Raw genomic sequence first — 56930 nt, 5'->3', positions numbered from 1 at the left:
GCTGAAAGAGTTCCGTTCTCAGCGTTATCACATGGCTATCGTTATCGACGAGTTCGGCGGCGTTTCTGGCCTTGTGACCATTGAAGATATTCTTGAGCTTATCGTCGGTGAAATTGAAGACGAATATGACGACGAAGAGGATATCGATTTCCGTCAGCTGAGCCGCCACACCTGGACGGTACGCGCGCTCGCCCCGATTGAAGATTTCAATGAAACCTTCGGCACGCAGTTTAGCGACGAAGAGGTGGATACTATCGGCGGACTGGTGATGCAGGCCTTCGGTCACCTGCCAGCCCGTGGCGAAACCATTGAGATTGACGGTTATCAGTTCAAAGTCGCGATGGCTGACAGCCGCCGCATTATTCAGGTTCACGTCAGAATACCGGACAATTCGCCGACGCCAAAACTGGAAGACTAATGGAATGGCCTTTGCCTCACTGATTGAACGCCAGCGCGTGCGTCTGCTGCTGGCGCTGATTTTCGGAGCCAGCGGAACGCTGGCCTTTTCTCCCTACGATTTTTGGCCCGCCGCCCTGCTTTCCCTGATGGGTCTTCAGGGGCTGACGCTTAACCGCCGCCCGCTGCAAAGCGCCGCTATCGGCTTCTTCTGGGGCTTTGGCTTATTCGGCACCGGCATTAACTGGGTTTATGTCAGCATCGCCACTTTTGGCGGCATGCCAGGCCCGGTTAACGTCGCGCTGGTTGTGCTGCTTGCCGCCTATCTCTCGCTCTATACCGGGCTTTTCGCCGGCGCGCTGTCGCGCCTGTGGCCGAAAACCACCTGGTGGCGCGTGGCGATTGCCGCGCCCGTGATCTGGCAAATCACCGAGTTTTTACGCGGCTGGGTGCTGACAGGTTTCCCGTGGCTGCAATTTGGCTACAGCCAGATCGACGGTCCGCTGAAAGGGCTGGCGCCCGTGCTTGGCGTCGAGGCCATTAACTTCCTGCTGATGGCGGTAAGCGGCCTGCTGGTGCTGGCGCTGCATGTTCGCCGCTGGCAGCCTGCGCTGGCGGCGCTGCTTCTTTTCGCCCTGCCCTTCCCGTTGCGTTATATCCAGTGGTTTACGCCGCAGGCCGAACGCGCGGTTAATGTAACGCTGGTGCAAGGCAATATCCCGCAGTCGCTCAAGTGGGATGAAAAAGAGTTGCAGAATACGCTGGATATTTACATGAACAGCTCGCTGGGGCAGATGGGAAAATCTCAGCTGATTATCTGGCCGGAGTCGGCGATCCCTGACCTGGAGATTAACCAGCAACGTTTCCTGACCTCGCTTGATGAAATGCTGCGCAAGCGCAATACGTCGCTGATTACCGGCATTGTGGACGCGCGGTTGAATGAACATAACCGTTACGACACTTACAACGCCATTATTACGCTTGGCGCCGGGAACGCGTACAGCTATAGCTCTGCCGATCGCTACAACAAAAACCATCTGGTGCCTTTTGGCGAGTTTGTGCCGCTGGAGTCGATTCTGCGCCCGCTGGCGCCGTTCTTCGACCTGCCGATGTCCTCGTTTAGTCGCGGCCCCTATTTGCAACCGCAGCTTCAGGCGCATGGCTTTAATTTGACCGCCGCCATTTGCTACGAAATCATCCTCGGCGAGCAGGTACGCGATAACTTTCGCCCGGACACGGATTTTCTGCTGACCATTTCAAATGACGCCTGGTTTGGTCATTCCATCGGTCCGTGGCAGCATTTCCAGATGGCGCGAATGCGGGCGCTGGAGCTGGCGCGCCCGCTGTTGCGCAGCACGAATAATGGCGTAACGGCCGTGATCGCCCCAACAGGCGACGTGCAGGATATTATCCCGCAATTCACCCGACAGGCGCTGACCACCACCGTGACCCCTACCCGCGGGCTTACGCCTTATGCCCGTTTCGGCAACTGGCCGTTGTGGGCGCTTACGCTTATTTTTGGTTTTAGCGCCGTGCTTTATAACCTGCGCAGCCGTAAACGTCGTTAATCCCCTTCTCAAGGGCCAGCTATGCTGGCCTTTTTCATTTCTGGCATACCCTTTGCTTATTCATATCAGAGACATTGGCTGATTTGCCCTTCTGCGGGCGCCTGTTGAAGCCTCTGCACCAGAGCGGTACACCAGCGGCACCAAAACGGTGCATCGCGCTATTTTTGCCTCTGAATGGTGCGGCGCACTTCGCAAAAATAAACAAATAAAGAGCAGATTATTTACATTCAGCCAAGCTAAGTGTTAACAACACAGCTACAACTCTGCACGCTTTTGTAGCAGAACATAACAACACACCATCACTATTGGGTATCAAAGGCGTCTCTGGCGCCACGATAAAGGAGTTGGATATGCAATTACGTAAACTGGCCACAGCAATGCTGGTAATGGGGCTCAGCGCAGGCGCTGTGCACGCCGAAGACGCCGCTACCGGGCAGAGCACGCTGGATAAGATCAAAGCCAACGGGGTGATTGTGGTCGGCCACCGTGAATCTTCAGTCCCTTTCTCTTATTACGATAACCAGCAGAAAGTGGTCGGATACTCTCAGGACTATTCCAACGCCATCGTTGAAGCGGTTAAAAAACAGCTCAACAAACCGGACCTTCAGGTCAAGCTCATCCCAATCACCTCGCAGAACCGTATTCCGCTGCTGCAAAACGGCACTTTCGACTTTGAATGCGGCTCGACTACCAATAACCTGGAGCGCCAGAAACAAGCAGCGTTTTCCGACACTATCTTTGTCGTCGGCACCCGTCTGCTGGTGAAAAAAGGCGGCCCGATTAAGGATTTCGCGGATCTGAAAGGCAAAGCAGTGGTAGTGACTTCAGGCACCACCTCAGAAGTGCTGCTGCATAAGCTTAATGACGAAAAGAAAATGGATATGCGCATCATCAGCGCGAAAGATCACGGCGACTCTTTCCGCACGCTTGAAAGCGGCCGCGCCGTGGCGTTCATGATGGATGACGCCCTGCTGGCAGGCGAGCGCGCGAAGGCGAAGAAACCGGACAACTGGGAAATCGTCGGCACGCCGCAGTCAAAAGAAGCTTACGGCTGCATGATGCGTAAAGGCGATGAGTCGTTCAAGAAACTGGTAGACGACACTATCGCTCAGGCTCAAACCTCCGGCGAAGCGGCGAAATGGTTCGACCAATGGTTTAAAAACCCTATTCCGCCGAAAAACCTTAACCTGAACTTCGAACTTTCTCAGGATATGCAAACGCTCTTTAAAGAACCGAACGACAAAGCTCTTAACTAATTACAACCATTAAGGGGCGGGGAAGCCTGCCCTCGATTGACGAATCAAGCCCGGACAGACTATACGTTGGATGGCCGTTCCCCATCCGGCGCGAAAAGAGAGGCTTCTCATCAATCTTCGGGGGTAGCGCTGCTACCCCTCTTTTTTCGGAGTACGCTATGTCTATAGACTGGAACTGGGGAATATTTTTACAGCCCGCCCCGTTCGGCAACACCACTTATCTGGGCTGGCTATGGAGTGGGTTTCAGGTCACCGTCGCCCTGTCGGTTACCGCATGGATCATCGCTTTCCTGGTCGGCTCTCTGTTTGGCATTCTGCGCACCGTGCCTAACCGCTTTCTGGCGGGCATCGGCACCTGCTATGTGGAACTGTTTCGTAACGTTCCGCTGATCGTTCAATTTTTTACCTGGTATCTGGTGGTGCCGGAACTGCTGCCTGAGGATCTGGGCATGTGGTTTAAGGCCGAGCTTGATCCTAACGTGCAGTTCTTTGTTTCCTCGATGATCTGCCTTGGGCTCTTCACCGCCGCGCGCGTTTGCGAGCAGGTGCGCGCAGCTATTCTCTCTTTGCCGCGCGGCCAGAAAAATGCCGGCCTCGCAATGGGCCTGACGCTGCCGCAAACCTACCGCTATGTTCTGCTGCCTAACGCTTATCGCGTGATAGTGCCGCCGATGACCTCTGAGATGATGAACCTGGTGAAAAACTCGGCCATCGCCTCAACCATCGGCCTGGTGGATATGGCGGCGCAGGCGGGCAAGCTGCTGGACTACTCTGCTCACGCCTGGGAATCGTTTACCGCCATTACGCTCGCCTACGTGCTTATCAACACCGTGATTATGCTGGTCATGCATGTGGTTGAACGTAAAGTCCGCCTGCCGGGCAACCTGGGAGGCAAATAATGTACGAATTTGACTGGAGTTCTATTGGCCCCGCCTTGCCTTATCTGCTGCAAGGCATGCTCATAACGCTAAAAATCACCGTGACGGCTGTCATTATCGGTATCGTCTGGGGCACGCTGCTTGCGGTGATGCGCCTGTCGAGCTTTAAGCCTGTGGCGTGGTTTGCCAGCAGTTATGTGAATGTTTTCCGCTCCATCCCGCTGGTGATGGTGCTGCTCTGGTTTTACCTGATCGTGCCGGGCTTTCTGCAAAACGTGCTTGGCCTGTCGCCAAAGACAGATATTCGCCTGATCTCGGCGATGGTGGCTTTCTCTATGTTTGAAGCGGCCTATTACTCCGAGATTATCCGCGCGGGCATCCAGAGCATCTCCCGCGGCCAGTCCAGCGCCGCGCTGGCGCTCGGCATGACCCAATGGCAGTCGATGAAGCTGATTATTCTGCCGCAGGCGTTTCGCGCCATGGTACCGCTGCTGCTCACCCAGGGCATCGTCCTGTTTCAGGACACCTCGCTGGTCTATGTGTTAAGCCTTGCGGACTTTTTCCGCACTGCGTCCACCATTGGTGAGCGCGATGGCACCCAGGTGGAGATGATCCTCTTCGCGGGTGTGGTTTACTTTGTCATTAGCCTGAGCGCTTCGCTCCTGGTCGGCTGGCTGAAGAAAAGGACTGTGTAATGATTTCCCTGAAAAATGTTTCAAAATGGTATGGTCAGTTTCAGGTGCTCACCGACTGCTCAACAGAAGTTAAAAAAGGCGAAGTGGTCGTGGTTTGCGGGCCGTCCGGCTCCGGCAAATCCACGCTCATTAAAACGGTTAATGGGCTTGAGCCTGTGCAAAAAGGCGAAATTTTCGTTAACGGCACCCAGGTTAATAACAAAAAAACCAATCTGGCGGAGCTGCGCTCCCATGTGGGTATGGTGTTTCAGCACTTCGAGCTATTCCCCCATCTGTCTATTATCGAGAACCTGACGCTGGCGCAGGTAAAAGTGCTTAAGCGCGATAAAGCGGCCGCGCGCCAGAAAGGGCTTAAATTGCTGGAGCGCGTGGGGCTTTCCGCTCACGCCAATAAATTCCCGGCGCAGCTTTCAGGCGGTCAGCAACAGCGCGTGGCTATCGCCCGCGCCCTTTGTATGGACCCGGTGGCGATGCTTTTCGATGAGCCGACTTCCGCGCTTGACCCGGAGATGATCAACGAAGTGCTGGACGTTATGGTGGAGCTCGCCAATGAAGGCATGACGATGATGGTGGTTACGCACGAAATGGGCTTCGCCCGCAAAGTGGCGCATCGCGTTATCTTTATGGACGAAGGGAAAATCGTGGAGGACTCCCCGAAAGAGGATTTCTTCGCTAACCCGCAATCAGACCGCGCAAAAGATTTCCTCGCGAAGATCCTGCATTAAGCCTTGCGTGCGCGGGCCAGTGTTAAGGCCCGCGCATAACATCGATTACGGCTCAAATGGCCGACGCTGAAACTGATTATGGCCGCATTTTGGACACACCGGCAAAACCTCCGGCGTATAAAAGGCCAGATGATGATGGCAGTTTTCACAGACCAGATTGCCAAGCCCCACGACTTCGCCGCTGTGATAAACGCCATGATGGTTTAAATCCTGAAAGACTTCGCGCCACTCCAGCTGCGTTTTATCAGTGATGTCTGCAAGCTCCTGCCAGACGCTTTCCTTAATAACCCGCATAAACACGCTGTCGGTAAAATCTTCGTCACGGCTTTCGCTATAGCTGCGGGCAAACTCCTCCAGATCGCGGCGCACCGCGCGGGTTACCTCTTCAATTTCCGTGCGTGTGAGTTCGCCAGTTTGCGCCACGCGTTGGCGCGCGCTGGCTACCAGCGCGTCGATATCGCGATCGCCATTTCGCACGCGTTCGGTGAGCGAGGTCACCAGTTCCCGATAATATTGAGCAACCTTGTTCATCGCCTTTTGCCTCCTGAGTGGGTAACCTCTTCTAATGATAGACCTTAATCTGTCCGCGCTTTGTTAGCCTGAGCACAGCCGCAGGTAAATTCCTGCAAAGGCTATCGGTTCCCGCCCCGTTGAAAGGCTGTTGCGCTGCGCCCTAATCGGCTATGCTATGCGGATCTGAAACAACACACGTATACGCTACGGCTGTAGCGGGATTGAAAACAGGACTACTGGCTGCCATGCAAGAGCAATATCGCCCGGAAGAGATAGAATCCAAAGTACAGCTTCACTGGGAAGAGAAGCGCACATTTGAAGTGACTGAAGACGAGAGCAAAGAGAAGTATTACTGCCTGTCGATGCTTCCCTATCCTTCTGGCCGACTACACATGGGCCATGTCCGCAATTACACCATCGGCGACGTGATCGCACGCTATCAGCGCATGCTGGGTAAGAACGTGTTGCAGCCGATCGGCTGGGACGCCTTTGGTCTGCCGGCTGAAGGCGCAGCGGTGAAAAACAACACTGCGCCAGCGCCGTGGACATACGACAACATCAATTACATGAAGAACCAGCTCAAGATGCTGGGCTTTGGCTACGACTGGAGCCGCGAGCTGGCGACCTGCACCCCGGAATACTATCGCTGGGAGCAGAAATTCTTTACCGAGCTGTATAAAAAAGGTCTGGTTTACAAAAAGACCTCTGCGGTGAACTGGTGCCCGAACGACCAGACCGTGCTTGCCAACGAGCAGGTCATTGACGGTTGCTGCTGGCGCTGCGACACCAAAGTTGAGCGTAAAGAAATCCCGCAGTGGTTTATAAAAATCACCGCTTACGCAGACGAACTGCTGAACGATCTGGATAAGCTCGATCACTGGCCGGATACCGTGAAAACCATGCAGCGTAACTGGATCGGCCGTTCCGAAGGCGTTGAAATTACTTTCGACGTGCAGGACAGCGATGAGAAGCTGACGGTTTATACCACTCGTCCGGATACGTTCATGGGCGTCACTTACCTTGCCGTCGCCGCCGGTCATCCGCTGGCGCAGCAGGCAGCAGCGTATAACCCGGCGCTGGGCGATTTCATCGCCGAATGCCGCAATACCAAAGTGGCGGAAGCCGACATGGCGACCATGGAGAAGAAAGGGGTCGACACCGGCATCAAAGCGATTCACCCGCTGACCGGCGAAGCGATTCCCGTCTGGGCTGCAAACTTCGTGCTGATGGAATACGGCACCGGCGCGGTGATGGCGGTTCCGGGTCACGACCAGCGCGATTATGAATTCGCCACCAAATACGATCTCTCCATCAAGCCGGTCATCCTCGCCGCCGATGGCAGCGAGCCGGACCTCAGCCAGCAGGCGCTGACTGAAAAAGGCGTGCTGTTCAACTCCGGCGAATTCGACGGTCTCGACTTTGAAGCCGCGTTTAACGCCATCGCCGACAAACTTGCCGCTAAAGGCGTAGGCGAGCGCAAAATCAATTATCGCCTGCGCGACTGGGGCGTTTCCCGTCAGCGTTACTGGGGCGCGCCAATCCCGATGGTGACGCTGGAAGATGGCACCGTGATGCCAACGCCGGAAGATCAGCTGCCGGTGATCCTGCCGGAAGATGTGGTCATGGACGGCATCACCAGCCCGATCAAGGCTGACCCGGAATGGGCGAAAACCACCGTCAACGGCCAGCCGGCGCTGCGTGAAACCGACACCTTCGACACCTTTATGGAGTCCTCCTGGTATTACGCGCGCTACACCTGCCCGCAATATCAGGAAGGCATGCTGGATCCTAAAGCCGCCAACTACTGGCTGCCGGTGGATATCTACATTGGCGGTATTGAGCATGCCATCATGCACCTGCTCTACTTCCGCTTCTTCCACAAACTGATGCGCGACGCAGGCATGGTGAACTCTGACGAGCCTGCTAAACAGTTGCTTTGCCAGGGCATGGTGCTGGCGGACGCCTTCTATTACCTGGGCGATAACGGCGAGCGTATTTGGGTCTCCCCGAAAGACGCGATTGTCGAGCGCGATGAGAAAGGCCGCATTGTGAAAGCGACCGACGCCGCGGGTCATGAGCTGGTGTACACCGGCATGAGCAAAATGTCGAAGTCGAAAAACAACGGCATCGACCCGCAGGAGATGGTTGAACGTTACGGCGCGGATACCGTGCGTCTGTTCATGATGTTCGCATCGCCGGCAGACATGACGCTTGAATGGCAGGAATCGGGCGTGGAAGGCGCCAACCGCTTCCTGAAACGCGTCTGGAAGCTGGTGGCGGAACATACCGCCCAGGGCGCTGCTCCGGCGCTGGATGTGGCTGCGTTGAGCGAAGATCAAAAAGCGCTGCGCCGCGACGTTCATAAAACTATCGCCAAAGTGACCGATGATATCGGCCGCCGTCAGACCTTCAACACCGCTATCGCGGCTATTATGGAACTGATGAACAAGCTGGCGAAAGCGCCGCAGGAAGGCGAGCAGGATCGCGCGCTGTTGCAGGAAGCGCTGCTGGCGGTCGTGCGCATGCTTAACCCGTTCACGCCGCATATCAGCTTTGCGCTGTGGCAGGAGCTGGGCGGCGAAGGCGATATCGACAACGCGCCGTGGCCGCAGGCTGATGAAAGCGCCATGGTGGAAGAGACCACGCTCGTGGTCGTGCAGGTCAACGGCAAAGTGCGCGGTAAAATCACCGTTCCGGCGGATGCTACCGAAGCGCAAGTTCGCGAGCGCGCCGGCCAGGAGCATCTGGTGGCGAAATACCTTACCGGCGTTACCGTACGTAAAGTGATTTACGTGCCGGGTAAACTGCTGAACCTGGTTGTAGGCTAAGCGCAGGAGGAAGCGTGCGATATTTTATCGCTGTAATAATGAGCCTGGCGGTGCTGGTCACCGCCGGATGTGGCTGGCACCTTCGTAACACCACGTCGGTGCCAACGCAGATGCAAAAGCTGATTCTGGATTCGAACGATCCGAACGGCCCGCTGACGCGCTCTGTTCGTAAGCAACTGCGTCTGAATGGGGTTGAGATTGTCGAGCCGAGCGCGGTGCGCAAAGATATTCCGTCTCTGCGCCTTAGCGGCGCCGCGCTGTCGCAGGATACCGCGTCGATATTCCAGAACGGCCAGACGGCGGAATACCAGATGGTCATGGTGGTGAACGCGTCGGTCCTGATCCCGAACCACGACATCTACCCTATCAGCACCAAAGTTTACCGTTCGTTCTTCGACAACCCGCTAACGGCGCTGGCGAAAACGGCGGAGCAGGAGCTGCTTATCCAGGAGATGTACGACAAAGCTGCCGAGCAGTTGATCCGCAAACTTTTGGCCGTTCACGCTAAAGATGTCGCCGAAACGCAGGAAGCGCAAAAGCCGGTTACGGTGACTAACCCGCCGACAGCGCCGGTTGCGACCTCTGGCCGCGTTTCCACCACGCTCTGATGATCAGGCTTTACCCCGAGCAACTCCACGCGCAGCTCCATGAGGGGCTGCGCGCGGCGTATCTGCTGCTTGGCAACGACCCGCTGCTGTTGCAGGAAAGCCACGATGCTATCGTCGCCTCCGCGCAGCAGCAGGGATTTGCCGAACACCACCGCTTTATTCTGGATGCCAGCACCGACTGGCAGACGATTTTTTCGTTATGCCAGGCGATGAGCCTTTTTGCGAGCCGACAAACGTTGCAGCTCACGCTGCCGGAAAACGGCCCCAATGCCGCCATCAATGAACAGCTTTCCACGCTGGTTTCACTTCTGCATGACGATCTGTTGCTGATTGTCCGCGGCACTAAGCTGACGAAAGCGCAGGAAAACGCCGCCTGGCTGACCGCGCTTGCCAGCCGGGCCGTGCAGGTGACCTGCCAGACGCCTGAACAGGCGCATCTGCCGCGCTGGGTCGCAGCAAGGGCGAAGCAGATGAATTTGCAGCTTGATGATGCCGCCAGTCAGCTGCTTTGCTATTGCTACGAAGGCAACCTGCTGGCGCTTTCACAAGCGCTAGAGCGTCTTTCGCTACTCTGGCCGGATGGCAAACTGACGTTGCCGCGCGTAGAGCAGGCGGTAAACGACGCGGCGCACTTTACGCCGTTTCACTGGGTAGACGCGTTGCTGGCGGGAAAAAGCAAACGCGCGCTGCATATTTTGCAGCAACTGCGTCTTGAAGGCGCCGAGCCGGTCATTTTGCTGCGCACCATCCAGCGCGAACTGCTGCTGCTCGTCACCCTCAAACGCCAGTCGGCCTCCACGCCGCTGCGAAGCCTTTTTGATCAACACCGCGTCTGGCAAAACCGTCGGGGTCTGCTGACAGAAGCCTTAACGCGGCTTAACGACGATCAGCTCTGGCAGGCGGTTCGGCTGCTGACGCAAATCGAACTGACGCTTAAGCAGGATTATGGTCAGTCGGTCTGGGCAGAATTAGACAGCCTCTCTCTGCTACTCTGTCATAAACCCCTGGCGGATATCTTTATTGATGGCTGACGCTGCGAGTCAATTACAGGCTTATTACGGCGGGACGTTCGACCCGATTCACTATGGTCATTTGCGCCCGGTAGAGGCGCTGGCGAAAACGGCAAAGCTCGCGCAGATCGTTATCATGCCGAATAACGTGCCGCCGCACCGCCCGCAGCCCCGGGCCAGCAGCGCGCAGCGCAAAGCGATGGTGGAGTTGGCCATCGCCGACAACCCGCTCTTTTCCCTTGATGACCGGGAGCTACAGCGCGAAACGCCCTCTTACACGGCTGAAACTTTCCGCCAGTTGCGCGAAGAATGCGGCGAGGCGGCGCCTCTGGCGTTTATTATTGGCCAGGACTCCCTGCTTTCGTTGCCTCGCTGGTATCACTACGAACAGTTACTGGAGCGGTGCCATCTCCTGGTCTGCCGTCGCCCGGGTTATCCGGTGCGTATGCCAGATGAAAAACAGCAGCGATGGCTCGAATCCCGCCTCACCAGCGATATCGCCCTGCTCCACCAGCGTCCCGCCGGGCATATCTTTCTTGCCGACACGCCGCTTTTTGATATTTCGGCAACTGACATTCGCAGCCGCCTTGCGGAAAATCGCCGCTGCGATGATATCGTTCCCCCTGCGGTACTCGCTTATATTCGCGAGCATCACCTTTACCGATAACCGATCCCGCGCACATCTTTACTTAAAGCCGCCGACCTCATTTTTTTCAGTGATAAACTGCATACAGGTAATACGAGGAGAACAGGCATGAAACTCTGGCTGGTGCGTCATGGTCAAACCGAGGCCAACGTGGCCGGGCTTTATAGCGGTCATTCAGAAACGGCGTTAACCCCGCGCGGCATTCAACAAGCCCAGGCCGTAGGCGAAATGCTGCGCGACGTGCCGTTCGATAACGTTTTATGCAGCGCCCTGGGCCGTGCCCAACACACCGCAAAGCTGATTCTGGCGCAACGGGATCTGGCGCCGGTCGTTGAACCTTTGCTTAACGAAATGCATTTTGGCGACTGGGAGATGCGTCACCACCGCGATTTGCAGCGTGAAGACGCGGCTAACTACGCCGCCTGGTGCGCCGACTGGCAAAACGTTGTGCCGACTAACGGCGAAGGCTTTCAGGCTTTTTCTTTGCGGGTAGAACAACTTATCTCGCGGCTGCAAACCATGAACGATGCGCAGAACATCTTGCTGGTGAGTCATCAGGGCGTATTAAGCCTGCTTATCGCTCGTCTGATGCAGATGCCTTCCGCTTCGCTATGGCACTTTATTATCGAACAAGGCGCATGGAGCATGCTGGAGCGCTTCGATGAATTTGTCACTTTGCGCACGCTTAACAACCGGGCGCCCTGGCAGGCAAACCCGCTGCATACACGCTGATTTTGCTTACTGCCGCGAAACATCAAGGCGATAGTCGTAGACGCCCATTGACACGGCGGGCGATGCTGCTATTCTCCGCTGCCGGACTTTCTCCCGCCGTACACGCCTTTCTGAAATTGTTTTACAAAAATGGCGATGCAAACTCTTGCCAGCGGTGGGATGATAGCCCACTTCTGTCCGCCTGCCAGCCCGATGCGTCAGGCAGGCAACCAGAATAGTCAAATCAAAGACGTGGCGTTCACGTCCGTTAACTTTTCACTCTCTCAGGGGGAAAACTTGCAGGGTAAAGCACTCCAGGATTTTGTAATCGATAAAATCGACGATCTGAAAGGTCAGGACATTGTCGCCTTAGATGTCCAGGGCAAATCCAGCATCACCGACTGTATGATCATCTGCACCGGCACCTCCAGCCGCCACGTTGTGTCCATTGCTGACCATGTGGTGCAGGAATCTCGCGCCGCTGGCCTGCTGCCGCTCGGCGTGGAAGGCGAAAACGCCGCAGACTGGGTGGTGGTTGACCTGGGCGATGTCATCGTACACGTTATGCAGGAAGAGAGCCGTCGCCTGTACGAGCTCGAAAAGCTCTGGGGCTGACGGGTGAAATTGCAGCTTGTTGCCGTCGGCACCAAAATGCCCGACTGGGTACAAACGGGATTCACCGAATATTTGCGCCGCTTCCCGAAAGATATGCCGTTTGAACTGGTGGAAGTGCCCGCCGGTAAGCGCAGCAAAAATGCCGATATCAAACGCATCCTTGATAAAGAGGGTGAAATGATGCTGGCTGCGGCAGGCAAAGGCAACCGTATTGTCACACTGGATATTCCAGGGCAGCCCTGGGATACGCCGCGCCTCGCCAAAGAGCTGGAGCGCTGGAAACAGGACGGGCGCGACGTCAGCCTGCTGATTGGCGGGCCGGAAGGCCTGGCCCCTGCCTGTAAAGCCGCCGCGGAGCAGAGCTGGTCGCTCTCGACCCTTACGCTCCCCCACCCGCTGGTAAGGGTTCTGGTTGCGGAAAGTCTCTATCGCGCGTGGAGCATTACCACCAACCACCCTTACCATCGTGAGTAACGCTACCAGGTAGATTAAGCAGCGGATGAAATTACAGAATTCTTTTCGCGACTATACGGCTGAGTCCGCGCTTTTTGTGCGTCGGGCCCTTGTCGCCTTTGTGGGGATTTTGCTGCTTACCGGCGTGCTGATCGCCAATCTCTATAACGTGCAGATTGTGCGTTTCAACGACTACCAGACGCGCTCAAACGAAAACCGCATTAAGCTGGTTCCTATCGCGCCGAGCCGCGGCATTATCTATGACCGTAACGGCATTCCTCTGGCTCTCAACCGCACTATTTATCAGGTGGAGATGATGCCGGAGAAGGTCGATAACGTGCAGAAGACGCTCGAAGCGCTGCGAAGCGTCGTCGACCTTAACGATGACGATATTGCCAACTTCAAAAAAGAGCGCGCCCGCTCGCATCGTTTCACCTCAATTCCGGTGAAAACCAACCTGACGGAAGTGCAGGTGGCGCGTTTTGCGGTTAACCAGTACCGCTTCCCCGGCGTGGAAGTAAAAGGCTATAAGCGCCGTTATTACCCCTACGGCTCCGCCCTCACCCACGTGATTGGCTATGTTTCAAAAATCAACGACAAAGATGTCGAGCGGCTTGATAAAGACGGCAAGCTCGCAAACTACGCCGCCACGCACGATATAGGCAAGCTCGGCATTGAGCGTTATTACGAAGATGTGCTGCACGGCCAGACTGGCTATGAAGAGGTTGAAGTCAACAACCGTGGCCGCGTGATCCGCCAGCTTAAAGAGGTGCCGCCGCAGGCGGGGCACGATATTTATCTGACGCTCGATCTCAAACTGCAAAGCTATATCGAAACCCTGTTACAGGGGAGCCGCGCGGCAGTCGTGGTAACCGACCCGCGCACTGGCGGCATTCTGGCGATGGTTTCCACCCCAAGCTACAACCCGAACCTGTTTGTGGACGGCATCTCGAGCAAAGATTACTCGGCGCTGCTTAACGACCCGAACACGCCGCTGATTAACCGCGCCACCCAGGGCGTTTACCCGCCAGCGTCGACGGTGAAGCCTTACGTGGCGGTGTCTGCGCTGAGCGCCAATGTCATCAACCGCAATACCAGCCTGTTCGACCCGGGCTGGTGGCAGCTTCCCGGTTCCGAGAAACGCTACCGCGACTGGAAAAAATGGGGCCACGGTCGCCTGAACGTAACCAAATCGCTGGAAGAATCAGCGGATACCTTCTTTTACCAGGTCGCTTATGACATGGGTATCGACAGGCTTTCCGAATGGATGAACAAGTTTGGCTACGGCCACCTTACCGGCATCGATCTGGCGGAAGAGCGCTCCGGCAACATGCCGACCCGCGAATGGAAAATGAAGCGCTTTAAGAAGCCATGGTACCAGGGCGACACCATTCCTGTCGGCATCGGCCAGGGTTACTGGACCGCAACGCCGGTGCAGATGAACAAAGCGATGATGATCCTGATTAACGACGGCATTGTTAAAGTGCCTCATCTGCTGATGAGCACCAATGTGAACGGTCAGCAGGTGCCCTGGCGACAGCCAGAGCAACCGCCGGTAGGCGATATTCACTCCGGATACTGGGAGATCGCGAAGGACGGCATGTACGGCGTGGCGAACCGCGCCAACGGTACAGGCCACAAATATTTCGCCAGCGCGCCTTATAAAATCGCGGCGAAATCGGGTACGGCGCAGGTGTTTGGTCTGAAGGCCAACGAAACCTATAACGCGCATAAAATTTCCGAACGTCTTCGCGACCACAAGCTGATGACCGCTTTCGCGCCGTACGATCACCCACAGGTAGCCGTGGCGATGATCCTGGAAAACGGCGGCGCCGGTCCGGCGGTGGGCACCATCATGCGTCAAATCCTTGATCATATTATGCTCGGGGATAACAACACCGACTTGCCGAGCGAGAACCCGGCTCAGGCAGCGGCTGAGGATTAATAACCATGACCGACAATCCCAATAAGAAGTCGCTGTGGGACAAAATCCACCTCGACCCCACTTTCCTGCTGATCATTTTTGCGCTCTGCTTTTACAGCGCGATGGTTATCTGGAGCGCCAGCGGCCAGGACATTGGCATGATGGAGCGAAAAATCGGCCAGATCGTGATGGGACTTATCATCATGATCGTGATGGCGCAGATCCCGCCGCGTGTCTACGAAGGCTGGGCGCCTTATCTCTATATTTTTTGTATTATTTTGCTGGTGGCGGTAGACGCCTTCGGCGCCATCTCTAAAGGCGCTCAACGCTGGCTTGATCTCGGCATTGTGCGCTTTCAGCCATCTGAGATAGCGAAAATCGCGGTGCCGCTGATGGTGGCGCGCTTTATTAACCGCGACGTCTGCCCGCCAACGCTTAAAAATACCGGCATCGCCCTGGTGCTGATATTTATGCCGACGCTGCTGGTGGCGGCGCAGCCGGATCTCGGAACCTCAATTCTCATTGCCGCTTCAGGGCTGTTCGTCCTGTTTCTCTCCGGCCTGAGCTGGCGGCTCATCGGCATTGCGGTTCTGCTACTGGCCGCGTTTATTCCGATCCTCTGGTTCTTTCTGATGCACGACTATCAGCGTCAGCGCGTCATGATGCTGCTCGATCCGGAAAGCGATCCGCTGGGCGCAGGCTATCATATTATCCAGTCTAAAATTGCTATAGGCTCCGGCGGCCTGCGCGGCAAAGGCTGGCTGCACGGCACCCAGTCGCAGCTGGAATTTTTACCTGAACGCCACACCGACTTTATCTTCGCGGTACTGGCGGAAGAGCTGGGGCTGGTGGGCGTGCTGGTGCTGCTTGCGCTTTATCTGCTGCTGATTATGCGCGGCTTGTGGATAGCGGCGCGGGCCCAGACGACATTTGGTCGCGTCATGGCCGGCGGCCTCATGCTAATTTTGTTCGTTTATGTCTTTGTGAATATTGGTATGGTGAGCGGGATCTTACCGGTCGTCGGCGTACCGCTCCCGCTGGTGAGCTACGGGGGCTCGGCCCTTATCGTACTCATGGCCGGGTTTGGCATCGTGATGTCGATCCATACCCACAGGAAAATGTTGTCAAAAAGCGTATAAGAGGTGCGCAATGCGTAAGCAGTGGCTTGGCGTCTGTATTGCCGCAGGATTACTGGCGGCTTGTACTACCCCTGACGAGGGACAACAGCAGGCGCCCGTTGCGCCGCAACCGGCGGTCTGTAATGGGCCTGTTGTGGAGATAAGCGGCGCGGATCCCCGCTATGAGCCGCTGAATCCCTCCGTTAACCAGGATTACGAGCGCGACGGCAAAAGCTATAAAATCGTGCAGGATCTTTCCCGCTTCAGCCAGACGGGGCTTGCGGCTATTTACGACGCGGAGCCTGGCAGCAACCTGACTGCATCCGGCGAGCCCTTCGATCCCATGCAGCTGACCGCAGCGCATCCTACGCTGCCTGTTCCAAGCTACGCGCGCGTGACCAACCTGGCGAACGGCCGCATGATTGTGGTGCGAATTAATGACCGTGGTCCTTACGGCAACGACCGGGTTATTTCGCTTTCCCGCGCGTCGGCGGACAGGCTGAACACCTCAAACAATACGAAAGTGCGTATCGACCCGATTATTGTCGCGCAGGACGGGTCGCTTTCCGGCCCTGGCATGGCCTGCACAACCGTCGCTAAACAGACTTACGCTCTGCCCGCTCGCCCTGATTTAAGCGGCGGCATGGGCAGCGTTTCTTCAGCGCCGGAACCGCAGCAGCCGCAGGGCGATGTACGCGCTATCAGCAACGATACGCTGCAAAGCGAAGATGCGACCGGCGCTCCGGTGAAGAGCAGCGGTTTCCTTGGTGCGCCCACTACGCTTAACAGCGGCGTGCTGGAAAGCGAAACGCCCCAACCCGTTGCGGCGCCAGCCGGTGCGGTTAACGCGCCCGTGACGGCGCAGCCTGTCGCCGCGCCGCAACAGGCGGCTCCCGCGCAGGGCCAGCCTGCGGCGCCTGTTACCGCGCCCGGCTCTGTTCAGGGCGCTGTGCCGGGAACGGCCGCCGCAAGCGCTTCTGGCGCGGTTGCATCGGGTTATGTCGTCCAGGTTGGCGCCGTCAGCGACGCAGGCCGCGCCAGCCAGTGGCAACAAAAATTAAGCCAGCAATTCTCGGTGCCTGGCCGGGTTAACCAGAACGGCGCGGTTTATCGCGTCCAGCTCGGGCCTTTCGCCAGCAAATCCGAGGCCAGCGCCTTGCAGCAGCGGCTGCAAAGCGAGGCGCAATTGCAGTCTTTCGTCACTAACGCCGCCGCTCAATAAACCGTAAAGGGCTGGCTTGCCGCTTTGTCAGTTAAGGTAAAGACCATTAACAAAGTCATGAGCAAAGTCGGATGCCAGCCCAAAACGCATTTGTTATAGTAAGGCACTTTTTTTCATTTCATCACGGATGTCGTTGTTCTGACCATGAAGACCACTCTCTCCGTTCGTTCTATGCAGCGCGTAGCGCTTGCCACCGCGTTTTCTGTCGCAGCGCTTTCTACCGCTCACGCTGACGATCTCAACATCAAAACCATGATCCCCGGCGTTCCGCAGATTGATGCTGAGTCGTACATCCTGATCGACTATAACTCCGGCAAAGTGCTTGCCGAGCAGAACGCCGATGCGCGCCGCGACCCGGCAAGCCTGACCAAAATGATGACCAGCTACGTCATCGGCCAGGCGATGAAAGCCAACAAGTTTAAAGAGTCCGATCTGGTCACCATCGGCAATGACGCCTGGGCCACCGGCAACCCGGTGTTCAAAGGCTCTTCCCTGATGTTCCTCAAACCGGGCATGCAGGTGCCGGTTTCCCAGCTGATTCGCGGCATTAACCTGCAATCGGGCAATGATGCCTGCGTGGCGATGGCGGACTATGTCGCTGGCAGCCAGGACGCTTTCGTCGGGCTGATGAACAACTATGTGAACGCGCTCGGTCTGAAAAATACCCATTTCCAGACGGTGCATGGTCTGGATGCGGAAGGGCAATACAGCTCCGCTCGCGATATGGCGCTGATTGGCCAGGCGCTGATCCGCGACGTGCCGAACGAATACACCATCTATAAAGAAAAAGAGTTCACCTTTAACGGCATTCGTCAGACTAACCGCAACGGCCTGCTGTGGGATAACAGCCTGAACGTTGACGGCATTAAGACAGGTCATACCGACAAAGCGGGCTATAACCTGGTTGCTTCCGCGACTGAAGGCCAGATGCGTCTCATCTCCGCAGTCATGGGCGGACGCACCTTTAAAGGCCGCGAAGCGGAAAGCAAAAAACTGCTGACCTGGGGTTTCCGCTTTTTCGAAACGGTAAGCCCGCTTAAAGCAGGTAAAGAGTTCGCCTCTGAGCCAGCCTGGTTTGGCGACAGCGATCGCGCTTCGCTGGGCGTCGATAAAGACGTCTACCTGACCATTCCGCGCGGACGTATGAAAGATCTTAAGGCAAGCTATGTGCTGAACAACACAGAGTTGCACGCGCCGCTGGCTAAAAATCAGGTGGTGGGCACCATTAACTTCCAGCTCGATGGCAAAACTATCGATCAGCGCCCGCTGGTTGTGCTGGAAGAGATCCACGAAGGCAATTTCTTTGGCAAAATCATTGATTACATCAAGCTGATGTTTCATCACTGGTTCGGTTAAAAATTGACCACTTGAAAGCCAGGGATGCGTCCCCATATACTAGGCATCAATCCAACTCCCGCTACGGCGGGAGTTATTATTTTCTGACGTAACGCTGGAGCTGACATGAAAACCAAACTTAACGAACTTCTTGAGTTCCCTACTCCCTTTACTTACAAAGTGATGGGTCTGGCGAAGCCTGAGTTGGTTGATATGGTCGTTGAGGTTGTGCAGCGCCATGCCCCTGGCGACTACACGCCGCAGGTTAAACCGAGCAGCAAAGGGAATTACCACTCGGTCTCAATCACCATTAACGCGACGCATATCGAGCAGGTTGAAACGCTCTATGAAGAGCTGGGCAATATTGAAATCGTCCGTATGGTGCTGTAACCCGTCGCCCGGCCGGAGCCGGGCAACCTCCTGCTTCCCTGTGATATACTCCCCGCACCCTATTCCTTCCGGAGACGCTGTTTTGTTTCAGGATACCCTTCTGATTCGTCAGCTCGGCTTGCAGCCTTATGCGCCGGTTTCGCAGGCGATGCATGATTTTACCGACAGTCGCGATGAATCAACCCCCGATGAGATTTGGCTGGTTGAACACCATCCGGTATTTACCCAGGGCCAGGCTGGCAAGGCGGAACATCTGTTAATGCCCGGCGATATCCCGGTGGTTCAGAGCGATCGCGGCGGCCAGGTGACTTACCACGGCCCAGGCCAGCAGGTTATGTACGTTTTGCTTGATCTCAAGCGCCGCAAACTTGGCGTACGTGAACTGGTGACTTTGCTGGAGCAGACGGTAGTTAACACGCTGGCGGAAATGGATATCGAAGCCCATCCTCGCGCCGATGCGCCTGGCGTCTATGTTGGCGATAAAAAAATCTGTTCGCTTGGCTTACGCATTCGCAAAGGCTGTTCCTTTCACGGGCTGGCATTGAACATTAATATGGATTTGACGCCTTTTTTGCGTATTAACCCATGCGGGTACGCCGGAATGGAAATGACGCAGGTCAGCGCTCTGCGCCCGGGAGCGACTGTCGGGCAAATTCAGCCCCGCCTCATTCAGCATTTTTTAGCACTGCTTAATAATCCCAGTGCGAAATATATTACTGCTTAATATTATATTTCCGCCGCAACCATACGTTGCGGCGCTTCCCGCCGTTTATTTGCCGCTTTACAATCTGTGACGGATTATATATTTTCTTTTCGCCTGAATGAGGAATTATTAATTCAGACAATAAATTACTGACCGCGACCGTCAAGGCGAGATTAATCTGAAAAAACGTTTTTCCTGCTTGCCGTTAGCCAAAAGTCTTATTCACTTAATAGTGAAACGACACGTCAACGGCTTTATTGTCTGCTTAATCACCAATTCATAGATTTAATAAATATAATCAATTTATTATATGTTTTATCACTGTATTTGGAGCGTAGCGTGGAATTCAACCATCCCCCGGAGCACCCCGGCGCCAAAAGAAATGATGCGAACAAACCGCAAATATTCCAGACGCTGCGAAATATCGACCTCAACCTGTTGACCATTTTTGAAGCGGTTTACGTTCATAAAGGGATAGTCAACGCCGCCAGGATACTGAATCTGACGCCATCGGCCATTAGCCAGTCAATTCAAAAACTGCGACTGATTTTTCCCGACCCCCTGTTTATTCGTAAAGGCCAGGGGGTAACGCCTACCGCCTATGCCTCACATCTTCACGAGTACATTAGTCAGGGGCTGGAGTCGATTCTCGGCGCCCTGGATTTCCACGGCGAACATGACAAGCAGCGTACCCTGAGCGTCGCTACCTCGCCTTCTGTCGGCGCGCTGGTTATTCCTCAGATTTATCAGCTGATACAACAAGTCAGCCCGAATTTGCAGATCCGTAATATCCCGCTTACCGATACCGAAGCGCAGCTCAGCCAGTTTCAGACTGACCTTGTTATCGACGCCAGCTCCTGGACTTCGCGTACGTTGAGCAGTCATCGCCTGTTTAAAGACCGCGTAGTGATGGTGTGCCGCCGCGGCCATCCTTGCAGCGAAGCGCCTGTCACCCAGGAGCAACTGCAACGCTATGGCCAGACGCTTATCATGATGCCCAATGAAACGTTAGGCAGCCTGCGTAAACAGATCAACGCGCTGTTCCCAAACCGCACCGTAAGTTTCAGCAGCTACAACATGGTCACGATCGCCGCCATTATCGGCAGCAGCGATCTGATCGGGTTTATGCCCGGCAGGCTTTATGAAATGTTTAAAGAGAGTTGGCAGCTTAGCGAAGTTAAAACCGATTTTTTAATTGATGAAGGCGTCGATATATCGCTGCATTACAATAAGTTCAGTCTGCGCGACCCGGTCGTGCAAAGCGTTATTGAGGCCCTGGTCGAAGGATTCAGCCAGCCCGAGGCCGCGCTCTGACGTGACAGACGCCTGCTCACAGGCGTTTAACCCACATAAGGGCACGAAATAACAACTATTTTACAATTCTTTCTCCATTTCCCGTGCCCACAGGCTGATTTCTGCCTGTTACTGATGATATACTGCGTGCCGCTAATTCAAAAATAGTTGATAAATGCAACGCTTACTTGAATTGAGACGCTTTCCTTCGTTATCCGCAACTGGAACACGCACGCTATGAGTAAACCCATTGTGATGGAACGCGGTGTGAAATACCGCGATGCCGATAAAATGGCCCTTATCCCGGTAAAAAACGTGGTGACAGAGCGCGAGGCACTGCTCAGAAAGCCGGAGTGGATGAAAATCAAACTCCCTGCCGACTCTACCCGTATTCAGGGAATCAAGGCGGCGATGCGCAAAAACGGCCTCCATTCCGTCTGTGAAGAGGCCTCCTGCCCTAACCTGGCGGAGTGTTTCAACCACGGTACCGCGACTTTTATGATCCTGGGCGCTATCTGCACCCGTCGCTGCCCGTTCTGCGACGTAGCCCACGGTCGCCCGGTCGCGCCGGATGCTAACGAGCCGCAAAAACTGGCCCAGACCATTGCCGACATGGGTCTGCGTTATGTTGTTGTTACTTCCGTTGACCGCGATGACCTGCGCGACGGCGGCGCCCAGCACTTCGCCGATTGCATCAGCGCTATTCGTGAGAAAAACCCAACCATTAAAATCGAAACGCTGGTGCCGGATTTCCGCGGCCGTATGGATAAAGCGCTGGAAATTCTCAACGCTACGCCGCCGGACGTGTTTAACCACAACCTGGAAAACGTGCCGCGTCTTTACCGTCAGGTTCGTCCGGGCGCGGATTATGCCTGGTCGCTGAAGCTGCTGGAGCGTTTTAAAGAAGCGCACCCGGAGATCCCGACTAAGTCTGGCCTGATGGTCGGTCTTGGCGAAACTAACGAAGAGATCGTCGCCGTAATGCGCGATTTGCGCGCCCATGGCGTGACGATGTTAACGCTCGGTCAGTATTTACAGCCCAGCCGTCACCACCTGCCTGTGCAGCGTTACGTAAGCCCGGATGAGTTCGAAGAGATGAAAGCGGAAGCGCTGGCGATGGGCTTTACCCATGCTGCCTGCGGTCCGTTTGTCCGCTCTTCTTACCACGCCGATTTGCAGGCGAAAGGGATGGAAGTGAAGTAACATTCTGTTACGTACTGACATTATCCCACAAAAAAACCGGCCATTAAGCGCCGGTTTTTTTATGCCTCAAAGGCAGCACGCAGTTACTCTTTGTGGGAGAGACGCTCTGCGGACGCGTCAGCCGCCGGGGCGTTTTTCGCGCTGGCGTCGTCGTCGTTCATTGCTTTCTTAAAGCCTTTAATCGCAGCGCCGAGGTCACCGCCCAGCGTGCGCAATTTTTTGGTACCAAACAGCAGGATCACCAGCGCGGCGATCACCAGAAGCTTAGTAATACTAATTTCACCCATACATACCTTCTTTATAAAACTGGCGCTTAAATGGCCACCCGAAAGCCCGCACTTATTAACGGACATTTGAGCCCGACACACAATAGCAATCTGTAACAAGGTGAATCAAGCGCTGCGTAAAAAAACATCACAACAAGCGCGGCGCGGCGAAACGGCGATTTTTAAGCACCGGCAATTTTTCCCGCACCTGCGCAACGCGCTGTGAAGAAATGTCCGCAAAGATGAGATCAGGCGATTGCGCAGCGCCAGCCAGGGTCACGCCCAGCGGATCCACTACCCGGCTGTGGCCGATATTTTTGTTGCCGCACTCCCCTGCCGCCGCCACATAGCATGTGGTATCCAGCGCCCGCGCGGCGAGTAAAGTCGCCCAGTGGTGCTCTTTGTGCGGGCCGCGCACCCAGGCGGCGGGGAGCGCCAGCACCTCTGCGCCAGCAAGCGCCAGGCTTAACGCCAGCTCCGGAAAACGCAGATCGTAGCAGGTCATCAGGCCCACCTTCATGCCCGCCACCTCAATCAGCGGCGGAATTGATTCGCCGGCATCCACAAGACGGGATTCCTGAACGGAAAATGCATCGTAGAGATGCAGCTTTTGATACTGCGCGATAATTTCGCCGCCACGCAGCGCCAGCAGCGTGTTTGCCGCTCTGCCGCCGGTAGTGGGCACATGTATTGTCAAAAGCGTTGTAAGCGCGTTTTTAAGGCTCTCCTCGCGCAACATACGCATATAGTCGCCCTCAGGAGACTGCGCGGATTTCACTGACAAATCCGGGTCGTTGTCTTCACGCGCCAGCAATGCCTCCGGCAGCACCAGCAAATCAGCCCCTTGTTCCGCCGCTTTTGTCATCATCTCCACGCAGGTTAATGCGTTTTCCCGCCATTGCGGCGCGACGGCGAACTGCCCAACAGCAATTTTCATCGTTGCCCCCGTGCTTTTTTAATGAGTATATCCGTGATAGCCAGACCCTGCGCAGCGGCGGTAGACTTTAGCTTCTGAACTTTCTGCTAATGGATTTTAACGTGGCGAATATTTTACTGGCAGTATTTATTGGCGGCGGTACGGGCAGCGTTTTACGCTGGTGGTTGAGCCTGCGGCTGAATCCGCTGCATCATGCTATTCCGCTTGGCACGTTGACCGCCAACCTGGCTGGCGCGTTTATTATCGGGGCGGGGCTTGCCTGGTTTAACCGCATGACGCATATCGATCCCATGTGGAAACTGCTTATCACCACCGGCTTTTGCGGCGGCCTGACAACGTTTTCAACGTTCTCGGCTGAAGTGGTTTTTTTATTGCAGGAAGGACGGTTGGGCTGGGCTGCGTTAAACGTGGCGATTAACCTGGCGGGCTCGTTTATTATGACAGCGCTCGCATTCTGGATCTTTTCCGCCGCCAGCGCTCATTAAGGTTCATTTCTTAATCCAGCCTTAATCTTTCTCTGCCACCATGGGGCATCTTCCTGCTGAGGTGTCGCCATGAAAGAGAATCTGCAAAGTCTGGGGGCCATGCTGCTGAGCGCGCTGGTCGTCGCCGCCTTTTTAAAAACCTTTTTATTTTACTGAGCCTTGCCGAAAACAGGCATAAAAAAACCCGCCAGTGGGCGGGTTTTGAAATTCTTGCTGACGCTTACAGAGCGATTACGTTAGCAGCAGAAGGGCCTTTGGCACCGTTAGTGATTTCGAACTCAACGCGCTGACCTTCAGCCAGAGTTTTGAAACCATTGCTCTGGATTGCAGAGAAGTGTACGAACACGTCTTTGCTGCCATCTTCCGGAGTGATGAAACCAAAGCCTTTGGATTCATTAAACCACTTAACGTTACCTTTAATCTTAGACATCAAAATTACCTTTACATGAAAAAACGACACAAATGCTGTGTCGGGTATCAGTACATCAATTGTGATGGCTTTTGTCCAGTCGAACTTTGCTAAAAAGTGATAAAAGTCGCCAACTTTTTTTCCGCCTCGCTATTAACCCTTGTTTTTGAAGGGATAAAGATAGAGTGGGAAATCAGATTTTTTTAGGTTACTGAAACGTAAGCCGCAACCAGGCAAAGTAGACGTTGCCGTTATTGTAAGTTCCGGGAATATAGGTCATCTGGAACGTGGCCGGTCCGTAGCCTATCGAGGCCAGCGGCAACGCTAACGGAACCGGTATATAATTCCAGTTTTCACGCATCGTTACGCCTACCGTATAGCCAAGACCAAGGCGGAACTTCTCGTCAGACAGCGGTCGCCAGGTTGCCTCCCAGCCGTAGCCCGCGATGGGTTCCCAGTCATTGAACGAGTCTTTAAACGCCATGGCGTACAAACCATGCCAGTTGCCTTTTTCGTCCCAACGCGCCTGGCCGAATCCCGCCCCCCACGGGCGTTCGTTATACTTGTCGGTTTTCTCTTTGTCATAAGCGAAGCGCGCGTGCCAGGTGATAAGCGGCAGGTAGCCGTCATATTGCGCAGGCTCATTCCATGTTTGCGCAATATTCTTTTTAAGCGTCGTCAGGGGCTTAACCGGGCGTTTAATTTCCGCTGCGCTGGGGCCAGCAATAAGAAACAGAGCAGTGAGCAGAAAGGTAAACGCTATTTTCATCAATTCAGTTCTTACTTATAAAAAAATAATTTAAAGCATTCTGGCAGCCGTTGACTTAATAAAAGCTTAACGACCGCCCTCTGTAGCGAAATTCACATAAAACGCTTATTGCTGCTTTGGTCATTATGGTAGAAGAAATCGCTTTTTACGGAGCGGTCAAGCGAACAACCCTGGGTAGCCGAAAGTTAAGCGCGCATTGATCGCCGAGAACAGTAGCCGCGCCGCCGCCCCCACACGCTATGCGCATCGCGCCCATGACTAAGGGAAAATCACAGCGGCTAAGGGCGATAAAAGCCAGCCGGATGCCGCGCATTCTTGTTTCTGCGCCTTTACGGCCTCTCGATTGCCTGAGCGGGCGCCATTTACGCCATATTGCCGCTGCCCTGCGCTAGAGCGCCGGTCATGATGAAAAGCGCCTGTAGGCGCTTTTTGTGTTTAAATAAGTAGTAATAATTAAATGCTTTTACTTATTGAGATAAAGAATGTTCAGGATGCGAAACCTGGCCCTGTGCGGGCTGTTACTGTCAGGATGGCACATTGCTCAGGCTGCGGATGAAAAACCGTTAGCGGCGCAAAAATATCAGGATTTTGATCGCTACGTGCTGGCGCTTTCGTGGCAAACCGGGTTTTGTCAGAGCATGCACGACCGTAAACGGGATGAGCCTCAGGAATGCAGCACGCAGAAAGAGCAGGACGATAAGCGCGCTTATCTGACGGCGCACGGCCTGTGGCCGGGGCTACCGAAATCTATCGCCGCCCGGGGCGTGGATGAACGCCGCTGGATGCGCTTTGGCTGCGCCACGCGCCCCATACCCAATATGCCGATGGCAAGCCCGGCGAGGAAATGCGCCGCCGCGGAAACGGGTCTGTCTCTGGAATCCGCCGCGCGCCTGAGCGAAGTGATGCCTGGCGCAGGCGGCGACTCTTGCCTGGAACGCTATGAGTACGCCAAACACGGCGTCTGCTTCGGCTTTGACCCGGATGCCTACTTCGGCACCCTGGTGCGCCTCAACAGCGAAATTAAACAAAGTTCGCTCGGCGCCTTTCTGGCGGCGCACTATGGCGAAACTATCCGCCGGGCGGATTTCGATAACGCGCTGGCAAAAGCCTATGGCAACGGCAGCGTCAAAGCGGTGAAACTCACCTGTAACGGCAATCCTGCTTACCTGACTGAAATGCAGGTTTCCCTCAACGCAGCGGACATCAACGCGCCGCTTTCGCCCGCTTCTTTTGCGCCGCAGCCACACCCAGGCAACTGCGGCAAGCAGTTTGTACTGGACGAAGCAGGCTATTAAGAAAGCCTCACGCCTTTAAGGCGCGATGGCGGGTGGCGCTGCGCTTCCCGCCCTGTTTTTGACCCGCCTGCTTTTACTCTCCGTTCGCCTCGCGCCATGCTTTTACCATTGCGGGCGTGATCTCTTTTTTATAACAGAGCGGCGATTCACCGCCTGCCCGGCTCCAGGCGCTACGACCGCCGCAGCTGCGGCCGTTGCGCATGGTGTTATAAGGGCAAGGACAGTTGCCGGAGTACTCCGCTATCGACGCCTCAATCATCCGGGCTTTCACCTGCTCGTCGCTCAGCCGCGCCTGCGCGGGCAGCGCCCACAGCGCGGCGGCGGCGAGACATGCCGCCGCCACCACAGTTATACGCATACAATATCCTTATCCAGCTTCAGATGAGAGACGGCGCAACGCCGCCTCCCTTTTCTGAATGAGGTAAACGTTACCCGGCCACCGCCATGCCGGTGGTCATATGCAGGCCGTAAAAGAGCGCCCGGCCCATGACTTCTCCTGCAAGAACCAGAACCAGCCCCAGGCAGAGCAAGGATGGCCGGGGCTCCCGGTTACGGATAAGCGGCGCAATCCAGCAGCCCAGACCGACCGCCAGTAACCCCAGCCGCCCCACCTGCATCAGCCCATAGTCAGGAATAAGCGCGCTCGCCTGCTGCACAGAGCTGTGGATATCGGCAAGCGTCAGGCTTTGCAGCACGATCACCGCTACGCACAACAGTAACGCCGCCACGCTTATCTGCGCAAAACGCGCCGTGCTGAAGCGCACCCGGGCAAGTCGCAGCACCAGCGCGCCGAGTAGCGGCCCGCCCAGCAACACGGTGAGGAAAAACCCTGCCGTCGTATAGCCATTGCGCCAGGTCGGCACGGTATCAATCTGGTAAACGCGGCTCATCATCCAGACAAACGCCAGCCCCAGCGCCATGCTGACAACGAGCCACGCTTTGCCGAGCGCGACCGGCATTTTGTCGAAAAACGCCGCCAGCCACCATAGCCCGCCCACCGCGAAGAAGAGCGAGCCGCTGGCGATTTCGTTACTGAGCGCCGAGGCCCCCACGCGGTTGAGCGAATTAAACATCCGCAGCGGCGACCCAAGATGCATCACCGAGGCGAGAAAGCCCAGGCCCATCAACACCCAGAGCAGAAACATGGCGCGCACCAGCCGCGTTCTTGCCGGACGCTCATGCGCCACCGCGAACCAGCCAAGCCCGCTCACTATCAATCCGCCCGCCACGCACTGGCCGAGCACCGTAAACAGCACCAGCGGCCATTCATGCCATCCGTTGCCCATTTCACACCTCCTTCGGATTGGCCAGATAGCCCGTGGTATCACCACACGGACGGCTGCTGGCGTTGGGTTTAATCACAATATTCGGCTTCGTGAAATGCGCGCCGGGCAGCGGGGCGACGGCGGCAAGCGTGCCGTGCTTTTTGCGCAACTCGTCAACAGGGCCGAAATCTAGCGCCCGCAGCGGGCAGGACTCCACGCAGATGGGTTTCTGCCCCTGCGCCACCCGCTCATGGCAGCCGTCGCATTTGGTCATATGCCCTTTTTGGGCGTTGTATTGCGGCGCGCCGTAGGGGCAAGCCATGTGGCAGTAGCGGCAACCGATGCAGACCTCTTCATTCACCACCACGAAGCCGTCGTCGCGCTTGTGCATCGCGCCGCTCGGACAGACTTTAGTGCAGGCCGGGTCGGCGCAGTGGTTGCAGGAGATGGAGAGGTAATACGCGAACACGTTTTGATGCCAGACGCCGTTGTCCTCCTGCCAGTTACCGCCCGCATATTCATAAACGCGGCGGAAGCTGACCTCCGGCGTGAGATCTTTGTAATCCTTACACGCCAGCTCGCAGGTTTTGCATCCCGTGCAGCGGGCGGAATCAATAAAAAATCCATACTGGGTCGTCATGGGTTACTCCTTAAACCTTCTGCACCTGAACCAGGTTGCTGTGTGACGGGTTGCCTTTGGCGAGCGGCGAAGGACGCTGCGTCGTCAGCACATTAATGCACCCTGCGCGATCGACTTTTTCCGAATCGGGGTCATACCAGGCGCCCTCGCCCAGCGCCACGACGCCCGGCAGAATACGCGGCGTGACCTTAACGTCGATACGCACCTCACCCCGGTCATTAAAAATACGCACCGTGTCGCCGTTAGCGATGCCGCGGGGTTTCGCATCAAGGGGATTGATCCACATCTCCTGGCGGCAGGCGGCCTTCAGCACGTCGACGTTGCCGTAGGTAGAGTGGGCGCGCGCTTTGTAATGAAAACCGGTCAGTTGCAGCGGGTATTTTTCCCTTAGCGGGTCGTCATGATGTTCAAAGCCTGGGCTGTAGACAGGCAGCGGATGGATAACATCCTCTTTCGCCAGCTCCCAGCTGCCGGCGATCTCCGCAAGCTGGCTGGAGTAGATCTCGATTTTGCCGGAAGGCGTGGTCAGCGGGCTGGCCTGCGGGTTATCGCGGAACGCTTTATACGCCACATAGTGGCCGTCCGGGTCGCGTTTTTTGAAGATGCCCTGCTGGCGGAAGGTGTCGAAATCAGGCAGCTCCGGGATAGCCTTGCGGGATTGCTCATACAGATGCCGCAGCCAGCCTTCCTGCGTGCGCCCCTCGGTGAAGCGCTGCTCTACGCCCATACGCTTCGCGATTTCGCGGGTCATTTCATAAATGGTTTTGCATTCAAAGCGCGGTTTGATGGCCTGGTCAGCGAAAATCACGTAATCCATGTTGCCGCAGGAGGCGTCAAGGGCGAAATCCATCTGCTCGGAGGCGGTGCAGTCCGGCAGCAGCAGGTCGGCGTATTTCGCCGACGAGGTCATATGGTTATCGATAACCACAATCAACTCGCACTTCGTTTCGTCCTGCAAAATCTCATGGGTGCGGTTTATCTGGGAGTGCTGGTTGATAAGACAGTTGCCGGCGTAGTTCCAGATCATTTTAATCGGCACATCCAGCTTCGCTTTGCCGCGCACGCCGTCGCGCAGGGCGGTCATCTCCGCGCCGCGCTCGATGGCGTCCGTCCACATAAACATCGAGATGCTGGTTTGCACCGGGTTGTCCAGCGTCGGCATGCGCTCAAACGGCATAGCGTAAGCGCCTTCGCGCGCGCCGCTGTTGCCGCCGTTAATACCGACGTTGCCGGTAAGGATGGGCAGCATGGCGATAGCGCGGGAAACCAGCTCGCCGTTGGAATGGCGCTGCGGCCCCCAGCCCTGGGCAATAAACGCGGGCTTCGCGCCGGCTATCTCCCGGGCGAGCTTCACGATGCGATCCACCGGAATGCCGGTAATGCGCGAGGCCCACTCGGGCGTTTTCGCTACGCCGTCATCGCCCTGGCCCAGAATATAGGCTTTGTAATGAGCGTTCGCCGGCGCGTCGGCGGGCAGGGTTTTTTCGTCGTACCCGACGCAGTAGTTATCAAGAAACGCCTGGTCGACCAGATTTTCGGTAATCATCACCCAGGCGAGAGCGGAAACGAGCGCGGCGTCAGTACCCGGGCGAATAGGTATCCACTCATCCTCACGCCCGGCGCCGGTGTCGGTGTAGCGCGGATCGATGATAATCATTCGGGCGTTGGATTTTTCACGCGCCTGTTCGAGGTAATAGGTGACGCCGCCGCCGCTCATGCGCGTTTCGCCGGGGTTATTGCCAAAGAGCACCACCAGCTGGCTGTTTTCAATATCAGACGGGCTGTTGCCTTCCGCCCAGCCGCCGTAGGTGTAGTTCAACCCGGCGGCAATCTGCGCGGTGGAGTAATCGCCATAGTGGTTGAGGTAGCCGCCGCAGCAGTTCATCAAACGGGCAATCAGCGTTTTGCCAGGCGGCCAGGAGCGGGTCATGGTGCCGCCGAGCGTGCCGGTGCCGTAGTTCAGGTAAATAGACTCGTTACCATACGTTTTAATAATGCGCTGCATTTCTCCGGCAAGGGTGTCAAACGCCTCTTCCCAACTGATGCGGACAAATTTTCCCTCGCCGCGCTTGCCCACGCGCTTCATCGGATACTTCAGGCGATCGGGGTTGTAAACCCGACGGCGCATAGAACGCCCGCGCAGGCAGGCGCGAACCTGGTGCAGCGCTTCGTAGTTATCGTCGCCCGTATTGTCCGTTTCGACGTAACGGATTTCGCCATCAACAACATGCATGCGCAGCGGGCAACGGCTACCGCAGTTAACCGTACAGGCGCTCCAGACGATGCGTTCGGGTGAATCAGAAAGGGCGCCGGTAACCGCCGCCGCCGCGCTTTTCAAGCCAAATGGCAGCGAAAGCCCGCCCGCTGCCAGCGCCAGGCCGCCAATGGCGGTGTTTTTTACTAAAGTCCGACGGCTGATCCCGCCGTAGTGTTCTTCATCAGACATGATGTGCTCCACTGCAATCAAAACCAAAAAACTATCCCTTGAAAGGGATTATTGAGTGCACGCAGTGTCGCGGAATAAAAAGCGGGTGGTCTTAATATCAGTCAATAAAGGCGGGGCAACAGGCTTTAATTCTTTAGAGGTAGATCAAATTAAACGTAAATAAGTAGTTTCAGCAAAAAATAGATTAAAAAGGCATTAATTTCTCAGGGAATGATTTAAGCGGGATGGCCGCCAGTTTACAAAGACGATCGGTGAAAATAAAAGCGCGGCGGCCCGTGGGCCGTCGCGAAATACATGGCGTGTTAACGCAGCTGATAAACCCGCGCTTCCCAGGCGCGCAGCCGGTATCCCTCCTCCCATTCGCTTAAGTTAGCCAGTACGCACTCGGCGCCCTCAAGCGACAGCGCCGTTTCATCCCAGCTCGCCGATTTGCCGGACAGATTGCACAACACCACGAATCGCTCGTCGCCGTAGAGGCGGCTGTAGGCATAGATCTGTTCGTGGTCGTCGAGCAGCAGATCGTAGCGGCCATAAACCAGCGCTTTCTCACGCTTGCGCAGATGGATCATCTGGCGATAAAAGTTAAGCACCGACTGCGGGTCATGCAGCTGGTTTTCCACGTTTATCATCTCAAAGTTCGGGTTAACTTTAAGCCACGGCTCATGGGTGCTGAAGCCTGCGTAAGGCGAACTGTCCCACTGCATCGGCGTGCGGGAGTTATCCCGCCCGGTGCGGGTGAGGAACTCGATAATTTCCGCTTCGCTCATGCCCATTCGCTGAAGGTCTTTGGCTTTGTTCTTCGCTGAGACATCGTCGAAATCCGCAAGGCTTGCAAAGCGGGTATTGGTCATGCCGATCTCCTGCCCCTGGTAGATAAAAGGGGTGCCCTGCATCAGGAAATACATTGCCGCGATACAGGTAGCGCTTTCGCGCCAGTGGTGTTCGGTGTCGCCCCAGCGCGAAGCAATACGCGTAACGTCATGGTTTTCCACGTAAAGCGCGTTCCAGCCTTTGCCTTCCAGCGCCTCCTGCCAGCTGGTAAAGATTTTTTTCAGCACTGCGGGCGTAGGCCGCAGCCCCGCCTGGGGTTCCCACAGGCGCACATGTTCAAACTGAAACACCATGTTGAGCCGCCCGCGGTTTTCACCTACCCACTCTTCAGCGTGGCTGGCGTCAAGCCCGTTCATTTCGCCGACGGTGACGATGTCATAGTGGTTGAAGACATTGCCGCAAATATCATCCACGTAGTCGAGCAGGCCATCATAGTTAAGATGGCTTACCATCGAGGGCGCATAAGGCAAGTTTTCCGGGTTCGGCACGTCGGCAAGCGTCGGCTCTTTTTTCAGGTGCGAAATGGCGTCGATGCGAAAACCGTCGATGCCTTTGTCGAGCCACCAGCGCATCATGTCGTAGACCGCCGTGCGCATCTCGTGGTTTTCCCAATTGAGATCGGGCTGTTTACGGCTAAAGAGATGCATGAAATATTGCCCGGTCGTGTCGTCATGCTCCCAGGCGGAGCCGCTGAAAATAGACTCCCAGTTATTCGGCTCAGCGCCGTTTTTACCGTCGCGCCAGATATACCAGTCGCGCTTCGGGCTGGTTTTGGAGGCGCGTGACTCAAGAAACCACGGGTGTTCGTCGGAGGTGTGGTTCACCACCAGGTCAAGGATAAGCCGCATGCCGCGCGCGTGCGTCTCCTCCAGCAGACGGTCGAAATCCTCCATGGTGCCGAACTCGTCCATAATGGCCTGGTAATCGCTGATGTCGTAGCCGTTATCATCGTTCGGCGAGCGGTACATCGGGCAGATCCAGATAAGATCGATGCCGAGGTCTTTCAGATAATCGAGCTTTTCGGTCACGCCGTTCAAATCGCCGATGCCGTCGCCGTTGCTGTCCTTAAAACTGCGCGGATAGACCTGGTAAGCCACCGCCTCTTTCCACCAGCGCTCGCGCACCGGGGTAATTGCCTCACCCATTAAACCTCCCCTTTACGAATAAGCAGCGCAAAAGATTCATACGGCTGTAGCTCCAGGCTTACGGCGAGCTGGTCACGGGGCGCGTAGTTGCTGATTAAACAATCGCCGTGCCAGTTCTGCATCTGCTCCGGGATGGGCAGCGTAAGGTGGTTGCCGAAAAAGTTATTGATGACCAGAAGCAGGTCGCCTTCATAGCGGCGCACCCAGGCAAACACCTCGGGATGGTCGGCAAAAAGCATCTGATAATCGCCATAGACCAGAATCGGGTGCTGTTTGCGCAGCGCCACCAGCTTCTGATAATGCCAGAGAACAGAGTCCGGTTCGCTGAGCGCCTGGGCTACGTTGATGGTTTGATAATTGGGGTTAACGCCAAGCCACGGCGTGCCGGTGGTGAAGCCCGCGTTGGGGCTGTTGTCCCATTGCATCGGCGTGCGGGCGTTATCCCGTCCGTTGGCGTAAATACCGGTCATCATTTCATCATGGGACACGCCGCTTTCTGTACGTTCGCGATAGAAATTGAGGCTTTCGATGTCGCGGTACTCCTCAAGGGTTGAGAAGCGCACGTTCGTCATGCCTATCTCTTCGCCCTGGTAGATATAGGGGGTGCCCTTCAGGCAGTGCAGCGCGGTGGCGAGCATTTTGGCGGAGACTTCGCGGTATTCGCCGTCGTCGCCAAATTTCGACACCGCGCGGGGCAGGTCGTGGTTGCTCCAGAAGAGCGAGTTCCAGCCGCGCCCGGCAAGCGCCGTCTGCCAGGTATCAATGCTCTGCTTGAAGCGGGAAAGCTCAAACGGCCGGCTGCGCCATTTGCCATGTTTCTCATCCCACGTCTGCTTGATATGGTCGAACTGAAAGACCATAGAAAGCTCTTCGCGCGCCGGGTCGCTGTAAAGCAGCGCGTCTTCCGGCGTGGCGCTCCAGGTTTCGCCCACGGTCAGTGACCCGCGCGGCCCGTAGGTAGCGTGGTTCATCTGGCGAATAAACAGGTGCAGGTTTTTGCCGTTGGCCATGATTTGCTTGTCGACCTCTTTGCCGATGAGATCGATAACATCCATGCGAAAACCGCCGATGCCGCGATCCAGCCAGCGGTTCATCATGGCGTGCACTTCTTCATGCACGCGCGGGTTGTCCCAGTTGAGATCTGGCTGGCGCACGGAAAACTGATGCAGGAAATATTCGCCGCTCGCCTCGTCATATTGCCAGCCGCTGCCGCCGAAATAGGAGCGGAAATCGTTCGGCGGGCCGCCATCCGGCGCGGGTTTGCGCCAGATATAGTAATCGCGGTAAGGGTTATCTTTGCCTTTTTTCGCCTCGATAAACCACGGATGCTCGTCTGAGGTGTGGTTGACGACAAGGTCCATCAGAATATGGATATTGCGCCCTTTCGCCTCATCGATCAGCGTTTGCATCTCTTCCAGCGTGCCGAACTCTTCGGCGATATCGTCATAGTCGGAGATGTCATAGCCGTTATCGTCCATCGGCGATTTATAAACCGGTGAAAGCCAGATAAGGTTAATGCCAAGCTGCTGTAAGTAGTCGAGTTTGCTGATGATGCCAGCCAGGTCGCCCACGCCGTCGCCGTTGGCGTCCATAAAGCTGCGCGGGTAGATCTGGTAGACCACCGCGTTGTGCCACCATTTCTTGTCGATTGCTTTCATCACGCTCCCTTCAGTCAGTGCCGTTGTTGCGGGATCTTCAGCCGGGGAAATGCCTCGCCCGAGTTATCAAACAGATAGCAGTGTTCTGGTGAAAGCCTTAGCCCTATGTGCTGTTCGGGCTGCACTTCCAGCCTTTCAGTATGGCGCATCACCAGCGGTTCTGCGCCATAGCCGCCATTAACGTATAAAAGCGTCTCGTTGCCCATGTGTTCGACGAACAATACCTCCCCTTCCACATCGGCCTGCGCCAGGTCCATCCTCTCAAGATGCTCCGGGCGGATCCCCACGCGCACTGCTTCGCCCTCCCCCGCCCGGCGGGCGTCCACCGGCAACCGGATGCGCTGACGGTTCTCCAGCTCCACCTCGCACTCATGCTCGCTGCGGCTTAACAACTTGCCATGTATGAGGTTCATTTTGGGCGACCCGATAAACTGCGCGACGAAAATGTTTTGCGGCGCGTCGTAAAGCTCAAGCGGCGTGCCGACCTGCTCGATTCGCCCCTGGTTTAACACCACAATGCGATCGGCCAGGGTCATCGCTTCAACCTGGTCATGGGTAACATACAGAATGGTGGCGTGGATGCGCTTGTGCAGCGCCGCTATCTCCATGCGCATTTGCACGCGCAACGAGGCGTCGAGGTTTGAGAGCGGCTCGTCGAAGAGAAACAGGCTCGGCTCACGCACAATCGCCCGCCCTATCGCCACCCGCTGGCGCTGGCCGCCGGAGAGATCTTTCGGCCGCCGGTCCAGCAAATGCTCCAGTTGCAGAATGCGCGCGCTCTCCTGCACCCGTTCGTCTATCTCTTTTGGCGACAGCTTCGCCATCTCCAGCGCGAAAGCCATATTCTGGTAGACCGTCATGTGCGGGTAGAGCGCGTAAGACTGAAAGACCATGCCGATGCCGCGTTCAGAGGGCGAGTCGTCGTTCACCCGCGCGTTGTCGATAAACATATCGCCGTCGGTTATCTCCTCAAGCCCCGCCACCAGACGCAGCAGCGTTGATTTGCCGCAGCCCGACGGCCCGACCACCACCACGAATTCGCCGCTGTTGATCTGCAAATCGAGCGGTTTGATGACTTCCGCATGAGAGCCGTAGCGTTTCTGGATCTTCTCTAAGCGTAATTGCGCCATGGTTTACCCCTTAATCGCGCCGCTGGTCAGGCCGCTGACGATGCGTTTCTGGAAAATAAGCACCAGAATGATGATGGGCAGCGTCACCACCACCGACGCCGCCATAATGCTGCCCCACGGCAGCTCAAAGCTTGATGCGCCGCTGAACAGGCTGATGGCGACGGGCACGGTGCGCTTGTCGCCGGAGATAATAAACGTCAGCGCGAACATAAATTCGTTCCATGCGCCGATAAACGCCAGCAGGCCGGTTGTCACCAGCGCCGGCGCCAGAATGGGCGCAAAAACGCGGCGGATAATGGTGCCGGTTTTCGCGCCGTCGACGATAGCCGCCTCCTCCAGCTCTACCGGAATCGACTTCATAAAGGTGGTTAACACCCAGACGGTAAAAGGCAGCGAAAAGGTGGTGTAGGAGAGCACCAGCGCGCCGAGCGAGTCATACAGCCCGAGAAAACGCACCAGCTCAAACATGCCGGTCAGCACCGCCACCTGCGGGAACATCGACACGCAGAGAATGGTAAACAGCAGCACTTTGCGCCCGCGAAACGGCACGCGGGCCAGCGCAAACGACGCGGTGACGGAAACCAGCAGGCAAAGCCCCACGGTCACTGTCGCCACCAGCACGGAGTTAAACAGGCTTCGGGCAATGCCGTTATCCACCAGCGCCACCACATAGTTATCCCAGTGCCAGCCGGTGGGCAGGTATGAGGGCAGGAAAAGCTCCTGGCCGGTGCGCAGCGAAGTCAGGATGGCGTAATAAAACGGGAAAACGCAGAACAGGCAGGCCAGAAGCGCGCCGAAGAAGATAAGCAGCTTAAACGCCGCTTTGCGTTGCCAGCGGGTGGTTTTCATCAGCGCTTCTCCTTCTCGTTAAGTCGTGATACGCGGATAAAACAGGCGGCAATGCCCGCCACCATCATAAAGACCAGCACTGAAGCCGCCGAACCGACGCCCATATCCTGGTAAGAGACAATCTGCTCGCGGGCGTAGCCGGAAATCGACATCGTCGCCTCGCTGTTAGAGGTCAGCACGTAGATAAGGTCGAAGACGCGCATGGCGTCCATTACGCGAAAAATCAGCGCCACCACCAGCGCAGGCATAATGAGCGGCAGCGTGATGCGCTTAAAGCGCTGCCAGGGGCTGGCGCCGTCTACTTTCGCCGCCTCGTACAGGTCGGCCGGAATAAGCTGAAGCGCCGCAAGCAGCATCAGCGCCATAAATGGCGTGGTTTTCCAGACGTCGGCTATGACCACCGCCCACATCGAAAGCGAAGGCTCGGCTATCCAGGCAAGATGCGAAGGCAGGCCAATGGAACCCAACAGATCGTTTACCACGCCGTACTGATCGTGGAACATCCAGCCCCACATTTTGGCGCTGACGATGGTCGGAATAGCCCAGGGCACCAGAATGGCGGTACGCACCAGCCCCTGGCCGCGAAATTTTTCGTTCATCAGCAGCGCCAGCAGCATGCCGAGCAGCAGCTCAAGCGCCACTGAGGTGAAGGTGAACCAGAGGGTGTTGCCCACCGCCTGCCACCAGAGCGGGTCGCTGAGTACGCCGATGGCCATGTCGTCGCGCATGGCATAGTAGTTAGCCAGGCCGACCATTTCATATTCGCCGGGGTTATCCAGCATGGCGTTGGTGAAGCTAAACCAGATGGTGCGAAAGAGCGGCCAGCCCGCCGCCAGCGCCAGCAACAGCAGCGCGGGCAACACAAGCCCCCACGCTATGCGTCGGCGGCGCTGGTGCCAGGTCAGCCTGCGGGCTGGCGCAGAAGCAGATCGCGTAAGGCTGTCGGATTTCATAAGCGCTCCGTAGTCAGTAAAACAACGGCTTATCGTCAGGACATCTCTTTTTGTTCTCTTTGCGCAGGCGCGAGGGAAACCTGCGCCGTTTTGCGGGAAAGTGAACGCGCTTCCCCTCACCCCGCCTTCTCCCTCGGGAGAAGATGGGGTGAGGGGTTACAACGGAAAAGCGTTACCGCCAGCCGGCGCCTTTCACCCGGTTAAGCCGCCGCTCCAGATCCGCCGCCGCTTTCTTGCCATCTTCCTTGCCGTTCAGCACGCTGAAGGTGACGTTGAAAATGGCGTTAGAGACGCGCGGATACTGCGCTTTGGTGACCGTCGCCGGGCGCGGCGCAGCCTGGGCGAAGATATCGCGGAACAGGGTGAGCTGCGGCGCCATCTCCAGCACCTCTTTATCGTCATACAGCGCGATGCGGGTCGGCGCATGGCCGATGATTTTCAGACGCGTTTTTTGCGAATCGGCATCGGTTAAGATCTTCAGCAGCTCAATCGCCGCTTGTGGATTTTTGGTGTTGGCGTTTACCGACCACTGCCAGCCGCCAAGCGCCGTGGCGCTCTGTCCGCCTTCGCCTGCGGGCAGCGGCGCGACGCCGACTTTGCCCTTCAGCGGGCTGTCATCCGCCTGGGAAAGCTGCCAGACATACGGCCAGTTGCGCATAAAGAGCGCGTCGCCGTTCTGGAAGACGGTGCGCGATTCCTCCTCTTTGTAGCCAAGCACCCCTTTCGGCGAGATAGTGCCAATCCACCCTTTCGCCATATCGAACGCCCGGGCGGCCTTGTCGTTATTAACGGTCACGTTCCCTTTTTCATCTACGAAGGCGCCGCCGCCGTACGACTGCACCCACTCCAGCGCGTTACAGGTCAGCCCTTCATAAGATTTGCCCTGAAAGATATAGCCCCAGAAGTTTTTACGCCCCGCCTTGCGCTCTTCAGCCTGAATTTTGGTGGCGATGCGCGTCATCTCTTCCCAGGTTTTGGGCGGCTGCTCGTTATATTTCTCCAGTAAATCTTTGCGATAAAAGAGCACGCCGGTGTCGATGTAGTTAGGGATCGCTTTCAGGCGGCCGTTAACCGTGTCGTTCTGCCACGGCCCTTCGAAAAACTGATCTTTCTGGCTGCCCATGGCGTCGGTGAGATCCAGGGTTTGCTTATCAAGCAGCCCCACCCAGATAGTGTCGGACTCAAACACATCCACCGCCTTTTCATCTTTGGCGGCGAAAAGCTGTTGCAGCAGCGCCAGCTTCTCATCCGAAGCGGCAGGGAATTCAATAAATTCGAGCTGGTTGCCGGTCTGTTTTTCAAACCGTTCTTTGATGTACTGGCAATATTGTTTGCCGCCGGGCGAAACAGGACATTCCATGCGCAGGGTATCGGCAAAAGCGAAATGGCTGGTTCCCGCCAGCGCCACGGTTATGAGACTTAACGTCAGCTTTTTCATCATTTCCTCTTATGAGCTGTAGTCAGACAGAGGTGGCGTTGCGCCGCCGTAATCGGAAAGGTGTACAGAAAATCACCTAAGAAAAAGCTAGTTAATGAAAGCATTAAGCGGCAAACATCATGAATATTCGCAGCTTAAAAGCTGGATATGGCCGACATTTTTGCGCAATTCACTAAAAAAAGGCGCGCAAAAGCTGTGAGATGAACTAAAGCCGAAACTCCGCGGCAAGCGTTCCGGCAGGCTGGCTTTTTGCGGCTAAAATTTACCCTTTGCGGCAGATGAAAGGCTGTAAAGCGGAGTTTGACGTCTGTCGCAAAATGTTAATAAACATGTCGAGGGTTATTTACAGCCCCTTCCATGTTACCGATATCATGTTACCGGTATCAGAGAAGGCAAGGCGCCTGCACCCGGCCTCTCTACTCTACTTCTGAGGAAAATATAAAGATGACGGAAACAACGGCTGTTTACGGAGCGGGCACGCTGCTCGGCATTGCCGCCGCCGCAGTGCTCTTGCTGCTGGTGCTTATCATGCGCTTTAAAGTGCATGCGTTCCTGGCGCTGACGCTGGTCAGCATCGTGGTGGCGCTGGTCACTCGCGTGCCTTTCGACAAAATCGTGCCCACTATCCTGACGGGCTTTGGCAGCACGCTGGCGGGCGTGGCGCTGCTGGTAGGCCTTGGCGCTATGATTGGCCGCCTGCTGGAAGTTTCCGGCGGCGCTAAAGTGCTGGCCGATACGCTTATCAATAAATTCGGCGCTCACCGCGCGCCGTTCGCGCTGGGCGTCGCCTCGCTGCTGTTTGGCTTCCCCATTTTCTTCGACGCCGGTCTGGTGGTGATGCTGCCGATTATCTTCAGCGTAGCGAAACAGTTTGGCGGCTCGACGCTGAAATACGCTTTCCCGGCAGCGGGCGCGTTTGCGGTAATGCATGCGCTGGTGCCGCCGCATCCTGGCCCAGTCGCGGCAAGTGAGCTGCTCGGCGCGAATATTGGCCTGCTGGTGATCCTCGGGCTGATTATCGCGCTGCCGACCTGGTATTTTGGCGGCTATCTGTTTGGCCTCTACGCCGGTAAAAAATTTGATGTGAAGCTGCCGACGTCGTTTCTTGGCGAAGTGGAGCGCGACACGAACCATCGCCCGCCCTCCTTCGGCATGGTGCTGGCTATTCTGCTGCTGCCGCTGGTGCTGATTTTCCTTGATACCGGCCTGAACACCGCGAAAGTGCTCGGCTGGGTAAGCGCTGATAACACGGTGGTTAATTTCCTGCGCATGCTCGGCAAAACCCCGGTAGCGCTGCTTATCACCGTTTTCTTCGCGCTGATGGTCTTTAGCCGCGATCATAGCCGTCAGCATCTGGAAAAAATTTGCGACGGCGCGCTCGGCCCCATCTGCGGCATTATTCTCGTCACCGGCGCAGGCGGCATGTTTGGCGGCGTCCTGCGCGCAAGCGGCATCGGCGACGCGCTGGCGGGCGTGCTGTCCGATACCGGCATGCCGGTTATTCTCGCCGCGTTTGTCATCTCTACCGCGCTTCGCGTGGCGCAGGGCTCCGCAACGGTCGCGCTGACCACGACCGCCGCGCTGGTGGCCCCGATGGTGCAGGCAACGCCAGGCTTAAGCCAGTTTGACCTGTGCTTTATTGTTATCGCCATCGCAGGCGGCGCTACGGTGCTCTCTCACGTAAACGACTCCGGTTTCTGGCTGGTAGGCCGTTTCCTTGAAATGGACGAGAAAACCACGCTCAAGACCTGGACCGTGATGGAAACCCTGCTCGGCTCCATCGCCTTTATCCTGGCCGCCATCGGCAGCGTCCTGCTGTAAGCCGCGTTCTGTGAGCTGAGTCACTTTAAACCGCGAGCGCGGCTCAGTATCATCAGCACAAGGAGACCCTCATCGTTTTGGCGGTGGGGGTTTTTCTTTGGACACTTTTTAGCGGGCTAACCGCCAGAATCATCGACATGGAGTAGATATGTCCCGACCTGCCATTATCATTAACGAGCTCGACGCCGAGCGTCTCGATATGCTGCTTGAGCAGCCGGCGTTTGCCAGCCTGCCCGTTGCGCAGGCGCTGAATGATGAACTTGATCGCGCGCAGATGTGCCGCCCACAGGCGCTGCCCGCCGATGTGGTCAGCATGAACAGCCAGGTAAAATTCCGTGATTTAACCAGCGGCGAGGTTTATCTGCGCACCCTTGCTTACCCGGCGCAGATAACCGACAGCGCCGCGCAGCTCTCCGTTATGGCCCCGGTGGGCGCGGCATTGCTGGGGCTTCGCGTAGGCGATGCCATCCGCTGGCCGTTGCCGGACGGCAGCGAAACCCACATCGAAGTGCTTGAACTGCTCTACCAGCCTGAAGCCGCAGGCGAGTATCACCGCTAAGCCTGTTCAGAGGATGCCCCGCATCCTCTTTCCGTTTGCCCGTTGTCTCTCCCTTTCGCAGCTCGCTGCCCGCGCGTTTTCTCTTACAGCAGATAAAAAAACGCCGCTGGCGATGCAGCGGCGTGGCGCTTATGGCTGAACCGGATCGAGCGGCTCCAGCGGCGTATTGCTGAGCGCGGTGGCGCGTTCGCGTGCGGCCTCCGGCGTGGCGGCGCCCGGCACGAGAATGACCTTGCGGCACTCCTCCTCCCGCTTCTCGAAGATCTTGTACCCGCGGGCGGCATCTTCCAGCGGCATATAGTGCGTGACGATTTCTTCCGGCGTCAGCAGCCCCTGTTCAATCAGCGGCAGCAGCTCCGGCAGCCAGGCGTGAACATGGGTCTGGCCCATTTTGAACGTCAGGCCTTTATCGAAGGCGTCGCCGAACATAAAGCCGTGGATAAAGCCCGCGTAAACCCCCGGCACGCTCACCACGCCGCCGCGACGCACGGCCGCGATACACTGGCGCAGCGCTTTGCCGCTGCTGCCCTCAATTTTCAGGTTGCTGAGCACGGTTTCCGTCAGGCTGCCTTTCGCTTCAAACCCTACGGCGTCGATTACCGCATCCACGCCGCGGTTGCCTGGGGTGTTTTCGATGATGAACGCTGCCGGGTCGTCGTTGTCGTCAAAGTTGATCGGAATAGCGCCGTAGCGCTGTTGGGCGAATGCCAGCCGGTAGTCATTGTGGTCGACGATAAAGATCTGCTCGGCGCCCAGCAAGCGGGCGCAAGCGGCGCTCAACAGCCCTACCGGGCCTGCGCCGTAGATGGCGACGCGGGAGCCTTGTTTCACATCCGCATTTTTCACCGCCTGCCACGCAGTAGGCAGAATGTCAGAGAGAAAAAGCGCTTTGTCGTCCGAAAGCACCGGCGGCACTTTGAACGGGCCGACGTTGCCTTTCGGCACCCGCACATATTCCGCCTGGCCGCCCGGTACGCCGCCATACAGACCGCTATAGCCAAAGAGCGCCGCAGGCGAGGTTATCTCTTTCTTGTTAAGGATCGCCCCGCGCCCTGGGTTAGTGGTTTCGCAGGCGGAATATTGTTGCAGCTTACAGAAAAAACAGTCGCCGCAGGCGATAACAAAAGGGATCACCACGCGGTCACCCTTGCGCAAATCTTTGACCTCCCGCCCGGTTTCCACCACTTCACCCATGAACTCATGGCCGAAGATATCGCCATGGCTGACCTGGGGAATTTTGCCGCGGTACAGGTGCAAATCGGAGCCGCAGATGGCGGTGGCGGTAATGCGTAAAATCACATCATCCTGCGCTTCGATGATGGGATCCGGGACGTTTTCAACCTTGACGTTGTGGGGACCATGGTACGTCAGCGCTTTCATGTCGACCTCCTGGCGGATAGATGAATGGTGTCGCAAGGCGATGATCGCCCGGCCGTTATTCAAGGTTAGACGGGATCGCCGCGCACTTGCGCTATTGCGCTGGCATGGGGGAGGTTTGAGAGTAATCCTGGTGGAACGCGGCGGCGGGACGGTTTGCTTTGCCTCGTTGCGAGGCAGGGAAAAGGTCAGGTTCGCGAACGTCGCCTGTGGCCTGCGCCGTTAACATCGCGAACTTAACCTTTTTCTTTGCCGCTACGCCTGTTTCAGCAGCGCTTTTAGCGGGTTAGCTTTACGCCAGACGCGGATAACCCTGCGCGATATCATCGCCGGTAAACTGCGCGACCCAGCCTTCCGGGTTATCGAAAATACGGATGGCGGTGAAGTGCGGCTCGGAACCCATATCAAACCAGTGCGGCGTGCCCGCCGGCACGGAAATCAGGTCGTTTTTTTCACATAAAACCTGATAGACATGGCCATTAAGATGCAGGCAGAACAGCCCGGCGCCCTCGACAAAAAAGCGCACTTCATCTTCGCCATGGGTGTGCTCGTTTAAAAATTTTTCGCGCATCGCCGCTTTTTGCGGGTTGTCGGCGCGCATGCTGATGACATCCCAGCTCTGGTAGCCTTTTTCCGCGACCAGCCGGTCGATGGCGTGCTGATAAGCCTCAATCACCGTTTGCGCGTCCGGGTTGGCGCCGAGATCGCGGTCCGCCTGCCAGCGCTCGAATCGCACGCCCTGGGCGTTAAGCTTGTCGCGAATAGCGTCGGCGTCGCGGCTGTGGAACAGCGGCTCGCCCGCCGCTTTATCAGTGAAAATAGTCAGTGCGCTCATAAAGCAATCTGCTCCGGTTGGATCTCATCAAAACGGGAAACCTGACGATGGCGGCTTACAGGGTCCGCTTCGTCGCGAATTAACTGCACCGTTTGCCAGCCCGCTTCGCGCGCGGCGTCCAGCTCCTGGCGGATGTCGGATAAAAACAGCAGCTGGCCCGGCGGCACCCCTGCCTGCTGCGCTATGTTGCGATAGGACTGGGTTTCCCGCTTCGCGCCGACGTGAGTGTCAAAATATCCGCTGAACAGCCCAGTAATATCACCTTCATCGCTGTAGCCAAATAACAGTTTCTGTGCGGCGACCGAACCCGAGGAATAAACATAGAGATCAATGCCCTGCGCTTTCCAGCGCCGTAATGCGGGCAGAACGTCCGGGTAAAGGTGGCCGGTAAAATCGCCGTTGAGGTAGCCGCCCTGCCAGATATGTCCCTGCAACGCCTTCAGCGCGGTGGATTTGCGATCCTCCGCCATAAAGCCGAGCAGCACCGCTATCAGCGCCTCTGGCGTCGCCTGCGGCTGCGAAATTTCCGCCCGCAAATCGTTCAGGATGGCGCTCACCGGCTCATCTTCAGCCCCTGCGCGGACAAAGTCAGCCAGCCGCTCGCGGGCGTAAGGAAACAGCACGTTATGCACGAAGCGGATGTCGCTGGTGGTGCCTTCAATATCGGTGACAATGGCGCGGATCATCTTCTCTCCAGCAGCCTGCGCTGCATTTCGCATTCAAATAAAAATTCCAGCCCTTCAAGATGGCGCTTCGCCTCTTCAACGCTGCGTCCCCAGCAGGTTAGCCCATGGCCGCGCAATAAAAAGCCGTAGCGCAGCGGGTTGTCGCGGCTGTAAGCCTCAATGCGCGCGGCCAGCGCGTCGATCTCCTGGCTGTTGTCAAAAATGGCGATGGGCAGCGTATCAAGATGCGTTGTCTGGCCGCTGAGCGATTTTTGCATTTCGTAACCGCTAAGACGCAGCTCATCGCGCGTCTCGACGCGGGACAATACGGTCGCGTTAACCGTGTGAACATGCAGCACGGCGTTAGCTTCAGGAAAAAGGCGGTAAATAAGGGTATGCAGGCCGGTTTCCGCAGAGGGTTTACGTCCGGACGGCGCCTGGTTGGTGGCGATCTCCACTTGCAGGAAATCGGCGGTCGTCAGGCTGCCTTTATCTTTGCCGGATTCGCTGAGCCAGCACCAGCGAGCGTCTTCGCGCACCGACATATTGCCGCCGGTCGCGGGGGCCCAGCCTCTGGCGCCTATCCAGTGGCACGCCTCGACAAGCGCGGCCAGTTGCAGGTGTTGTGTCATAGCTTTCCTTGTGGCGTGGTGGCGGCAGGAATACTCTTATGATTTAGACGTCTAAGCGTCTTGATTGCCAAAGCTTAACATCGTGTTATAGTGGCGGCAACACAGGGTAAACAAAAACAGGCGTAAAAGGTCAATCAATAATGAGCATTAAGCCTTTGATTCCCGAGAGTAAACTGCCTTCTCTCGGCACCACGATATTCACGCAAATGAGCGCGCTCGCCCAGCAGCATAACGCGATTAACCTTTCTCAGGGTTTCCCCGATTTTGACGGTCCCCGCTATTTGCAGGAGCGGCTGGCTTATCACGTGGCGCAGGGCGCCAACCAGTACGCGCCGATGACCGGCGTGCAGCCGCTTCGCGAAGCGATAGCCGATAAAACCGCCGAGCTTTACGGCCACTCCCCGGACCCGGTAAGCGAAATCACCGTAACGGCAGGCGCAACCGAGGCGCTGTATGCCGCCATTACCGCGCTGGTGCGCCCGGGCGATGAAGTTATCTGTTTTGACCCGAGCTACGACAGCTACGCGCCGGCGGTGCAGCTTGCAGGCGGCGTGCTCAAACGCCAGGCGCTGCAACCGCCCCATTTTCGCGTCGACTGGGTCCATTTTCAGACGCTTTTAACCGACCGCACGCGGCTGGTCATCCTGAACACGCCGCACAACCCTTCCGCTACCGTCTGGCAAAAAGCGGATTTCGCCGCGCTGTGGCAGGCCATCGCGGAGCGCGAAATTTATGTACTGAGCGATGAAGTGTATGAACACATCTGCTTTGCCAGCGAGGGCCACGCCAGCGTGCTGGCGCATCCGCAGCTGCGCGAGCGGGCTATCGCCGTCTCCTCTTTTGGCAAAACCTTTCACATGACCGGCTGGAAGGTAGGTTATTGCGTGGCGCCCGCGCCGATTAGCGCCGAACTGCGCAAGGTGCACCAGTATTTAACCTTTGCGGTAAATACCCCGGCGCAGCTGGCGATTGCCGATATGCTGCGCAGCGAACCGGCGCATTATCGCGAACTGCCGGCGTTTTACCGCGCCCGGCGCGACCGCTTTATCCAGGCGCTGGCAACCAGTCGCCTGGAGATCCTGCCCTGTGAAGGCACCTACTTCTTGCTGGCGGACTACAGCGCCATCTCCGATCTCGACGATGTCAGTTTTTGCCAGTGGTTAACCAGAGAGGTAGGCGTCGCGGCGATCCCGCTTTCGGTTTTCTGCGCCGACCCGTTCCCGCACAAGCTTATCCGTCTGTGCTTTGCCAAACAGGAAGCGACGCTTATCGCGGCGGCGAAAAAACTTTCTGCGCTTTAACCTTACCGCCCCGGCGGCTAGCCGGGGTCAGGCGTGCCGCGTTGCAAAATAGCCTTCGATATCGGCGATAAGCTGCATTACGGCGGGATTAGCCAGCGCGGCGCGGTTCCACGCCATGTAATACTCCACCTTCGGCAAGGGGAACGCGATATCCACGCGCTTAATGGGAAAAAGCGTTTTATAACGCTCGTAGACGGAAAGAGGCACAATCCCCACCAGCTCGCTTCTGCTTAACATCGCGAGAATCGACATGGCGGAATTGCTGCGAAACGCTATCCTGCGCTCCGGCAATGCCTCTTCGGTTTTGACATGAAAATCTTTTTGTCCCTTTCCGGTGCCCTGAAACAGGGTGAATTTTTCCTGCGCCAGCATGGCGGCGTCTGCTGTCTCTTTCAGACGCGGATGATCCACCGCGCAGACCACCACAGCCTCTTCGCTAACGCAAGGCTTACAAATAATAGAGTGGCTGAGAATAGGCGTCAGGCCAATAATGACATCCGCTTTACGATAAATAAGCAGATCTTCCGCCGTTTCATTTTTTAGCGCCGAATCGTAATGAATTAATTCATAATCGCTCTGCTGAAAGAACTTCGTCGCGAGAGTTGGGAAAAATTCGATGGCGAGCGACTGGGTGCAATAAATAACGAAATTTTTACGCAGCGGCGCGCCCTGCATAATGTTGATCGTCTGCTCAAGCTGATTAAGGTTATCTTCAAGGTAAATATGCAGGTTAGTGCCGACGGTAGTAGGCGTTATACCTTTGCCGGAGCGGATGAACAGCGGGTCGTTTAGCTGGTTGCGCAACCGCTGTAGCGACTGGCTGATGGCCGAGGGGGTAAGAAACAGGGCTTCAGCCGCCTTACTGACGCTGCGGTGTAAATAGATGCATTCGAAAATGACCAGCAAATTGAGGTCAAACTTTTTTAAATCCTGAAGATTAGCCATTGCCAGCTCCAGCAATTATAAAAGCGTTTCGCGCTTCGTTGCTTTCTCTTATAAGAATAGCTGAGTTTATAAAAAGTGCGCTGGCAATGACGACAAAGCGGTTGTTAACAATAAAACAAGCGCCTTATTTTCCCATCATGAGGTTAAGCTTTTCTTCATCAGGCAGCCCGACCACCTGTTGCAGCACATTATCGTCATTCATGTAGTAGATAGCGGGCGTGACGTTAGCACCCAGTTCATCCATCAGTTTCTGGTTCATATTCACCGCTTTCGCCTGCTCTGCGGGTACGGACGCTGGCAGCGCAGGCGCAGTTTTACCGCCGGACTGCTCATAGTCATGCCAGGCTTTCGCCGGATCTTTCGCCTTCAGAATGGCGGCGGCGTATGCCGGGCTTTCTGGCTTGATAACGCCAACTAAAATCGTGCGCAGTTCCACTTTGCCGGACTCCACCCACGGGCGCGCCTGTTGCCAGAACTGTCGGCAATAAGGGCAAAACGGGTCGGCGAAAACGTAAATTTTTCGCGGCGCGTCGGCTTTGCCGTCGCTTATCCATTTCGCTTTTTCCAGCCGCTGCCACATTTCACGACCGGCCGGCTCGTAAAGCTCTTTTTGAATCAGCTTTTCGCTCAGGTTGACCCCTTTATCATCGTAGAGATAGCCCGAAATGGCATGCTTGCCGTCCGGCGTCACATAAATAGTCACCCCCATTTCCTGATACTTTCCCAGATAGCCAGTCATGCCGTTGGGGCCGGGAAAGCTTTTAATAATGGTGATGCCCTGTTTTTCAATCGCTTTAACCGGGGCGGGCCACTCCTGCGCGCTGGCGCAGAAAGGAAGTAGCGTAAGCAGCAACAGACGTTTCATACAGCGTTCCTTTATCCATTTCGTTATAGCGCATTGATAAGCCTTTCCTGTCACAGCCATAGGCAGGAGCTTTCATCGCCCCGATTGCCCTTTCAAAAAGGGAGTGTTCTAATCGCTGGCGCTGCCGGTGCCTTTTGGCAGGCTCGCGTTGCGCTGAATACATTGCGGGGTTTACCGCTAAGAAGGCTGCCCTGCGGGCGGCTTTTTTATTATTCGCGTTTCGCTGAGTTAAAAGTCAGCACATCACGGGCGTTGGCCTGGTTAAGTTCACAAATCGGTTAGCGGTGGGTTGTTAGCTATCACTTATTGATTTGATAATGCAAACGCATTGGCACCAATCAATAAACTTCGATAACTTACACACATCGAAAACACGGAGGAAGTATAGATGTCCTTGATTAATACCAAAATCAAACCTTTCAAAAACATGGCGTTCAAAAACGGTGAATTCGTAGAAGTTACCGAGAAAGACACTGAAGGCCGCTGGAGCGTATTCTTCTTCTATCCGGCTGACTTTACCTTCGTTTGCCCGACTGAACTGGGCGACGTTGCAGACCATTACGAAGAATTGCAGAAGCTGGGCGTAGACGTTTACTCTGTTTCTACCGACACCCACTTCACCCACAAAGCATGGCACAGCAGCTCCGACACCATCGCTAAAATCAAATACGCGATGATCGGCGACCCGACTGGCGCCCTGACCCGTAACTTCGAAAACATGCGTGAAGACGAAGGCCTGGCTGACCGTGGCACCTTCATCGTTGACCCGCAGGGCATCATCCAGGCGATTGAAGTTACCGCTGAAGGCATCGGCCGCGACGCGTCTGACCTGCTGCGTAAAATCAAAGCAGCTCAGTACGTTGCCGCTCACCCAGGCGAAGTTTGCCCGGCTAAATGGAAAGAAGGCGAAGCGACTCTGGCTCCGTCCCTCGACCTGGTCGGCAAAATCTAATTTTTCTTCGGCTTTCGCGTCATCGCTGCGTTGGCTTCAGGCTCGCACCCCGGTCACTTACTTTAGTAAGCTTCCGGGGATCCATAAGCTTGCCGCCTTCCCGTAACGCGAAATACTGGGAAATTTACGTAATATCTCGGGTGCAGTTTTGCACCCGATTTTCATCCCGACACCATGATTCAAGTTGCATTCAGGCAGCCGTAACAAGGCAGCTTGCATGATGATGTTTTAAGCCCAGGAGATAAACATGCTCGACGCTAACATGAAAACCCAGCTCAAAGCTTATCTTGAGCGACTGACAAAACCTGTTGAGTTGATTGCCACGCTGGATGACAGCGCTAAATCGGCAGAAATCAAGGAACTGTTGGCTGAAATCGCGCAGCTGTCTGATAAAGTCTCTTTCAAAGAAGACAACACGCTTGCCGTGCGCAAACCTTCATTCCTGATCACGAATCCAGGTTCAACCCAGGGCCCGCGCTTTGCCGGTTCCCCGCTGGGTCACGAATTTACCTCTCTGGTTCTGGCGCTGCTGTGGACCGGCGGTCACCCGTCCAAAGAAGCGAAAGAGATGCTTGAGCAGATCGCCGCGCTGGATGGCGACTTCGAATTCGAAACGTACTACTCGCTCTCTTGCCACAACTGCCCGGACGTGGTGCAGGCGCTGAACCTGATGTCCGTGCTGAACCCGCGTATCAAGCACACGGCGATTGATGGCGGCGCGTTCCAGAATGAAATCACCGATCGCAACGTGATGGGCGTTCCGGCGGTGTTCCTGAACGGCGCTGAGTTTGGCTCCGGTCGTATGACGCTTGCGGAAATCGTCTCAAAAGTAGACACCGGCGCGGAAAAACGTGCAGCCGAAGCGCTGAACAAACGCGAAGCGTTCGACGTACTGATTGTCGGCTCCGGCCCGGCGGGCGCGGCGGCGGCGGTTTACTCCGCCCGTAAAGGCATCCGTACCGGTCTGATGGGCGAGCGTTTCGGCGGCCAGGTGCTGGATACTGTAGATATCGAAAACTACATCTCCGTGCCGAAAACCGAAGGCCAGAAGCTGGCTGGCGCGCTGAAAGCGCACGTTAGCGACTATGAAGTGGATGTTATCGACACCCAGAGCGCCACGAAGCTTATCCCGGCAGCGCAAGAAGGCGGCCTGCACCAGATTGAAACCGCCTCCGGCGCGGTGCTGAAAGCACGCAGTATTATCATCGCGACCGGCGCTAAATGGCGCAACATGGGCGTACCGGGCGAAGAACAGTACCGCACCCGCGGCGTAACTTACTGCCCGCACTGCGACGGCCCGCTGTTTAAAGGCAAGCGCGTTGCGGTTATCGGCGGCGGCAACTCTGGCGTGGAAGCGGCGATTGACCTCGCAGGCATCGTTGAACACGTAACGCTGCTGGAATTCGCGCCGGAAATGAAAGCCGACCAGGTGTTGCAGGATAAAGTGCGCAGCCTGAAAAACGTCGACATCATTCTGAACGCCATGACCACGGAAGTGAAAGGCGACGGCACCAAGCTGACCGGTCTGGAATACCAGGATCGCGTTTCCGGCTCCATCCACAATCTGGAGCTGGCGGGTATCTTCGTACAGATTGGTCTGCTGCCAAACACCACCTGGCTGGAAGGCGCTATCGAGCGCAACCGCATGGGCGAAATCATCATTGACGCCAAATGCGAAACCAGCGTGAAAGGCGTGTTTGCGGCGGGCGACTGCACCACTGTGCCTTACAAGCAGATAATCATTGCCACCGGCGAAGGGGCAAAAGCCTCGCTCAGCGCCTTTGATTACCTGATTCGCACTAAAACCGCGTAATACAAAAAAAGTAAGACTTACCTGCATACGCTTTACCGGTATACAAAGCAAAGCCGCCCTCCGGGGCGGCTTTTTTTTACCTCTTTTTTGCGGTTATTCGCCGCTATGTCTTACCCCGGCGCGTACTGCGCTGGGGGCGAAAGAAAATCCGCCCCCGATAAGCGCGACCGGGTTATTCCAGGATCGCCTTCAGCACTGGCCCTATCGTCTCAAATGCCTGCGGGCTGATGATATCCACATGCGCGCAGTCCACCGGATAAAGGGTCGTCTGGCGCGTCCATGGCGCCCAGGCCTTAAGGGGATCCATACCCGGCATAACGGTGCGCTGTGCGACAAACAACGTCGCTTCGCCGTCGAATCGCACGCTTCTCGCGGTAGTCAACAGCCGCACCGCATCGGCATAGTTGCCCTCTATGGTCTCAAACAGGCGCGCCGGGCCTTCTCCCTGCTGGGCGGCGATAAACGCTTCCCGCTCGCGCTCAATTTCCGCCAGCACCTGCGGGTCGAGTTCATTCGCGCCCTTCTCCGCCCAGTTTTGCGATTCAGGCGGCCAGGTATCGAGCAACCCGAGAAAAGCCACTTCTTCTCCCGCAGCCTGGAGGCGTGCGGCGACCGCATGCGCCAGCGTGCCGCCAAGGGAATAGCCGAACAGATAATAAGGGCCTTGAGGCTGTAGCTTACGCAGCGTAGCGAGATGCGCGTCGCAAACCTCCGCCACCGACGCCGCCTGCTGCATCGGCCCTTCCGGGCGCGGCGACTGAATGCCGGTGATGCTCCAGCGCGGGTCGAGCCAGCGTTGCAGCACGCTAAATTGCCAGGCGAAGCCGGAGGCGGGATGGAAGCAAAAAAGCGTCGGGCCGCGGCCTTCGCGAAGCGGCAGCACGGCTTCAAACCCGGCCCGCTCCGCCTGCGCCTCGCTCTGGCCGCCAGCAAGCAGCGCGGCCAGCTTTTCCACCGTCGAGGCGGTCATCACCTGCCCGACCGTTACCGGCAGAAGCAGCGTGCGCTTAAGCTCGGCGGCAAGACGCATGGCGAGCAGCGAATGACCGCCGAGGGCGAAGAAATCCGCCTGCGCATCGTCTATCTCTATGCCAAGCAGCGCTGAGAAAGCGTGCGCTACCGCTGTTTCCATGCCGGCCGCGGGCGGGCGGCCCGACGCGCCGGAAGCCACCGCCGGCAGCGGCAGCGCTTTGCGGTCGAGCTTGCCGTTCGCGCTAAGCGGCAGCGAAGGTAATTGCACCAGCATGACCGGCACCATATGCGCAGGCAATTGCTCGCTTAAGCGTTCGCGCAGCGCGGCGGTATCCAGCGGCAAACCGGAGGCGGAAACCAGATACCCCACCAGCTGGCGCGCATCGCCGCCCCCCGCCGCGTGTTCGTTCAGCACGCAGGCGTGCGTTACCGCCTGAGCGACATCCGGCAGGCTGTGCAGGACTTTGTCGATTTCGCCAGGCTCGATGCGCTGTCCGCGAATTTTAAGCTGATCGTCGCTGCGGCCCAGGTACTCCACCGCGCCGTTCGCAAGCCACCGCGCCACGTCGCCGGTGCGGTACATCCGCTCGCCGGGGGCGAACGGGTCGGCGATAAAACGGCTGGCGGTTAAGTCCGGGCGGGAAAGATAGCCCTGCGCCAGTTGAATGCCGGTAAGGTAGAGATCGCCCGCCACGCCTGGCGGCACCGGGCGCATCGCCGCATCCAGAATGCGCAGCCCGGTGTTCCAGACCGGGAAGCCTATCGGCACGCTGGCGCCGGTGACGTGCGCCAGCGTCTCGCCAAAAGCGGGATACCAGCTCACGTCCACCGCCGCTTCCGTCGGCCCGTAAAGGTTATGCAGCGGCGTGGCGGTAAGCCCTTCCCACTGGCGGCAAAGCTCGGCAGGCAGCGCTTCGCCGCTGCAAAAGACGTGTCGCAGCGGCGCGCAGCACGCCACGGCTTCTGGCGTGGTCAGCGAAGCGACAAAGGCGGCCAGCATGGAAGGCACAAAATGCGTGGTCGTCACCCGCCAGCGGGCAAACAGCGCCTGCAAGGCCTGCGGGTCGCGGTGCGCTTGCGGCGGCGCCATAACAAGACGCGCCCCCACCAGCAGCGGCCAGAAAAATTCCCATACGGAAACATCGAAGCTGCACGGCGTTTTTTGCAGCACCACGTCGTCCTTGCCAAGCGGGTAGTGATTTTGCATCCACAACAGGCGGTTGACGATAGCGGTCTGGCCGACCATCACCCCTTTCGGCCTGCCGGTAGAGCCGGAAGTGAAAATCACATAGGCGGTGTGTTCCGGTCGCGAAAGATTTAGCGGCTGCGGCGCGTTCCCCTCCAGCGGTTCGGTGTAGCAGAAGCTTTGCAGCCCCGGCACGCCGTCAAAGCGCGTCTGTTCCTGCGGCGTGGTGATGAGCAGCCGCGGCGCGGCGTCTTCCAGCATCATGCGCAGGCGATCATCCGGGTAGCCGGTATCAAGCGGCAGCCAGGCGGCGCCCGCTTCGACAATCGCCTGGAGGGCGAGCGAAAGAAACACCGAGCGCGGCAGCGCCACCGCTACCACGTCGCCAGGACGCACGCCCCGGGCGACCAGCTCGGCTGCGAGCGTAAGCACTTGCTCGCGCATCTCCTGATAACTGAACTGCCACTGTTCATCCGCCAGCGCCGGCGCCTGGGGCGTCGCCTGCGCCTGTCGCGCCAGCAGGCTGCTTAAGGTTTCCACCGGCAGCATCATGGCGGTGTCGTTGATCTGCGCAATCTGCTTCGCCTCGCCAGGCAGCACCAGCTCAGCGTCGATGCAACGAAGCGCGGCGTTGGCGGCGAACTGCGAAAGCAGAAGCGGCAGCCGCGCCAGATGGCTTTCCAGTTCAGCCTCGTCATAGCGTCCGGCGTTCGCCAGCAGCTCCAGAGTAACCTCGCCCTGTTCGTCCACGTAGAGCGCAATCTCCAGATCTTTAACCGGGCCGGAGGCGAGCTGATGCGTAATGCCATCAACGCCGTCGAAACCGAGCCGGTAGTCGAACATTTTCAGATTAAGCACCGGGCCGTAAAGCGGCGCTTGCCAGGTCACGCGTCCGGCGTCGCGCAGCACCTGCTCGGCGTCGTAACGTTGATGGCGGCGGATGCGTTTTAACTGTTTCGCCAGGCTTTCAGCCAGCGCGGGCAGCGTGTGTTCCGGCGCAACGCGCACGGCGAACGGCAGCACATTCAGTACCGGGCCGGTTGCGGTCAGCGCCGCCGAGCCGATGCGGCGCATAAAGATAAAGCCTGCGCTGTAGTCGCTCCGACCGCACAATCTGCCGATCCACAGCGTGACCAGCGCCAGCGCGATGTCGGCTGCGGAAAGCGCGCCCGCGTGGCGCATTACCTGGCTGAACGCGGCCGGGTCAAAACGCACCGTGCGGCGAATAAGCGCCGTCGTGGAACTCTGTGCGGAAAGCGGCAGCGAAGAGAGCGTAGCGGGCGGCGGCAGTTCGCTTAGCTGTTGCGCCCAGAAGGAGGCGTCCCGCGCGCAGGCGTCAGAAGCCTGATAGCGCGCATACTCGTCCACGACCTCGGCGAGGGGCGTAAAGGGCGAAGGCGTCGGGATTTCCCCTTTGCGCCAGGCGCTGTAAATATCGGCTATCCGGCGGGTAATGGCGGTAAAACTAAAGCCATCCACCACCAGATGGTGATAGCGCTGATACCAGAACCAGCGGTTGTCGGCCAGTTGCAGCAGGGCATGGTGATAAAGCGGCCTGCCGCTCTCCACGCGCAAATCCTGGTCGAGGTCGGCGCGCATAATGGCAAGCGCCGCCCGCTCCGGCGCGGCGTCGTTTCGCAGATCGATAATATCCGGCGAGTCAAACGTAAAGTCGGGGTCGATGCGCTGGCTGACTACGCCGTCGCGCTCGCTAAAGCGCATCCGCAGCGTGTCCGCCTCCGCCATACCCGAGACAATCGCCCGGGCAAGCAGCGCGGGGTCTATGTCGCCCCGCAGCTCAACATAGTGCGCCACGCTCCAGGCGTTGCGCTGGTCGGAAAGCTTTTCCGCCATCCAGATGCCGGGCTGCGCCGCCGTGAGCGGCAACTCGCGCTGCTGTTCCGTTACCGGAGAAAGGATTGTTTCTGTCATGGTTACTCGCTCGCGGTAGGAACAAAATGGGCAGGCTGAAGGGTTTGCCACTGCGCGGCAAGCCAGTCCTGGCAGGCCTCCTGCGACTGGGGTTCGCATACCACGCGCCAGCCCGGCGGCAACTGGCAATGTTCAGGCCAGAGGCTAAACTGCCGGGCGCCGTTTTCGAGCAGGTAAAACCGCCCCTGCGGGTTATCGAAGGGATTTGCAAATTCCATACATACTCCTGTCTTTAAATGCGCGCCTGCGGCTCAGCGAGCGGCCCCCAGAGGGTACACAATCCCTCCGTCAACCCGCCCCGCCAGCAAAGCGCGTCGTGTCCGCCGTCAACCTGACGCCAGAAAAGCGGCTGCTGTGTGTGTAGTAAGGAGTAAAGGCGCTGATTGGCCTGATGAATAAGCGGTTCATGAATGCCCGCTTCAAGAAAAATACGCAGCGGCCGGGCGTCGAGCCTGCCTTCAAGCAGTTGCTCCACCAGCCAGCCATCCTGTCCGCCGCCGCGGTTCGGCCACCAGAACGAACCAGACTGGCTCAGCACGTTGCCGAAGCGTTGCGGCCAGTTTAACCCGGCATACAGCGCGGCAAGCCCGCCAAAACTTTGTCCTGCCACCACGGTGGTCGCGGCCTCATCACGCCAGGGGGCGATAGCCTGTACCTGAGGCAGCAACTCCTCCTGCACCGCCTGCCAGAAATCACGGTTGCAGGGCAGCTCATGGCTGCGGTGAACGGTGTCGATGACGTCGATAAGCAGATACACCGCAGGCGGCAGTTTTTTATCGTTGGTCAGTGCCTGGAGCGCCGGAAAAACGGGCTGGCTCTCAGCCCAGAACTGGCCGTCGAGCAAAATCGCAAGCGGCCGCTGCGCCGGTTGCGCCTCGCCGGTGGTGAAAATCCAGATGCGCCGGGTGTTAGCCAGGCGATGGCTGCGCCAGTGAATGCAGAGCGGCGGAGAATAAGGCGTATCGGGTTTGTCCCAGCCAGGCTGCGCTGGCGCGCCGGGCAGATGCAGCGCCGAGACCGGGTGGCCGCGCCCGCCGCGCCAGGCGGTTGGATTAAACGGGTCGGCAATCGCCTGAGGAAGCAGCTTGCGCCACCCTTCACGCAGCGCCGCGCGATCGGGCGTTTCCGCGGCAAATACCGCAGGCGCGAAGTCATCCGTACGCGCGGAAGGGATCAGGCAGTAGCTGCCGCGCCAGCGGGCATGCAGGGTCATTTCCCAGCGCCAGACGTCGGTGCCGGGCAGTCGCACAAGGCTTTGCGGGCGCGATGGCTTATGGTGATCGGTCAGGCCGGTAATATAAAGCCAGACGCGCCGGGTAGCCGACTGCGCTTCATTACCTGCCGGATCGCGCCACCAGAAGGTCACTTTACATTCGCCATTCGCTTCGCAGGCAATTTCAGGGATCCCCTGCGCCTGCTTCGCCTGCCACCAGGCTTCACTCCCCGTTGCGTGCGCCGTCAATTTATTAACCCCTTGTTAATAATGGCAAAAGACCCTGCCGTTAAGAAAATCCCGATAATATTATTGATAATTATTTGCATTTGCAATAGCGTATGGGCGCGCTGTGGGAAGCGCATAAAGTATTCAGAAAATGACGAAGCCCGCCGGGTGCTTTGGCCTCACCGCTACAGGATGAGCGACTTATTGCAGGCTGCACCAGGCATTATCCACGCTGTGCCACACCCTTTTGGGTACGGAACTCATGGCCGCCAGCGCAGAAAAGCAGGACATAAAATGAATAAGAAGATCCACTATTCCCTTGCGATGTTAATCAATCTGGGGATCTATGGCGTTGCGCTGCCGGCGAATGCCGCAGAGGCCGCCGCTGTTGATAGCGAAGCCGCGCCCTCTTCCGCTGGCGACGACACCATCGTCGTTACCGCTGCCCAGCAGAACCTACAGGCGCCGGGCGTCTCCACCATCACCGCCGATGAGATTCGTAAAAATCCGCCTGCGCGCGATGTCTCTGAGATTATCCGCACCATGCCAGGCGTTAACCTGACCGGCAACTCCACCAGCGGCCAGCGCGGCAACAATCGCCAGATTGATATTCGCGGCATGGGCCCGGAAAACACCCTGATCCTGATTGACGGTAAACCGGTGACCAGCCGCAACTCCGTGCGCCTTGGCTGGCGCGGCGAGCGCGACACCCGCGGCGATACCGCCTGGGTGCCGCCGGAGATGATTGAGCGCATCGAGGTGCTTCGCGGCCCCGCCGCTGCACGCTACGGCAACGGCGCGGCGGGCGGCGTGGTGAACATCATCACCAAACGCAGCAGCAACGAATGGCACGGCACATGGAATACTTACCTTGACGCCCCGGAGCACAAAGATGAAGGCTCCACCAAGCGCACCAACTTCAGCCTGACCGGCCCGCTCGGCGGCGACTTCAGCTTCCGCCTCTACGGGAACCTGGACAAAACCCAGGCCGACGCCTGGGATATCAACCAAGGGCATCAATCCGAACG

General features: G+C 57.1%; 53 protein-coding genes (2 of these 53 only partly in view). 29 read left to right on the top strand and 24 right to left on the bottom strand.

Features of this window, described 5'->3' with window-relative positions; translation table 11 throughout:
• From corC to DW56_RS16355, 6 genes are all read left to right on the top strand, one after another.
• A protein-coding gene (corC, locus tag DW56_RS16380; RefSeq protein WP_024551823.1) for a CNNM family magnesium/cobalt transport protein CorC crosses the window boundary here: on the top strand, positions 1-418 show its 3' portion. Its footprint begins 461 nt before the window's first position; only the last 418 of its 879 coding nucleotides appear in the window; its start codon lies beyond the left edge, outside the window; its stop codon occupies positions 416-418.
• A 4-nt stretch (positions 419-422) separates the two neighbouring features.
• Entirely contained in the window at positions 423-1964 is a 1542-nt protein-coding gene (gene lnt / locus DW56_RS16375; RefSeq protein WP_024551824.1) for an apolipoprotein N-acyltransferase, read from the top strand.
• A gap of 350 nt (positions 1965-2314) precedes the next feature.
• Positions 2315-3220 (top strand): amino acid ABC transporter substrate-binding protein, encoded by a 906-nt coding sequence (locus DW56_RS16370; RefSeq protein WP_024551825.1) that lies wholly within the window; start codon positions 2315-2317, stop codon positions 3218-3220.
• 158 nt (positions 3221-3378) lie between these two features.
• Entirely contained in the window at positions 3379-4119 is a 741-nt protein-coding gene (locus DW56_RS16365; protein WP_024551826.1) for an amino acid ABC transporter permease, read from the top strand.
• Positions 4119-4793 (top strand): glutamate/aspartate ABC transporter permease GltK, encoded by a 675-nt coding sequence (gltK, locus tag DW56_RS16360; protein ID WP_024551827.1) that lies wholly within the window; start codon positions 4119-4121, stop codon positions 4791-4793. The genes DW56_RS16365 and gltK overlap by 1 nt, the downstream gene beginning before the upstream one ends.
• Positions 4793-5518: an amino acid ABC transporter ATP-binding protein gene (locus DW56_RS16355; RefSeq protein ID WP_024551828.1), complete on the top strand. Its 726-nt coding sequence runs from the start codon at positions 4793-4795 to the stop codon at positions 5516-5518. Before gltK ends, DW56_RS16355 begins: the two co-directional genes overlap by 1 nt.
• Before the next feature lie 45 nt (positions 5519-5563).
• Here the strand turns inward: DW56_RS16355 and DW56_RS16350 are convergent, their stop codons facing one another.
• Complete coding sequence (locus tag DW56_RS16350; RefSeq protein WP_024551829.1) at positions 5564-6049, bottom strand: zinc ribbon-containing protein; 486 nt, start codon at positions 6047-6049, stop codon at positions 5564-5566.
• A 227-nt stretch (positions 6050-6276) separates the two neighbouring features.
• Here DW56_RS16350 and leuS point away from each other — a divergent pair, with 227 nt between their 5' ends.
• The 15 genes from leuS to lipA all read left to right on the top strand — a co-directional run bounded on the left by leuS (position 6277) and on the right by lipA (position 22090).
• Entirely contained in the window at positions 6277-8859 is a 2583-nt protein-coding gene (leuS, locus tag DW56_RS16345) for a leucine--tRNA ligase (protein WP_049291773.1), read from the top strand.
• 14 nt (positions 8860-8873) lie between these two features.
• Positions 8874-9467, top strand: coding sequence for an LPS assembly lipoprotein LptE (lptE, locus tag DW56_RS16340; RefSeq protein WP_024551831.1), 594 nt, complete (start codon positions 8874-8876; stop codon positions 9465-9467).
• Complete coding sequence (holA, locus tag DW56_RS16335; protein ID WP_024551832.1) at positions 9467-10498, top strand: DNA polymerase III subunit delta; 1032 nt, start codon at positions 9467-9469, stop codon at positions 10496-10498. The genes lptE and holA overlap by 1 nt, the downstream gene beginning before the upstream one ends.
• On the top strand, positions 10491-11144 hold the full coding sequence (gene nadD, locus DW56_RS16330; protein ID WP_024551833.1) for a nicotinate-nucleotide adenylyltransferase: 654 nt from the start codon (positions 10491-10493) through the stop codon (positions 11142-11144). Before holA ends, nadD begins: the two co-directional genes overlap by 8 nt.
• A gap of 87 nt (positions 11145-11231) precedes the next feature.
• Positions 11232-11855, top strand: a complete 624-nt coding sequence (locus tag DW56_RS16325; RefSeq protein WP_024551834.1) for an adenosylcobalamin/alpha-ribazole phosphatase — start codon at positions 11232-11234, stop codon at positions 11853-11855.
• A 276-nt stretch (positions 11856-12131) separates the two neighbouring features.
• On the top strand, positions 12132-12449 hold the full coding sequence (gene rsfS / locus DW56_RS16320; protein WP_024551835.1) for a ribosome silencing factor: 318 nt from the start codon (positions 12132-12134) through the stop codon (positions 12447-12449).
• A 3-nt stretch (positions 12450-12452) separates the two neighbouring features.
• Positions 12453-12923 (top strand): 23S rRNA (pseudouridine(1915)-N(3))-methyltransferase RlmH, encoded by a 471-nt coding sequence (rlmH, locus tag DW56_RS16315; RefSeq protein WP_024551836.1) that lies wholly within the window; start codon positions 12453-12455, stop codon positions 12921-12923.
• A 25-nt stretch (positions 12924-12948) separates the two neighbouring features.
• Entirely contained in the window at positions 12949-14847 is a 1899-nt protein-coding gene (gene mrdA, locus DW56_RS16310; RefSeq protein WP_024551837.1) for a peptidoglycan DD-transpeptidase MrdA, read from the top strand.
• Between the two features lie 5 nt (positions 14848-14852).
• Positions 14853-15965, top strand: a complete 1113-nt coding sequence (gene mrdB, locus DW56_RS16305; RefSeq protein WP_024551838.1) for a peptidoglycan glycosyltransferase MrdB — start codon at positions 14853-14855, stop codon at positions 15963-15965.
• Between the two features lie 10 nt (positions 15966-15975).
• On the top strand, positions 15976-17166 hold the full coding sequence (rlpA, locus tag DW56_RS16300) for an endolytic peptidoglycan transglycosylase RlpA (RefSeq protein WP_024551839.1): 1191 nt from the start codon (positions 15976-15978) through the stop codon (positions 17164-17166).
• 144 nt (positions 17167-17310) lie between these two features.
• Positions 17311-18522 (top strand): D-alanyl-D-alanine carboxypeptidase DacA, encoded by a 1212-nt coding sequence (dacA, locus tag DW56_RS16295; RefSeq protein WP_024551840.1) that lies wholly within the window; start codon positions 17311-17313, stop codon positions 18520-18522.
• 105 nt (positions 18523-18627) lie between these two features.
• Complete coding sequence (gene ybeD / locus DW56_RS16290) at positions 18628-18891, top strand: DUF493 family protein YbeD (RefSeq protein ID WP_002436065.1); 264 nt, start codon at positions 18628-18630, stop codon at positions 18889-18891.
• 82 nt (positions 18892-18973) lie between these two features.
• The gene (lipB, locus tag DW56_RS16285; RefSeq protein ID WP_024551841.1) at positions 18974-19615 is read left to right on the top strand and encodes a lipoyl(octanoyl) transferase LipB; all 642 of its coding nucleotides are present in this window, start codon (positions 18974-18976) and stop codon (positions 19613-19615) included.
• Positions 19616-19933: 318 nt separating this feature from the next.
• Entirely contained in the window at positions 19934-20908 is a 975-nt protein-coding gene (locus tag DW56_RS16280) for a YbeF family transcriptional regulator (protein ID WP_024551842.1), read from the top strand.
• Between the two features lie 216 nt (positions 20909-21124).
• On the top strand, positions 21125-22090 hold the full coding sequence (gene lipA, locus DW56_RS16275; RefSeq protein ID WP_024551843.1) for a lipoyl synthase: 966 nt from the start codon (positions 21125-21127) through the stop codon (positions 22088-22090).
• A gap of 83 nt (positions 22091-22173) precedes the next feature.
• On the opposite strand, the gene tatE is transcribed toward lipA, so the two are convergent.
• Together tatE and DW56_RS16265 are read right to left on the bottom strand one after the other, a co-directional pair.
• Positions 22174-22377, bottom strand: a complete 204-nt coding sequence (gene tatE, locus DW56_RS16270; protein WP_024551844.1) for a twin-arginine translocase subunit TatE — start codon at positions 22375-22377, stop codon at positions 22174-22176.
• 127 nt (positions 22378-22504) lie between these two features.
• Positions 22505-23293 (bottom strand): deaminated glutathione amidase, encoded by a 789-nt coding sequence (locus DW56_RS16265; RefSeq protein WP_024551845.1) that lies wholly within the window; start codon positions 23291-23293, stop codon positions 22505-22507.
• Positions 23294-23394: 101 nt separating this feature from the next.
• On the opposite strand from DW56_RS16265, the gene crcB reads away from it, so the two are divergent.
• Positions 23395-23778, top strand: coding sequence for a fluoride efflux transporter CrcB (gene crcB, locus DW56_RS16260; RefSeq protein ID WP_024551846.1), 384 nt, complete (start codon positions 23395-23397; stop codon positions 23776-23778).
• A 220-nt stretch (positions 23779-23998) separates the two neighbouring features.
• On the opposite strand, the gene cspE is transcribed toward crcB, so the two are convergent.
• On the bottom strand, positions 23999-24208 hold the full coding sequence (gene cspE, locus DW56_RS16255) for a transcription antiterminator/RNA stability regulator CspE (RefSeq protein WP_002439184.1): 210 nt from the start codon (positions 24206-24208) through the stop codon (positions 23999-24001).
• A 187-nt stretch (positions 24209-24395) separates the two neighbouring features.
• Complete coding sequence (pagP, locus tag DW56_RS16250; protein ID WP_071789723.1) at positions 24396-24956, bottom strand: lipid IV(A) palmitoyltransferase PagP; 561 nt, start codon at positions 24954-24956, stop codon at positions 24396-24398.
• Between the two features lie 482 nt (positions 24957-25438).
• Here pagP and rna point away from each other — a divergent pair, with 482 nt between their 5' ends.
• Positions 25439-26251 (top strand): ribonuclease I, encoded by an 813-nt coding sequence (gene rna, locus DW56_RS16245; RefSeq protein ID WP_024551848.1) that lies wholly within the window; start codon positions 25439-25441, stop codon positions 26249-26251.
• A gap of 73 nt (positions 26252-26324) precedes the next feature.
• On the opposite strand, the gene DW56_RS16240 is transcribed toward rna, so the two are convergent.
• The 10 genes from DW56_RS16240 to DW56_RS16195 form a co-directional block, all read right to left on the bottom strand.
• Positions 26325-26609, bottom strand: coding sequence for a hypothetical protein (locus DW56_RS16240; protein WP_029589972.1), 285 nt, complete (start codon positions 26607-26609; stop codon positions 26325-26327).
• A 70-nt stretch (positions 26610-26679) separates the two neighbouring features.
• Entirely contained in the window at positions 26680-27537 is an 858-nt protein-coding gene (locus DW56_RS16235; RefSeq protein ID WP_024551393.1) for a DmsC/YnfH family molybdoenzyme membrane anchor subunit, read from the bottom strand.
• A gap of 1 nt (position 27538) precedes the next feature.
• Positions 27539-28156, bottom strand: a complete 618-nt coding sequence (locus DW56_RS16230; protein WP_024551394.1) for a DMSO/selenate family reductase complex B subunit — start codon at positions 28154-28156, stop codon at positions 27539-27541.
• A 10-nt stretch (positions 28157-28166) separates the two neighbouring features.
• Positions 28167-30602, bottom strand: coding sequence for a dimethylsulfoxide reductase subunit A (dmsA, locus tag DW56_RS16225; RefSeq protein WP_035890146.1), 2436 nt, complete (start codon positions 30600-30602; stop codon positions 28167-28169).
• 302 nt (positions 30603-30904) lie between these two features.
• A complete protein-coding gene (locus DW56_RS16220) occupies positions 30905-32578 on the bottom strand; it encodes a glycoside hydrolase family 13 protein (RefSeq protein ID WP_024551396.1) in 1674 nt (557 codons plus the stop codon).
• The gene (locus tag DW56_RS16215) at positions 32578-34236 is read right to left on the bottom strand and encodes a glycoside hydrolase family 13 protein (protein WP_024551397.1); all 1659 of its coding nucleotides are present in this window, start codon (positions 34234-34236) and stop codon (positions 32578-32580) included. Before DW56_RS16215 ends, DW56_RS16220 begins: the two co-directional genes overlap by 1 nt.
• A gap of 14 nt (positions 34237-34250) precedes the next feature.
• Positions 34251-35366 (bottom strand): ABC transporter ATP-binding protein, encoded by a 1116-nt coding sequence (locus DW56_RS16210; RefSeq protein ID WP_024551398.1) that lies wholly within the window; start codon positions 35364-35366, stop codon positions 34251-34253.
• Positions 35367-35369: 3 nt separating this feature from the next.
• Positions 35370-36215: a carbohydrate ABC transporter permease gene (locus tag DW56_RS16205; RefSeq protein ID WP_024551399.1), complete on the bottom strand. Its 846-nt coding sequence runs from the start codon at positions 36213-36215 to the stop codon at positions 35370-35372.
• Positions 36215-37168, bottom strand: coding sequence for a carbohydrate ABC transporter permease (locus DW56_RS16200; RefSeq protein ID WP_024551400.1), 954 nt, complete (start codon positions 37166-37168; stop codon positions 36215-36217). Before DW56_RS16200 ends, DW56_RS16205 begins: the two co-directional genes overlap by 1 nt.
• 172 nt (positions 37169-37340) lie before the next feature.
• Positions 37341-38606, bottom strand: coding sequence for an ABC transporter substrate-binding protein (locus tag DW56_RS16195; protein WP_024551401.1), 1266 nt, complete (start codon positions 38604-38606; stop codon positions 37341-37343).
• Positions 38607-39050: 444 nt separating this feature from the next.
• Between DW56_RS16195 and DW56_RS16190 the strand changes: the two genes are divergently transcribed.
• On the top strand, positions 39051-40427 hold the full coding sequence (locus tag DW56_RS16190; RefSeq protein ID WP_024551402.1) for a GntP family permease: 1377 nt from the start codon (positions 39051-39053) through the stop codon (positions 40425-40427).
• A 148-nt stretch (positions 40428-40575) separates the two neighbouring features.
• Entirely contained in the window at positions 40576-40986 is a 411-nt protein-coding gene (rnk, locus tag DW56_RS16185; RefSeq protein ID WP_024551403.1) for a nucleoside diphosphate kinase regulator, read from the top strand.
• Between the two features lie 129 nt (positions 40987-41115).
• On the opposite strand, the gene DW56_RS16180 is transcribed toward rnk, so the two are convergent.
• From DW56_RS16180 to DW56_RS16165, 4 genes are all read right to left on the bottom strand, one after another.
• Positions 41116-42366, bottom strand: a complete 1251-nt coding sequence (locus DW56_RS16180) for a zinc-dependent alcohol dehydrogenase (RefSeq protein WP_024551404.1) — start codon at positions 42364-42366, stop codon at positions 41116-41118.
• A 289-nt stretch (positions 42367-42655) separates the two neighbouring features.
• Positions 42656-43198, bottom strand: a complete 543-nt coding sequence (locus DW56_RS16175) for a 1,2-dihydroxy-3-keto-5-methylthiopentene dioxygenase (protein WP_024551405.1) — start codon at positions 43196-43198, stop codon at positions 42656-42658.
• The gene (mtnC, locus tag DW56_RS16170; RefSeq protein ID WP_024551406.1) at positions 43195-43884 is read right to left on the bottom strand and encodes an acireductone synthase; all 690 of its coding nucleotides are present in this window, start codon (positions 43882-43884) and stop codon (positions 43195-43197) included. Before mtnC ends, DW56_RS16175 begins: the two co-directional genes overlap by 4 nt.
• A complete protein-coding gene (locus DW56_RS16165) occupies positions 43881-44495 on the bottom strand; it encodes a methylthioribulose 1-phosphate dehydratase (RefSeq protein ID WP_024551407.1) in 615 nt (204 codons plus the stop codon). Before DW56_RS16165 ends, mtnC begins: the two co-directional genes overlap by 4 nt.
• Positions 44496-44635: 140 nt before the next feature.
• Between DW56_RS16165 and DW56_RS16160 the strand changes: the two genes are divergently transcribed.
• Positions 44636-45796: a pyridoxal phosphate-dependent aminotransferase gene (locus DW56_RS16160; RefSeq protein ID WP_024551408.1), complete on the top strand. Its 1161-nt coding sequence runs from the start codon at positions 44636-44638 to the stop codon at positions 45794-45796.
• A gap of 27 nt (positions 45797-45823) precedes the next feature.
• Here DW56_RS16160 and citR read toward each other — a convergent pair whose 3' ends face one another.
• Together citR and dsbG are read right to left on the bottom strand one after the other, a co-directional pair.
• Positions 45824-46741 carry a DNA-binding transcriptional repressor CitR gene (citR, locus tag DW56_RS16155; RefSeq protein ID WP_024551409.1) on the bottom strand — a complete coding sequence of 306 codons (918 nt, stop codon included), beginning with the start codon at positions 46739-46741 and terminating at the stop codon, positions 45824-45826.
• 124 nt (positions 46742-46865) lie between these two features.
• Positions 46866-47606 carry a thiol:disulfide interchange protein DsbG gene (gene dsbG / locus DW56_RS16150; protein ID WP_029589969.1) on the bottom strand — a complete coding sequence of 247 codons (741 nt, stop codon included), beginning with the start codon at positions 47604-47606 and terminating at the stop codon, positions 46866-46868.
• Positions 47607-47994: 388 nt separating this feature from the next.
• Between dsbG and ahpC the strand changes: the two genes are divergently transcribed.
• Positions 47995-48558, top strand: coding sequence for an alkyl hydroperoxide reductase subunit C (gene ahpC, locus DW56_RS16145; RefSeq protein WP_024551411.1), 564 nt, complete (start codon positions 47995-47997; stop codon positions 48556-48558).
• Between the two features lie 247 nt (positions 48559-48805).
• Complete coding sequence (gene ahpF / locus DW56_RS16140) at positions 48806-50371, top strand: alkyl hydroperoxide reductase subunit F (RefSeq protein ID WP_024551412.1); 1566 nt, start codon at positions 48806-48808, stop codon at positions 50369-50371.
• 172 nt (positions 50372-50543) lie between these two features.
• Here the strand turns inward: ahpF and DW56_RS16135 are convergent, their stop codons facing one another.
• From DW56_RS16135 to fes, 3 genes are read right to left on the bottom strand one after another with little or no spacing between them, the layout of a single operon-like run.
• Positions 50544-54461: an enterobactin synthase subunit F gene (locus DW56_RS16135; RefSeq protein ID WP_024551413.1), complete on the bottom strand. Its 3918-nt coding sequence runs from the start codon at positions 54459-54461 to the stop codon at positions 50544-50546.
• A 2-nt stretch (positions 54462-54463) separates the two neighbouring features.
• A complete protein-coding gene (locus DW56_RS16130; protein ID WP_024551414.1) occupies positions 54464-54679 on the bottom strand; it encodes an MbtH family protein in 216 nt (71 codons plus the stop codon).
• Between the two features lie 14 nt (positions 54680-54693).
• Positions 54694-55923, bottom strand: a complete 1230-nt coding sequence (gene fes / locus DW56_RS16125) for an enterochelin esterase (protein ID WP_024551415.1) — start codon at positions 55921-55923, stop codon at positions 54694-54696.
• A gap of 273 nt (positions 55924-56196) precedes the next feature.
• On the opposite strand from fes, the gene DW56_RS16120 reads away from it, so the two are divergent.
• Positions 56197-56930 carry the 5' portion of a TonB-dependent siderophore receptor gene (locus DW56_RS16120; RefSeq protein ID WP_024562023.1) on the top strand. 1522 nt of this gene lie beyond the right edge of the window, so 734 of the gene's 2256 nt are visible here — the first part of the coding sequence; the start codon lies at positions 56197-56199; its stop codon lies off the right edge, out of view.

This window comes from Franconibacter helveticus LMG 23732 (assembly GCF_000463115.2).
GTDB lineage: Bacteria > Pseudomonadota > Gammaproteobacteria > Enterobacterales > Enterobacteriaceae > Franconibacter > Franconibacter helveticus.
The sequence above is the reverse complement of the archived record's forward strand: the minus strand, read 5'-3'. Positions and strand labels throughout refer to the sequence as shown.

What these genes read in the sequence shown, in the direction of transcription:
- holA (WP_024551832.1), top strand. Translation starts at nt 9,467, where the DNA reads ATGATCAGGCTTTACCCCGAGCAACTCCACGCGCAGCTCCATGAGGGG.
- leuS (WP_049291773.1), top strand. Translation starts at nt 6,277, where the DNA reads ATGCAAGAGCAATATCGCCCGGAAGAGATAGAATCCAAAGTACAGCTT.
- DW56_RS16215 (WP_024551397.1), bottom strand. Translation starts at nt 34,236, where the DNA reads ATGAAAGCAATCGACAAGAAATGGTGGCACAACGCGGTGGTCTACCAG.
- DW56_RS16265 (WP_024551845.1), bottom strand. Translation starts at nt 23,293, where the DNA reads ATGAAAATTGCTGTTGGGCAGTTCGCCGTCGCGCCGCAATGGCGGGAA.
- rna (WP_024551848.1), top strand. Translation starts at nt 25,439, where the DNA reads ATGTTCAGGATGCGAAACCTGGCCCTGTGCGGGCTGTTACTGTCAGGA.
- DW56_RS16205 (WP_024551399.1), bottom strand. Translation starts at nt 36,215, where the DNA reads ATGAAAACCACCCGCTGGCAACGCAAAGCGGCGTTTAAGCTGCTTATC.
- lnt (WP_024551824.1), top strand. Translation starts at nt 423, where the DNA reads ATGGCCTTTGCCTCACTGATTGAACGCCAGCGCGTGCGTCTGCTGCTG.
- mrdB (WP_024551838.1), top strand. Translation starts at nt 14,853, where the DNA reads ATGACCGACAATCCCAATAAGAAGTCGCTGTGGGACAAAATCCACCTC.
- mrdA (WP_024551837.1), top strand. Translation starts at nt 12,949, where the DNA reads ATGAAATTACAGAATTCTTTTCGCGACTATACGGCTGAGTCCGCGCTT.
- DW56_RS16240 (WP_029589972.1), bottom strand. Translation starts at nt 26,609, where the DNA reads ATGCGTATAACTGTGGTGGCGGCGGCATGTCTCGCCGCCGCCGCGCTG.
- rlpA (WP_024551839.1), top strand. Translation starts at nt 15,976, where the DNA reads ATGCGTAAGCAGTGGCTTGGCGTCTGTATTGCCGCAGGATTACTGGCG.
- ahpF (WP_024551412.1), top strand. Translation starts at nt 48,806, where the DNA reads ATGCTCGACGCTAACATGAAAACCCAGCTCAAAGCTTATCTTGAGCGA.
- ybeD (WP_002436065.1), top strand. Translation starts at nt 18,628, where the DNA reads ATGAAAACCAAACTTAACGAACTTCTTGAGTTCCCTACTCCCTTTACT.
- lipA (WP_024551843.1), top strand. Translation starts at nt 21,125, where the DNA reads ATGAGTAAACCCATTGTGATGGAACGCGGTGTGAAATACCGCGATGCC.
- DW56_RS16235 (WP_024551393.1), bottom strand. Translation starts at nt 27,537, where the DNA reads ATGGGCAACGGATGGCATGAATGGCCGCTGGTGCTGTTTACGGTGCTC.
- dacA (WP_024551840.1), top strand. Translation starts at nt 17,311, where the DNA reads ATGAAGACCACTCTCTCCGTTCGTTCTATGCAGCGCGTAGCGCTTGCC.
- DW56_RS16200 (WP_024551400.1), bottom strand. Translation starts at nt 37,168, where the DNA reads ATGAAATCCGACAGCCTTACGCGATCTGCTTCTGCGCCAGCCCGCAGG.
- DW56_RS16220 (WP_024551396.1), bottom strand. Translation starts at nt 32,578, where the DNA reads ATGGGTGAGGCAATTACCCCGGTGCGCGAGCGCTGGTGGAAAGAGGCG.
- rnk (WP_024551403.1), top strand. Translation starts at nt 40,576, where the DNA reads ATGTCCCGACCTGCCATTATCATTAACGAGCTCGACGCCGAGCGTCTC.
- citR (WP_024551409.1), bottom strand. Translation starts at nt 46,741, where the DNA reads ATGGCTAATCTTCAGGATTTAAAAAAGTTTGACCTCAATTTGCTGGTC.
- dsbG (WP_029589969.1), bottom strand. Translation starts at nt 47,606, where the DNA reads ATGAAACGTCTGTTGCTGCTTACGCTACTTCCTTTCTGCGCCAGCGCG.
- DW56_RS16165 (WP_024551407.1), bottom strand. Translation starts at nt 44,495, where the DNA reads ATGACACAACACCTGCAACTGGCCGCGCTTGTCGAGGCGTGCCACTGG.
- DW56_RS16210 (WP_024551398.1), bottom strand. Translation starts at nt 35,366, where the DNA reads ATGGCGCAATTACGCTTAGAGAAGATCCAGAAACGCTACGGCTCTCAT.
- pagP (WP_071789723.1), bottom strand. Translation starts at nt 24,956, where the DNA reads ATGAAAATAGCGTTTACCTTTCTGCTCACTGCTCTGTTTCTTATTGCT.
- dmsA (WP_035890146.1), bottom strand. Translation starts at nt 30,602, where the DNA reads ATGTCTGATGAAGAACACTACGGCGGGATCAGCCGTCGGACTTTAGTA.
- DW56_RS16135 (WP_024551413.1), bottom strand. Translation starts at nt 54,461, where the DNA reads ATGACAGAAACAATCCTTTCTCCGGTAACGGAACAGCAGCGCGAGTTG.
- DW56_RS16175 (WP_024551405.1), bottom strand. Translation starts at nt 43,198, where the DNA reads ATGAGCGCACTGACTATTTTCACTGATAAAGCGGCGGGCGAGCCGCTG.
- tatE (WP_024551844.1), bottom strand. Translation starts at nt 22,377, where the DNA reads ATGGGTGAAATTAGTATTACTAAGCTTCTGGTGATCGCCGCGCTGGTG.
- DW56_RS16355 (WP_024551828.1), top strand. Translation starts at nt 4,793, where the DNA reads ATGATTTCCCTGAAAAATGTTTCAAAATGGTATGGTCAGTTTCAGGTG.
- DW56_RS16350 (WP_024551829.1), bottom strand. Translation starts at nt 6,049, where the DNA reads ATGAACAAGGTTGCTCAATATTATCGGGAACTGGTGACCTCGCTCACC.
- DW56_RS16370 (WP_024551825.1), top strand. Translation starts at nt 2,315, where the DNA reads ATGCAATTACGTAAACTGGCCACAGCAATGCTGGTAATGGGGCTCAGC.
- DW56_RS16160 (WP_024551408.1), top strand. Translation starts at nt 44,636, where the DNA reads ATGAGCATTAAGCCTTTGATTCCCGAGAGTAAACTGCCTTCTCTCGGC.
- nadD (WP_024551833.1), top strand. Translation starts at nt 10,491, where the DNA reads ATGGCTGACGCTGCGAGTCAATTACAGGCTTATTACGGCGGGACGTTC.
- DW56_RS16130 (WP_024551414.1), bottom strand. Translation starts at nt 54,679, where the DNA reads ATGGAATTTGCAAATCCCTTCGATAACCCGCAGGGGCGGTTTTACCTG.
- ahpC (WP_024551411.1), top strand. Translation starts at nt 47,995, where the DNA reads ATGTCCTTGATTAATACCAAAATCAAACCTTTCAAAAACATGGCGTTC.
- DW56_RS16230 (WP_024551394.1), bottom strand. Translation starts at nt 28,156, where the DNA reads ATGACGACCCAGTATGGATTTTTTATTGATTCCGCCCGCTGCACGGGA.
- DW56_RS16195 (WP_024551401.1), bottom strand. Translation starts at nt 38,606, where the DNA reads ATGAAAAAGCTGACGTTAAGTCTCATAACCGTGGCGCTGGCGGGAACC.
- DW56_RS16190 (WP_024551402.1), top strand. Translation starts at nt 39,051, where the DNA reads ATGACGGAAACAACGGCTGTTTACGGAGCGGGCACGCTGCTCGGCATT.
- mtnC (WP_024551406.1), bottom strand. Translation starts at nt 43,884, where the DNA reads ATGATCCGCGCCATTGTCACCGATATTGAAGGCACCACCAGCGACATC.
- DW56_RS16325 (WP_024551834.1), top strand. Translation starts at nt 11,232, where the DNA reads ATGAAACTCTGGCTGGTGCGTCATGGTCAAACCGAGGCCAACGTGGCC.
- DW56_RS16180 (WP_024551404.1), bottom strand. Translation starts at nt 42,366, where the DNA reads ATGAAAGCGCTGACGTACCATGGTCCCCACAACGTCAAGGTTGAAAAC.
- cspE (WP_002439184.1), bottom strand. Translation starts at nt 24,208, where the DNA reads ATGTCTAAGATTAAAGGTAACGTTAAGTGGTTTAATGAATCCAAAGGC.
- gltK (WP_024551827.1), top strand. Translation starts at nt 4,119, where the DNA reads ATGTACGAATTTGACTGGAGTTCTATTGGCCCCGCCTTGCCTTATCTG.
- DW56_RS16365 (WP_024551826.1), top strand. Translation starts at nt 3,379, where the DNA reads ATGTCTATAGACTGGAACTGGGGAATATTTTTACAGCCCGCCCCGTTC.